This window comes from Actinocrinis sp. (genome assembly GCF_035653575.1).
GTDB lineage: Bacteria > Actinomycetota > Actinomycetes > Streptomycetales > Catenulisporaceae > Actinocrinis.
The window spans coordinates 1-55929 of record NZ_DASRBQ010000137.1 but is presented as its reverse complement, the minus strand read 5'-3'; the positions used below and the strand labels follow the sequence as shown (position 1 = coordinate 55929).

Sequence of the window (55929 nt, the reverse complement as noted above, 5' to 3'; positions counted from 1 at the left end):
CACCGTCAGTTCCCCGGCCGGGAGCATGAGCCTGGATCTTGAGCAGGCGAAGAACGCCTCGACGATCGCGGCCGTGGGCGTCTCGATGAACGTGCCGTCCTTCGGCATCGAGGTGGCGCTGGCCACCGCGCGGCAGGAGTCGAAGCTGCACAACCTGGACTACGGCGACCGCGACTCGGTGGGCCTCTTCCAGCAGCGGCCGTCGCAGGGCTGGGGCACGCAGGCGCAGATCCTGGACCCGGTGTATTCGACCACGAAGTTCTATCAGGCGCTGCTGAACGTCTCCGGCTGGCAGAACATGTCGCTGACGCAAGCGGCGCAGGCGGTGCAGAAGTCGGGCTCGCCGACCGCGTACGCGCAGTGGGAGCAGTTCGCGACGGTGCTCTCCGCGGTGTTCACCGGTTCTGCGGGCGCCGGGCTCGGCTGCACGCTGGACGGACCGACGTTCCCAGCGCAGACCAAGGGCGCCGGCGCGCTGCTGACGGCGCGCGGCCAGGCGGTGGTCAACGAGTTGCGTACCGAATTCGGCTCCGCGAACGTCGGCAAGATCGACGGGATCGCGGCGGACGGGCGCTCCTTCGGCGTAAGCGTGCCGAGCTCGATCTCAGGCACCGCGGCGTCGGCTCGCGGGTGGGCGTACGCGAACTGGGCGGCGGCGCAGGCCGAGACGATGGGCATCGCGCAGGTCTCGTACGGCGGCAAGACGTGGTCGGCCTCGGATGGCGCGGCTGGGTGGAAGGCCGATTCGAGTGCCACGGCCACCGCGGGCCCCGTGCACATAGTCATGGTCAGCTGACCAGGATTTGTTCGAAGCAAACAGCCAATTCACTGAATCGAGTGAATTTTGGTGTCGGGTTTACAATAGTTACCGTTTCGTTACCTTAATGGGCCGCAACTTCCGCGGGCTCCTCATCGATGAGTGAAGGGTAGGAATACCCGCCGTTCACATAATTTCGAGGAGCACCATGAGCAACTCGCAGTCCCGCAAGGGCCGCCACGCCGCGCCGAGCAAGGGCGTCTTGAGCGGGAGTACCGGCCGCCGCCTGGCTGCGACGGCCGCGGCGCTGACCGCCGGCGCGGTACCGCTGGCCTGTGCGGGAACGGCGGCCGCGGCAACCGGTCCGCAGGCCGACCTGCAGACGCTGGGGCTGCCGAACGTCGCGCTGCCTTTCGGGCTGCCGGACTCGATCGACCCGCTGATGGCGGGTGTGCCGATCGCCAATGATCTGCCGCTCGGCAGCGCGCTCAACGCCGCGACCCCGCCGCTGAGCGACCTCATGCAGGTCGGCGACCTGGGCCTGCTGCCGCAGCGGCCGGAGGCCCAGGCCCAGGTGCGTTCGGCGACGCTGGACGCGCAGCCGGCCGACTCCGCGCAGAAGCTGGCGGTCGGCACGGGCAACCTGGCGAACGCGGCCGAGCGGGTGCTGGGCGGGCAGACCCAGCGTGCGGCCACCCAGCTGGCCGAGGCGCTGCCGGTCAACAACCTGATGCCGCAGCTGGCCGCCTCAGGGGGCCCGCTCGGGCTGGCGCCGAACGTGCTGCACCAGGGCGCGCTCGGCACGCTGACCTCGGGGCTCTCGCCGCAGGCCGACGCGCTGGCCGGCGGCGTGATCGGCCAGGCCGCGCCGCTGGTCTCGCAGCTGCGCCAGGGCGGCGTGCCGACCGTCAGCGACCTGACCGGCAAGCTGAGCGGCACACAGCTGCCGGTGGTCGGCAGCGTCGGCAGCCTGACCCAGACGCTCCCGGTCACTGGCGTGCTCGGCGCGGACAGCCCGGTCACCGGCGCGCTGCAGAACGTCGGCTCGCTTTAAACCCGCCGGTTTCCGGAAAACGGCCGAGCGCGGGCCCGGAAATAAGCTCATCCGGTCTTTGGACCTCCACACCGCGCCGGGTCCTTTACCCAAACGTTACTCTGCCGGGCCGAAACCCCAGCCGTGCCCGGCTCGTAATTCCCAGTGACGCGGACGCCGCTGTACTCGGCCCGCGTCGCCGGCCGCCGAGCGGCGGCCGGGCGTCATCCGGGCCGTCGGCCCACCCGGCCTGGGCGCGGGAGCGCAGCCGACCGCCCCGGACCGCACAGTCCACACGGAAATGAGAGACACAGATGAGCCACGCCGGGCGTCGAATCGCCTCCACCGCGGCGGCCGCCGCCGCCGTCGCCCTGCCGGTCGCCACCGCCGGGGCCGCGCACGCGGACACCCTGCCGCTGGTCGGCTCGCTGCCGGTGGTCGGCAACCTGGCCGAGAGCCAGACCACGGCGCACCTGACCCAGGCGCTGCCGCTCTCCGGCCTGCCGGTGGTCGGCAGCCTGGCCGGGCAGCAGAACGGCGCCTCCCCGCTGAGCGGCCTGCCGGTCGTCGGCAGCCTGGCCGGCAGCGGCCTGCCGGACGTCGCCGGGCTCACCGGCAACGGCGGCTCCTCGCCGCTGAACGGCCTGCCGGTGGTCGGCAGCCTGACCAGCGGCCTGGGCAACGGCGGCCTGCCGGTCGTGGGCAACCTGCCGGTGGTCGGCAGCCTGACCGGGCAGCAGGGCGGCAACGGCGGATCGGCGAGCATGCCGACCTCCACCGAGTCGGTCCCGATGCAGGCGCAGCACATCGCCGCGCAGGCCCCGGCCATGGCCGCGCACCCGGCGGCTGAGGCGGCGCAGGGCCAGCAGGCGACCACCGACGCGGCCAAGCTGACCACGCACTACGTGGCCAAGCACAAGAAGGCCTGACGAACAGTCAGGGAAGCAGCCGAACCGACCGACACGGCCGGCGGCTGAGCGGCCGGTGGCCCGCCGACTCCGAACCGGGAGCCGACGGGCCACCGGCCTTTTGGTCGCTGTCGGCGCGATGTCGCGGAAGCGCAGTAGCCCGGATCAGGCGGTGCCGAAATGCGGTGCCGAAATACCTGCGGTGAGGCGACGAGGCAATACGGCGTGCGGTGGAGTCGGGCCGAGTCGATCAGCCGGCGAGACGTGCCGCGGCGGACGCGATGCGCTCGTCGGTCGCGGTAAGTGCCACGCGGACGTGGTGCTCGCCGCCGGGACCGTAGAACTCGCCGGGGGCGGCCAGGATGCCCAAGTCGGCCAAGTGCGCGACGGTGTCCCAACACGCTTCGGGCTCACCGCTGACGATGCGTGAGGCCCACAGGTAGAGGCCCGCCTCAGAGTGGTCGATGCGGAATCCCGCATCCTGCAACGCGTTACGCAGCACCGTGCGGCGGGAGCGATAGCGCTCCTTCTGTGCGGCCGCGTGCTCATCGTCGTCGAGCGCAGCGGCGGTAGCCGCCTGAACCGGGCCCGGCATCATCATCCCGGCGTGCTTGCGCACTTCGAGCAGCTCCGCGACGAGCGCGGGGTCTCCGGCCAAGAACGCCGACCGGTAGCCGGCCAAGTTCGAGCGCTTGGACAGCGAGTGCACGGCGAGCAGCCCTTCGTGCGAGCCGCCGCACACCTCCGGATGCAGGACCGACACCGGTTCGGTGCCTTCCCAGCCGAGCGAGATGTAGCACTCGTCCGAGACCACGGTGACGCCCCGGGCGCGCGCCCAGGCGACGACCCGCCGAAGCAGGTCAGACGAATAGACCCGGCCGTGCGGATTGCCCGGCGAGTTCAGCCAGAGCAAACGGAGATTCTCCGGCGCCCCGCCGGCTTTCCCCGAGGCGTCATCCGGCGCGATCCACTGCTCCTGCAGCTCGCCGTCGGACACCGGGACCGGCGTCGCGCCGCAGAGCAGCGCGCCGATCTCGTAGGTCGGATAAGCCGGGGTCGGGAACGCCACGGCGTCGCCCGCGCCGAGCCCCAGCAACGCGGGCAGCCCGGCGACGAGTTCCTTGGAGCCGATCAGCGGCAGTACCGACACCGGGTCCACCGCCACACCGAGCGCGCGCAGCATCCAGCCGGAGGCCGCCTCACGCAGCCTCGCCGTGCCGTGCGTGGTCGGGTAACCGGGCGAATCGGCGGCCGCGGACAGCGCACGACGCACGGTCTCGGGCGTCGCGTCGACCGGCGTCCCGACGGAAAGGTCCACCCGTCCGCCGGGATGGGCGTCCGCCTTGGCCGCGTACGGCTTCAGGCGGTCCCATGGGAACTGCGGCAGACGGGCGGACACGTTCGGCATCGGTGCTTCCTCGCGCGGGTCGCTAGGTGCGGGGTGCTCACGCCATCGGTCAGCGCGAGCGGCAGGGGGCGGCGCTCAGTGCGCCTCCTCCTTGCGCGGGATCGCCGTGATCACCGGGTGGTCCTTGGGGATCAGGCCGAGCTTCGAGGCGCCGCCGGGCGAGCCGAGGTCCTCGAAGAACTCGACGTTCGCCTTGTAGAAGTCCTTCCACTGCTCCGGGGTGTCGTCCTCGTAGAAGATCGCCTCGACCGGGCAGACCGGCTCGCAGGCACCACAGTCGACGCACTCGTCCGGGTGGATGTAGAGCGAGCGCTCGCCTTCATAGATGCAGTCGACCGGGCACTCCTCGATGCATGCCTTGTCCTTGACATCCACACAGGGCTGCGCGATGACGTAGGTCACGTCCGGGTCCTCCTGGCCTCGGACCGGGTCGCTAATCCCGGCCCATCATCGTCAATCGATATGGTGCGACACCTAGTATCGCGCTTAGCAAAGCTGCAACGCACAAAGGGGCGCTGAAGTGGACGGTACATCACCGAGCGGGGCGCTCCACATCAGCGCACAGGATGTGGGATCGCGGGTCGTGCTGCGTTACCGGCTGGATCCGGCGGATCACGGTCAGTTCGGCGAGACGCTAAGCGACCTGGTTGGAGAATTGCTGGAGTGGACCGAGGGCGCGCAGGGGCAGGCCACGGTCCGCCGACGCTCCGGCGAGCAGGTCTCGGTGAAGCTCGCCCGCGTCGTCGCCGGGAAGGTGGTTCCGCCGCCGCGTCAGAAACCTGCCGGCTGAAGGCTTCCGCCGCCGATCGCGCTCACTGCTTACTCCCACCCTGCTTCACACCCGCACTGCTTGGCAGCCTCGCCGCGTTACTGAACAGTCGGGGCGTACCCGGCGGCGCTGAGCCGCTCGACCACCGCCTCGGCGTGGTCCGGGCCGCGCGTCTCCAGCGTCACCGCCACCTCCACCTCGGCGATGCCCAGCCCGGCCGAGGTGCGGCCGTGCTCCACGTCGACGACGTTGGCGTCGACTGCGGCCAGCTCGGCCAGCAGCTGGGCGAGCGCGCCGGGCCGGTCGGTAAGGCGCAGCCGCAGTGAGAGGAACCGTCCCGCGGCGGCGAGTCCGTGGCGGATGAGCCGCAGCAGGAGCAGCGGATCGACGTTGCCGCCGGAGAGCACTGCCACGACCGGGGGTTCGAACCGCGGCTCGCCGGATCCGAGCTGTCCTGAGGCCACTTCCTGGGCGGCTTCGAGCAGCGTGGCGACGCCTACCGCGCCCGCGGGCTCGACCACCAGCTTGTTGCGCTCCAGCAGGAGCAGCAGGGCCTGGGAGATCGACTCCTCGGACACCGTCACGATCTCGGTGCCGAGCCTGCGGATGATGCCGAACGGCAGCTGGCCGGGGCAGCCGACCGCGATGCCGTCGGCCATGGTCGTCATCGAGGTGATCGGTGTGGGCGACCCGGCGAGCAGCGAACCCGGGTAGGCGGCGGCTGCCGCTGCCTGTACCCCGACGACGCGCACGTCCGGGCGCATCGCGTGCAGCGTCGTGGCGATGCCGGCGAGAAGCCCTCCCCCGCCGGTGGCCGCGACCACGGTCTTCACCTGCGGGCACTGCTCCAGGATCTCGAGCGCGACGGTGCCTTGGCCCGCGATCACATCGGGGTGGTCGAAAGGATGAATGAGCGCCGCGCCGGTGTCCTGCGCGAAGGCCCGCGCGGCGATCAGCGCCTCGTCGACGGTGGTGCCGGCGAAGCGGACCCGCGCGCCGTAGGACTCGGTGGCGGCGACTTTCGGCAGCGGCGCGCCTTCCGGCATGAACACTGTGGACTCGATGCCGTGCAGGGTGGCGGCGAGGGCGACGCCTTGGGCGTGATTGCCGGCGCTGGCGGCGACGACGCCTCGGGCGCGCTCCTGCGGAGACAGGTTGTGGATGCGTACGTATGCGCCGCGAATCTTGAACGAGCCGGCGCGTTGCACGTTCTCGCACTTGAACCAGACCTCGCCGCCGAGTTGCTCGGACAGCGGCCGGGACCAGGCCAGCGGGGTCGGGCGGACGACGTCGGCGAGCAGCTTGCGCGCGGCGAGCACGTCGTCGAGGGCCACGGCGGGGGTGTCGCCGGTAGTGGTGGTGGCCTGCGGTTTGTCTCCCGGCGTGGTGTCGCCTTCGACCGCGGCCCGCTCCTTGTGGGTAGCCATGGGCTCAGGCTACGCGGATCGCGATCTCGGTTCGACGGTCAAGCGGTCCGGCGGCCGGCTGAGTGGAGCCGCAGGTCAAAAACAACTTGCATGGCGCAAGCAACTAGGCATATAGTTGCAAGGCACAAGCAACTTCCTGGAACCCTATCCGCGGATGGTCTACATGTCGGTCCACACTCACGAGCGGTCCTCGCAGCCGCGCGCCGGCGATCCGGCGCTCGACGCGCAGGCCGCGACGGCGCCACCGACCATCGCGGACGTACGCGAACTGAGCGACGCGATGCGCGCGCTGTTCATGCAGGCGAAGAACCGGCACCGGGCGATGGAGAAGACCTCCGATCACGGCCGGGTCTCCGTGCTGTTCGTGCTGTCGAAGGCTGGCCCGATGCGCGCCTCGGCGCTCGCCAAGGAGGCCGCGCTCGACCTGTCCACGGTCAGCCGGCACCTGCGGACCCTGGAGGAGGAGGGTTACGTCGCCCGAAGCGCCGATCCGGACGACAAGCGGGCGTTCCAGGTGGGAGTCACCGAACGGGGACACGACTTCGTGGAGCAGTTCTGGTGCGAGCGCGCGACCGCCATTCGCGGCGCGCTGTCCGCGTGGACGGCCGACGATGTGCACGCCCTGACAAAACTGCTCGACAGATTCGTGCGCGACACCGAAGGATGCTTTAAATGAACGCACCCGCGACGGCGGCCGACGGCCGTCCCATGATGTCGCACCGGCAGATCATGGTGGTCTTCAGCGGCCTGATGCTGGGCATGCTGCTGGCCGCCCTCGACCAGACCATCGTGTCCACCGCGCTGTGGACCATCGTCCAGGATCTCGATCCGGTGCACGGGCTGGCCCACCAGTCCTGGGTGGTGACCGCGTACCTGCTCGCGTCAACGGTCGTCACGCCGATCTACGGCAAGCTGGCGGACCTGTACGGTCCGAAGAAGATATTCATGTTCGCGATCAGCCTGTTCCTGGTCGGCTCCGCGCTGTGCGGGATGTCGCAGAACATGGGCGAACTGATCGCGTTCCGCGCCCTGCAGGGCCTGGGCGGCGGCGGCCTGATGGCGCTGGTGTTCACGATCATCGGCGTCGTGGTCCCGCCCCGGGACCGCGGCAAGTACCAGGGCTACTTCGGCGGCGTGTTCATGCTGGCCATGGTGCTCGGCCCGCTGATCGGCGGCTTCTTCACCGACCGCAGCCACCTGTTCGGGACCACCGGCTGGCGCTGGATCTTCTACGTCAACCTGCCGATCGGCATCCTGGCGCTGATCGTCGTCTCGATCGTGCTGCACGTGCGCAACAACCAGATCAAGCACAAGATCGACTACACCGGCGCCGCCCTGGTGGCCGCCGGAGCCTCGGCCCTGCTGCTGGTCACCGTCTGGGGCGGCACCACCTACGCCTGGGGCTCGAGCACGATCATCGCCCTGATCGCGGTCGGCGCGGCGCTGCTGGCCGGCTTCGCGCTCTGGGAGGCCAAGGTGGCCACCGAGCCGATCCTGCCGATGCACCTGTTCCGCAACTCGATCTTCACGGTCTCGAACCTGATCGCGCTGGTCCTCGGCATGGCGATGATGGGCTCGCTGATCTACGTCTCGACCTACCTGCAGCTTGTGGTCGGCTACAGCCCGACGATGGCCGGCCTGGCGATCCTGCCGATGATGGCCGGCATCATGCCCGCCTCGATCATCGGCGGGCGGATCATCTCGAAGATCGGCAAGTACAAGGCGTTCCCGATCGCCGGCACCGCGATCGCCGCGTTCGGCATGTTCCTGATGTCGCGGCTGACCGAGACCACCGGCGCGGCCGAGCGTGGCGTGTACATGTTCGTGCTCGGCCTCGGCATGGGCCTGGTGATGCCGGTGCTCACGCTGGCCGTGCAGAACGCGCTGCCGTTCAAGGACATCGGCACCGGCACCTCGGCGAACCTGTTCTTCCGGAACATGGGCGGCTCCTTCGGTACCGCGATCTTCGGCGCGGTCCTGATCAACCGGTTCAACCACTACGCCGCGATCGACCTGCCGAAGGGCGCGGGCCTGAGCGGCGGCGGCAGCCCGAACGGCCTGAGCCGCAAGGCGCTGGACGCGCTCAACGTGCAGCACCCGGGGGTCGAGGCGGCCATCCTGCACGTCTTCGTGCAGGCCATGTCCGTGGTCTTCCTGGTGGCAGCGGCGACGATGCTGGTCGCGTGGGTGCTCAGCCTGTTCCTGAAGCAGGTCCCGCTACGCGCGATGGGCGCGCCGGCGCCCGAGGGCGCGGTGGAAGGCGGCGCGCCACAGGACGCGGTCGGAGGCGCTACCGCGGGAGCGGCTGCGGCCACGACCGGGGACGCGGCGGGCGACGAGGCCTCCGCCACAAGCGACGCGGCACCAGTGATGCACTAGCACTGGCGGCGCACGAGACGGCATCGATCCGGGTGCGTGACACGCATCCGGACCAGCCGGATCCACCCTCAGCCGGGGGCGCACCGGGCCACTACGCTGGCCGGGTGCGCCCCCGTCGTTTATCGTCCCCGCTCTCGCTGCTCGCACTGCTCGGTGCCGCGCTGGCGAGCGTGATCGTGACGGGGGCCGGAGCGGCACAGGCCGCGGAACGCACGGCTGCCGGGCCGCCTACAGGGCGCGTCGTCGTGATCGGGATCGACGGTTTGCAGTGGAGCGATGTAACGCAGGCCGGGATGCCCACGCTGTTCAATCTGGCGCGGCACGGCAGCATCGCCTCGCTCGTGACGCGCGCCGTGATCAACGACACGTGTCCGGCGGACGGCTGGCTGACCCTCAACAGTGGCACTCGGTCGTTTTCCGGCAGGGTGATGCAGTACCCGGCCGGGACGAGTTCTGCGACATCCCTCATTACGCTTCCGCAGACGTACTGCACGCCGTTGCCCGACACCCCGCAGCGCGCCGGCTCATATGACATTCCGAACTTCTCTGCGTTCACGGCGCCGAACAATGCGTATAGCTACGCCCCGGTTTTCGGTTCGCTCGCTGCACCGATCACGGCCACGGGTGGTTGCGTTGCGGCGTCAGGTCCGGGCGCCCTGCTCGGAGCGGCTGACGCACACGGGCACGTCGCTAACTACTTGGGTGCGCCGGATGCCCTTACGCAGAGCGATCTCTCACAGTGCGCGCTGACGCTCGTCGACCTCGGCGGCGTCACCGCCTTACCGCCGCCTGCCGCGGCGATCCAGCCGCAGCCGCCGATCGACCGCGTGTACCCGTATGCGGCGCTCGACTCCGAACTCGGGTCGCTCATCTCACGGCTGCCTACGGGCACGACCGTGGTCGTCGCCGGTCTCGATGACTCCACGACCGAGCCGCAGCTGCACGCGCTGCTCGTGTCAGGCGCGGCGCAGACGACAGCGACGAGCGGGGGCACAAGCACCACGAGCTTCGACGGTAAGCACTGGCTCTACGCTTCTTCGACACGGCATGCCGGCCTTGTGCAGACCCTGGACCTGACGCCTTCGCTGTTGCACTGGGTCGGTCTGACGCCGCGGCAGATCTCCGCCGCCGACCCGAAGTCGTTCATCGGAGCGCAGATCAGCACGCGGGGCAACGCTCCGTCAGATCCGGCCGGAGCGATCGTCACTCAGGCCTGGCTCAACACCGCCAACCAGACCTTCGCCCAGACCAACGGCCGATTCATCACCTGGATGGCGCACGCGATCACGATCCTGGCCTGGGCGGCCGGCCTGGTTTTCGCCGCGGTGCGCTGGCTGCCGCAGCGGTACTCCCCCGGCCGATTCGACCACCGGTTCCCGCGCCTGCGCCGCTGGCGCACCGGCTTGACCGGGGCGGTCGTCGTCTGGGCCACGGTGCTGGGCGCCGTCGCCCCGGCGTCTTTCCTCGCGAACCTGGTGAACTGGTCGGCCACCTTCGCCCCCGGCCCGATCCTGTACGCGACGATCGCAAGCATCAGCGCACTGCTGGCCGCGGCCGCGTTCGCGGCCTGCCGGCTGGTGCCGCCGTTGCGCGGGCAGCCGCTCGCCCCGGCCGGGTTGCTCGGCCTGCTGACGCTTCTGATCATCGCGGCGGATGTGGCGACCGGGTCGCGGCTCCAGGCGCAAACCCCGTTCGGTCTCTCGTACGTGATCGCCGGACGCTTCTACGGGATCGGTAACAGCGCGGTCGGTGTCTACTGCGCCGCCGCGATGATCGGTTCTGCCTGGCTCGCCTCGCTGCTGATGCCGCGTCAGGGGCCAGGTGAAATCCCGGCGCACACCTGGCCGCACACCTTCCGCGAGGCCGCGGAGGGTTGGCTGCGCCGAGCGGCGCCGGGGCGGCTCGGCCTAAGCCGGTTGCCGGACGCGACGCGGAGCGAACGGCGGCGCGCGCTGATTGTCGTGGCGGCGGTCGCTCTCGTGGCGGTGGCTGCCTGTGGCTATCCCGGATGGGGCGCGAAGTTCGGCGGCACGATCGCAATGGTGCCCGGGTTCGTGTTGCTGCTGTTCCTGATCGCGGGCCTGCGGATCACCTGGCGCAAGGTCCTGGTGGTGGCGATCAGCGGCGTGGTGGTGGTCTCCGGCTTCGCGGTGCTCAACTACCTGCAGCCGGCCGGGCAGCGCTCGCATTTCGGCAACTTCGTGGCCTCGATCTTCGACGGCGGCTGGACCGGCACGATCCACCGGAAGATCGACACGAACCTGGCCTCGATCAACAACGACTGGTTCAGCCACTACGTGCCGTGGATCCTGTTCTGGACCCTGCTGGCGATCGTCGCCCCGCGCCTGGTCGGCGCGCGCTCGCTCGCCTTGGCCTACGCCCGCGAACCGTTCGTGCGCTGCGCGTTGTGGCTGGCGCTGATCACGGTCGCGATCGGCTGGTTCGTCGACGACTCGGGGATCCTGGTGCCGAAGATGGCGCTGTTCCTGGCCGCGCCGCTGGGCGTGCTGAGCGTCGCGTTGACACTGCGGCCGGACGCCGTCGAGGCCGACGGCGCGTCAGCTGACGCGTCGGCAGCAGATCCGGTCCGTCGGGTGCAAGACCCGGTGGCCGGCGGTCAGTCCGTGGGCGACCAGTAGCACTCCGGATGCACGATCAGCGCCGCCGCGCCGACCAGACCCGCCTCCTGGCCGAGCGCCGCCGGGACGACGCGCACCTCGCGGGCGAAGTCCAGGCGCAGCCGCTCGCGTAGCGTCGCCTCCAGGGGGTCGAACAGCAGCGGCCCGGCCTGGGAGAGCCCGCCGCCGATCGCCACCACCTGCAAGTCGCCGAGGACGGTCGCCGCGGCGATCGCGAGCCCGAGCGCCCGGCCGGCGCGGGCCAGCGCCTTGAGCGCGATCGGGTGGGAGCGGCGCGCGTCGTCTACCAGGTCACGGCCGGTGCGTTGGTCGGCCGGCACGCCCGGTCGCCAGCCCTGTTGCGCCGCCCAGCCGGTCAGTCGCGGACCTGACGCGATCGCCTCCAGGCAGCCGATCGAGCCGCACGCGCACTGCGGCTCGTCGGCGTGCACGATGACGTGGCCGATGTGCCCGGCGTTGCCGCTGTGCCCGTCGATCAGCCGGCCGCCGAGGATCAGGCCGCCGCCGACTCCGGTGGACACGACCATGCCGAGCATGTCCTCGGTGTGCATCCCGGCGCCGCGCCAGTGTTCGGCGACCGCGAGGCAGATCGCGTCGTTGTGCACGCGCACCGGCAGGCCGGGGAACGCCTCGGCGAGCCGCGCGCGCAGCGGGAAGCCGCGCCACGCCTCGATATTGAGCGGGGAGACCTCGCCCTGCGGCCATCGCATGGGGCCGCCGCAGCCCACTCCGACGCCGACGAACTCGGCCGGGTCCGTCTTCAGCTCGGCGACCAGCCCGAGCAGGGTGCGGAAGATCATCTCGCCGCTGTCGGTGACGCCGGGCTGCGGGGTCGCGGTGCGCAGGTTCTCCAGGACCCGGCCCTCGCCGTCGACGACGCCGACGGCGAGCTTCGTTCCGCCGACGTCGATGGCCAGGACTCGCTGCTCGGTCGTCTCCACGGCGTGCGTTCCCTCCGGCGTTTGTCTGAATGCGATCAGCGGTGCCGCCTCAGCGCCGCTGCGACCGTACCCAAGGGGGCAGCGACTTAGACGATTAGACGATCTTCGCGTCCGGATCCGCGAAGGCGAGCACGGAGGCGGTGTAGCCGTGCAGGTGGTTTCGCCCGCCGACCGGCCCGATCTCGCCGGCGCCGAAGAATCCGGAGACGGCGTTCGTGCCGAGCCCCGCGCGCACCGCGAGAATGTCGTGTCCTGCGCCGAGCGGCTGTGGGAACAGGTCTCCGGCCCGGCCGTTGCAGGACACGACGAGCGCGCCGCCGATCGTGGCGTAGCCGGGCCGGTCGCGACAGGCGGTCAGTACCGTGTCCAGCTCCCGGCCGGCGCTGGCCGCGTCACGCAGTTGGAAGCGCACGGTACGGCCCACACTGATCACGTCGCCGACCGCGACGCCGCCACGCTCCGGATCGGTGCCGAGCACGCCGCGGATCAGGAAGTCGCCGCTCTCGTGCTGGTCCGCGTACTCGTCCATGGCGAGGCCGAGGTGCAGGCCGGTCGAGACGGCGTGGCGCTCGCGCTCGTCGAGTTCGTCGAGGATCTCGCGCAGCTTGTCCAGCGCGGGTTTCCCGGCCAGGCCGAGCAGCATGTTGCCCTCAGCCGCGGTGACGGTCATCGTCGGGCCGATCGGACGGCAGCCCTGGCTGACCGCTATGGCCGCCTCCACGGGACCGCCGAGCATCACGCCGACCGCGCCCTCGTCATAGGTGGCCGAGCCGCGGATCAACCGGGCGGAGCCGCGTCCGGCCAGTCCCGGCACCAGTCCGCCGACGAACGGCAGGCCGGGCAGCGCCTCGTTGGAGCGCTCGACGAAGCCGTCCGCGGGGAAGCTGTGCGGATCGGCCAGCACCAGCACGACCCGGTCGTCCGGCCACGGTTCGGGCAGTCCGCCGACGGCGATCGAGTCGGCCTCGCGGGTCGCGCGAAGGTGGAAGGGCCGCACGCGCACCCCGGGCAGCCGGCCCGCCCACACGGCCACCGCGGGCTCGCCGCCGAGCAGCGGTCCGACCGCGCGGGCGTCGCCCATGACGCCGGGGGTCAGCGCCCCGACGACGACGCAGCGTTCGTTGCCGGTGGCGGCGACCATGGCGTGCACCGTGGCGGCGACCCGGTCGGCGTCGTCCGGATCCGTCACCCCGGCGAACACGGTGACCAGGTCGGGCGCGCCTTCCACGGTGGAGAGCGCGCCGTAGGTGGCGCGCCGCGCGGCGCGCTCTACGTCCGTGTCCACCGCGAGGCCCTCACCGAAGCGCGACATGTCATCCATGATTCCATCACCGGCCGCACCGAGTTGCTCCCGTTGCCGGGCATTGGCTGCCGAATCGGGTGATACTTCCCTCTTGATGGCACCCGAAGGCCGAAAATCTCCGCGAACCTTAAAGTTCGCTGCAACGCGAAGGCGGGTTGAAGCGTCCTTAGTCGCGACCGAACGCATACGGGTGGATCGGGTTCGGGGGCCGGCGAAATGAGGGGTGTATGCGCGGCTTGGCGGTCACACGGATAAGCCGGCACGGGCCGACTCGGCACCGACCGCATCGGAGCGCGTTGACCTGGGGTGCGTTGAATCGGGGCGTCTTGAATCGAGGCGCCTCGAATCGGCACAGCCCGGTCCGGCTACTGGCGGTGGTGCTGAGCGCGGGGGCGCTCTGCGCGTCGGCCGCCTGCTCGGTCACCACCGCACCGGCCGACCCGCAGCAGGTTGCTCACGGGGTCGGCCACACGGGCGGCAGTGTGATCGTCCACATCGGGCCGCCGAGCCCCTCGCCGACGCTGCGCGGGCCCAAGAACTGGCCGCGCCCGTGGGACCATCTCGACGACCCTTGCGCGGCGCCCCCGGTGATAGCGCACCGTGGCGAGGGCGGCATCAACGCGCCGCTGCCGGAGAACACCTCCACCGCTGAATTGGCCGCCGCCGCGCAGGGCGCCTCGATGCTCAACGCGGACGTGCGGTGGACCAAGGACAACGTGCCGGTCGCCATCCATGACGCGTCGCTCGACCGCACCACGACCGGCACCGGCCCGGTGCTTTCGGTCACCGCCGCCCAGTTCACCGCGCTCGGCCTGAAGTCCAACGACGGCAAGCACCGGCTGCCGCACAATCAGCACCCGCAGACGCTCGCGCAGCTGCTCGCCGCGGTGAAGCGCACCGGCCGGCCGATAGTGCTGCAGATGGAGGCCGACCCCTTCGCGGCCGGAGGGGCGGGCCAGGCATCGATCAACGCGCTGGCCGCGGTCATCTCAGCGTCCGGATACGCTAACCGGGTGGTGGTCGGCGGCTGGGAGGCCGACGACGTCAGCGCGTTCTCCGCAGCCGCGCCGGACGTGATGACGGCATACATTCAGGAGTCGGGTAACCCGTCAGCGTCGTCGATCACCGCGACAGGTGCGCGGATTCTGTATATCGACTTCGCGCGGATCACTCGTGCGCAAGTCGTTGCGTGGCGCGCGGCTGGATTGGCCGTTTGGGTGTGGACGCCGCCGTTCTCCTCGCAATGGGTACGCCTGCGCGGGATCGGGGTGGATGCGATCGCGACGAACTGGGTGCCCGCTTATACGCACTGGGCGCCGCCGTGCGCGGCGGTGCCGTTCTCCTGAGCGGGCCGTTCTCCTGAGCGGGCGGTGCGTTCTCCTGACTGAGCAGAGCCGTGCGCGCCGAGCCTGCTGCTACGCCGGCTTGCGTGCGAGGCCGAGCACGTGCGACGCGGTCGGATCCGGCAAGTAGAGCCGCGGCGGGAAGCGGAACCGGCTCAGCGCGCTGATCTCGAATCCGGCGGCCGAGACTGCCGCGCCGGTTTCCCGCGAGCAGTGGCAGCCGGCGCCGAGCAACGGCCAGACCGTCGCGTCGAGCACACGCTGCCCCCACGCCGCCGCGCGGCCCTGCGAGCGCACGTGCTCCATGAAGCGGAACTCCCCGCCCGGGCGCAGAACCCGGCGGACCTCGTCGAGAGCAGCCTGCTGATCCGGCACGGAGCACAGCACGAGCGAGACGACCACGGCGTCGCAGGAGGCGTCGGCGAGCGGCATCCGCTCGGCCACGCCGCCGATCACCTCGATCTTGATGTTCCCTGATGACCCAGTGCTCCGCGCGACCTCGTCCGCGGCCTGCCGCGCCTTCGCCCGCAGGGTCGGCTCCGGCTCTACCGCGACGAGCCGGGTCACCTCGACCGGATAGTGCCGGAAGTTCAGGCCGTTGCCCGGGCCGATCTCGGCGACCTCGCCGCTGAGCCCTTCCAGCAGCCGCCTGCGGTACTGCGCCAGGCCGCCGCGGTCCATCGCCACCGAGACCCGCGAGTAGTACTTGGCGAACCACGGATGTGCTCGCCTGCCGCTGCCTGCCGGACTCGGCGGCGTCTGCGTCACTACTTCTTCACCCATACCTGATAGGTAGTCGGCCCGTATGAGGTCTGCACGTTGTATTCAGACACTATTCGATAGGGGCTGATCGGCGAGTGCAGGCCCTTGAGGATCGCCTGGTCGACCTCGGGCGTGGTGGTGCCGTCAATCGCGACGACCTGGAAGTAGCCCTGTTCGACCGCCGTCTGGTACGCGATGTCCCCGGTCAGCCACTGGCCCTGCCAGTCGAGGTAGAGGAAGGCGAAGGTCGAGGTGAACTGGGAGGGCTCGGCGTCGGTGTCGCCGCGCAGGTAGTAGATCGGCACCTCGTCGATCTCCACCAGGTAGTGCGCGCCCGGCTTCTGGTACTGCTTGATCGTGGCCACGAGGCGGGTCGCGTCCGGCCAGCCGCGGAACATGATGTGCGATTGCGACATGCCGAAAGCGAAGGCCACCACCGCGGCGCCGATGCCCAGTTGCAGCCGGCCGAAGTGGCCGCCGACCATCCGTACGAGGCCGTAGCCGGCCAGCGGCGCGGCGAACATCAGGCCGAAGCCGATGTGCTTCTGGAGCGCGACGTCGGTGTGGATGCGCAACTGGTTCGCCGGGGCGAGCAGCGCGGTGCCCAGCATCAGCGCGACCAGCGCCACGCGGCCCCACTTGCCGAGGGTGAGCCGGGAGTCGACGTCTGGTCGGTGCCGGAAGATGTAGTAAAGGCCGCCGACCACCGCCACGGCGAAGACCGGGGCGCCCCACTTGCCGATCTCGGTGAGCAGCGTCTGTGTGGAGGTGCCGCCTTGTGCTCGCGCCGTAGTGGTCTGCTGGATGCCGTGCACGTACGTCGGTCCGGCGAGCTTCAACGCGCCGTACGCCATGGAGCCGATCATGGCGGTGAGCGATATCGGACGCAGTAACGCCCAGCGCCAACCGTGGTAGGGGATGGCCGTGATGCAGGACAGCACGATGATCGTCGGTACGAACAGCAGCGATGCGTACTTCGTGCCGACCGCGAGCAGCATCGGCACCACAGCCAGCGCGTAATACGGCCAACTCGACAAGGCCCCGCGCACGACGATCCACGCCGCCAGCGCGAGCAGGAAGACGCAGGGCGCGTCATAGGTGGCGAACCCGCCCATGAAGATGGCAGAGGCCGTGGTGCCGAACAGCCCCGCGCCGCACAGCGCCGAGCGCACGCCGAACAGCCGACGCCCGGTCAGGTAGACCAGGCAGGTAGCGCCGAGCATGAACGCCAGGCTGAGCAGGCGGGCCGCGAACACCCCGCCGATCTGGTCGGCGATCGCTCCGACGATCGGGTAGAGCACCGGGGCGCCGGAGAAGTAGGCGGCGAAGTTGTCGATGGGCTGGCCGTTGAGCAGATGCGCGAGTTCGAGGTGACCCGAGTAGAGGTACAGCGCCTCGTCTTCGAACGCCGTGTTGTTGTTGCGCAGCGAGAGGAAGGCCTGGACGAAGAGGATGGCGAGCAGCAGTCCGCGGCGCGGCGTCGGGATCAGCCGGGAGAGGCCGGTGCGGCGCTTGCCCGCCAGCGAGGCGTCCGCCTTGCGCTCGGCCTCGCGCAGTGCGCCGACGTTGATCAGCGCGGTCTCGATCCGGTCCGTCGACCAGTCGGCCGGGCGGATCAGGATGCCGGTCTCCTCGAACGGGACCGTGTCGCGCCAGGAGACCTTGTCCCCGAACCGCTTGGGCGCGGGCCTGTTGACCGAAGGGGCCTGCTGTGCGCCGGGAGAGTCGGGCTCGGTCGGCAGAGGCTGCGGCGCCTGGTCTGGAGGCGGAGCCTGTCGGGGCAGCGCCACCGGCAGTGTGTCCGATTCCTCAGCCTCGGCCGGGGGCGCGTCCGGGGCGTTCGATCGGGGCGGTGCGACGGGTTCGGACAGCACCGCCATCGCGTCCGGGGCGATCAGCAGGTCGGGCGGAGTGGCGGCGTCCGGGACGACCTGTCCGGGTATCCGGACCCCGCCGGTCGGATAGACGACCGTGAACTCGGGTTCCCCGTCCAGCTCTTCGAACCCTGCTTCGGCGGATTCCGGCGTGCGCTCGCTGAGCCGATCCAGCGTTTTGTGTGACTGGAACAGCTCGTATAGCAGGTCGCGGCGCTCCTGCGCGGTCCGATCCGGCGTACCTGGCTCCTGCCGGTCGGTGCCCGGCGTGCGGCCGCCATCGTTCATCGTGCTGCTCATCGGGCGGCGCCCACGTTGAAGCCGAATTCGCTGGCCGCCACGTCCGATCTGAACGCGGCCTGCACCGTGGGCCGGTTCTCCAGCCGCCAGTCGCCCTGGCGGTTGTAGTCGTACCAGACGAAGCCGAGTATGTCGTCGTGCGTGGCCACGGCGTTGAACAAGGCGTTGACTGAGGCGACCTGGTTGGACCCGGCCTGGACGCCGGTCTCGGCGATGATGAACGGCTTGGCGGTGAACTTGCGGATGTCCAGCAGCGTCGGCAGGAACAGCGAGGAATAGGTGTGCGGGCCGTTGACCGTCCAGTATCCGGTCACGCCGATCCAGTCCACGTACTGGTCTCCCGGGTAGAGCGGCTGTAGTTGGATGTTGGGCACCGGATAGATGTCGTTGGGGTCCCAGATCCAGATGACGTTGGTCGCGCCGACCTTGGTGAACAGGTCGTGCACGTGTCGCCAGGCAGCCACGAAGTCGGCGGGGGCGGTCTGCTTGGTGCCCCAGGGGTACCAGTCGCCGTTCATCTCGTGCCCGAAGCTCAGCGCGATCGGCAGGTTCAGCGAGCGCACCGAGGCGGCGAACCGGCTGACGTAGTCGTCTGAGGCGCCCGCCGCGATCTGCTGCATGGTGACCCCGAACGGCTCCCAGACCTGGAAGTAGAGCGCGCCGTACGCCCACGCGTTCTTGACCGCCTGGGTGTCCAGGCCGGTGTTCCAGCCGACGTACGCGCCGAGCAGGTTCGGCTTCTTGCCCACCCAGGAGGCGAACTGCTCGGCCGGGGCGATCGACGAGGGCGCGCCCGGCATCTCGAGGCCGATGTACTTGTGCGCCGGCTTGATCAGCGGCTTGACGTCGAACGCGGGCTGGGTCAGGTTCGGCGCGGCGGAGGTTCCCGCGCTCGCGCCTGCCGCGGCGGGGCCCGCGGACGGGGTCATCTTCCACGTCGCGGCGTCGCGCACCACCGAGCAGCCGGAACTCAAGCCCACGGCGAGGCACAGCGCGAGCAGCGGGACCGGGACCCGGCGCCGGCGGATCATGCCGCGGCGGGATTCGGTCGGGCCAGCACGCGTGCGGCGGTGGCCGCGTAGAAGAGCCCTGAGGCGAGGAGCACCATGAAGTTGAACGGATCCATCGTGTACATCCGCCACAGGCACAGGCCGACCCACACGGCGGCGGTGACCGCGGTCCAGCCGATCATCCCGATCCAGAACCGCTTGTTGCGCCCCTGCTTCTTCGAGGACGAGCCGGAGGGCTGCCAGCCCATCCGGTTGTTGCGCAGCACGTCCCAGATCGTGAAGACGTGCGCCCAACCGTAGACCATCCGGCAGGCATACGCCTCCAGCCGGTACGGCGCCCGATGCCACAGCGGGAAGATCACCCCGGCGTAGATGAGGCCGGGCACCACGTAGATCAGGTTCGTGATCTGCAAGTCCTGCGGCAGGCCGATCAGCAGCGCGATCGGCACGATCGGCAGCACGAACGTCATCAGGGCCGTGTGCACGTAATAGAAGAACCCGGACAAATAGCTCAGCCGGACCCGGAACGGCAGCTTGGCGTGCCAGAACTTGCGGCTGCCGAGCATGCTCATGTTCCCGGAGCACCAGCGGTACTGCTGGTTCACGTAGGCGGCCAGGTTGTCCGGGCACACGCCGGTGGACAGCGCGATCGGCAGGTACTTCAGCCGCCAGCCGCGCAGGTAGAGGTCGAATCCGGTGTGCACGTCCTCGGAGTGCTCGATCAGGGTCATGCCGCCGTTGTCGTCGAGGGCGGCGCGCCGGTAGACCGCGCAGGTGCCCACGCAGATGGCGCCGTCGTAGCGGGAGAGCGAGGTCTGCACGGAGCGGTAGAAGAGCTCCTGCACCGCTCCCGCACCGCGCTCCAGCCAGTTTTGCGAGTCGAGCACCCGGAAGAACTGCGGCGTCTGCACGATCCCGACGGTCGGGTCCTGCATGTGCGGCAACGTCTCGTCCAGCATGTCCGGCCGCGGCGCGAAGTCGGCGTCGAGCAGCAGGATGAATTCGCCGCGCGATATTCGGTAGCCGTAGAGCAGGTTCCCGGCCTTCTTGTACCAGCCGCGGTTAGAGCGTCCCGCATATACATAACCGAATTCTTGAGCCATGCGGCGCAACTGCGGGCTGTCCGAATCGTCCAGTACGTACACGTTGACTTCGCCACGATAATGCGCGGCCATCAACGCGACGTGGGTCCATGTGTTGCGCAACACCTCGACCGGCTCGCCGCACACCGGCAGCAGCACGTCCACCGAGGGATAGACCGCCGGACGCCAGCTGTCGACGACGGCTTGGTGCGCGGCCAGGTCGAAGTCCTTGGCGGCCGCGTTGACCACGAGGGAGACCACGAAATAGGCGATGGTGAAGGCCAGGAAGGGCAGGTAGGCCCAGAACCAGGCGGAGACCTCGATCATCCGCACCTGGCTGTAGATCAGGAAGCCGAAGCTGATCACCGAGGCCCAGATCAGCAGCATCGCCCTGCGCTTGACGTACGAGTATTTCTCCACGTCGTCAGGGGGCTGCGGCAGCGACGGGTTGGGCGCCGGAGGGCGTCCGACCCGGGGTATCCGGCTGGTCCCGGCCGAGGCGGCGTGCTGCGGCATCCGTTCGATGCGAGCGCCCTCGACGACGTCGGTCACGTCGAGCCACCCCTCCTGGACCAGAGGTCGAACCATCACGAGCCCGGCAATGCTATCCCCTATCGCGCGCCGCACAACAGCGTGTGCGGTACAGGTAACTTTCAGCCCACTTTTCATGAGGATCTCTTGAAGTTCGTGCGCTACCGGTGGATAGAATCCCCAATCACCCCGGCCGCAGCGTGGCGACCTCCACGGTCGGCGGGGTTCAAGCACCGCCGCTCGTATGTAAGGGGTCGCATGGAAAGCGCCGCATCCATTCTCGACGGCATGCGCGCGGCGATCCCGCAGGGGCGGGTGAAACTTGACCAGTCAGAGGTGAGGCTGCTCTCGGAGCTGACCGCACGCCTCGTGGCCGCGCGCCCCGACGCTCTCGCCGAGTACCAGCGCTTCCAAGCGATACGCGAGCGCGGGATCTGCCTGCCGCGGGACGCGACGACGCAATGGCTGGTCGGGCGCACGGTGCTGGTCACCGGGGGCACCGGCTGTATCGGTTCGATGCTGATGGAGCAGCTCGCGGCGCTCGGCCCGGGCCGGCTGGTGAGCGTGAGCCGCGGCACGGTGCAGCCCTGGCGGCTGCCGCCAGGCGCAGAGTATCGCGAAGCGGACATACGGGATCGAACCGCGATATCAGAGCTTTTCGCCGAGCTCAAGCCCGACTTGGTGTTCCACGTGGCGGCCCAGCGGGAACCGGGCCGCGCCGAGGTCGAAGTGCACCGAACGGTGACCACGAACATCTTCGGAACCCGCAACCTCCTGGACGCGGCCGCAGAGCACGGGGTGCAGCACGTGGTGTGCGCATCGACCGGAAAGGCGCTGCGGCCTTACTCCCCGGACATTTACGCCGAATCCAAGCGCATCGCGGAATGGCTCATGGCGCGCGCCGCCGCGGGGTCGCAGCTGCTGATCACGGCCGCGCGGTTCACGCACGTCGTGGACAACTCGATCATCGCCGACCGGCTGCGCAACTGGTGCAAGGCCGGCGTGATCCGCCTGCACAGCGCCGAAATCGACTTCTACGCGCAATCCGCGCTCGAATCGGCGCAGCTGCTGCTCGCCTCGGGACTGAGCCCGCGGCGCGGCGTGGTGCGAATGCACGCACTGCGCAATCTGGACTGGCCGGTCAACCTGCTGGACCTGGCGATCGGCATGATCGTGGAAACCCGCTCCAGCTCGCCGATTTACATCGCAGGGTACGAAAGCGGATACGAGCCGGAGGCCTTCCCGGGCCTCTACGATCCGCGCACGGCCGGGTGTCTCAGTCCCCTCATCAACGCCTTCGAGGCGGCCTCTGTGGTGCCCGGAGACTGTACGGACACCGACGCCTTCGAGCTGCGCGCGCCGAGCGACGACGCCGCCGCGCTGGAGGCGCTCGCAGTGCTCGAAGAAACCTGCGAGAAGTCCGAGGACTCGGCGGATTTGCGCGGCCCGTTCGAGGCGCTGTCCCTGGCGCTGCTCGACAGTACTCTGCGAGACGTGCCCAAGCCCGCGCTGCAGCGCTCGATCCAGCTCGCCACGGCGCGGGGCGCGGCGAGCCGGGCTCACGACCGTCTACTCGACGCCCTGCGCCGCTGGGCCGCTTAGTAAGCCGCGACCGAGTCGCCATCCCGACAAAGGCAAAGGGTCAGGCGGCAGGCCTCAAGCCCACCGCCCGACCACTTCGTCCAAGACCCGCCGCTAGCTTCCCTGCCCCATGGACAGGTATGGAATCAGCTGGTTGATCTGCTGCCGGAATCCGGCCGGTACACCGCTCTGGTTCAGCGCGGACTGCAGTTGGCTGACGCCCGGCTGCACCGAGGACTTGGAGCCGATCTCCTGCTGGATGGTGCCCACCGCCTGATTCAGCGGGCCCTGTGCCTGCTGCGGAATCTGGCCGGCGGCTTCGGCCTGCGAGACGGTCTGCTGGATCTGCTGCAGCGCCTGGCCGGGGCTGGCCGGGGCGGTGGCAAGAGGAGTGACCGAGTAGCTGGGCGCCGCGGTCACGCCGCCGCCGGCCCCTGGGCTCGCCGAATTCGATCCCTGAGTCGGTGATGCGGCCGAACTCGCCCCCGGCGTGGTCCCGACTCCGCCCGCCTGACTCGAGGTGGCGCTCGGCGAAGCGCCGGACCCGCCCTGTCCACCGGTGGCCTGCCCGGCCGTGGACGGCGAGCCGGTCGGTTTCGCTGACGGCGACGAGCCGCCCGCGCTGCATCCCCAGACGATCGCGCCGACGACGAGCACGACGATCGTGATGGCGACATAGAGCGCTGATTTAGGTCGCTGCGGTGGCGAGCCGTGCCGGCCGGACGGTGAGGCGGTCGGTGTCAGTGGCGCGGAGGCCAGTGCGCTCGCCCCGGCCCGGCCGGATCCGCCGCGTCCGCGATTTCCACCGCCGCTCCCGCCGATCGCCTCGGCTGCGACCCCGACCGCGACGCCCGCGCCGACAAGCTCTCCGGCTGCCGCGCTTTCCTCGACGACCTCGGCGTATCCGACCTCTTCCGCCGCTGAGACGACTTCGGCCTCTTCTACTACTTCCGCCGTCTGCGCCGCCTCGGCCTCTGCCGCTCCCACCTCCGCGGCCGCAACTATCGCCCCCGCGACGACCGCGGCCGCTGCCGCCTCGACGACCGCCGCGGCCTCTCCCTCTTCCTCCACCGCTGCCACTTCGGCGGCGTTCTCCCGAACCCGTAGCGCGGCAATCAGTTCGCCGACCGTCGGGCGCGCACCGGCCTCGCCGAGCGCAGCGACCAGCAGCGCCGCGAGCTGTGCACGCAGCCCATAGGTCGCCACCAAGTTCGCCTCGGCCCACGCGCGCCGCCGCTCCACCAGGTCAATCGTCAGCAACTGCGGCGCGGCCGCACTCTCAGGGCTCGAAGCCGCGTCGAATCCGACCCCGAACTCCGCCTCCACGGCCTCGACGCCGGCGAGCGCGATGCAAGCCAGCCAGGCCAGCGCGTAGACGTCGGCGGCGCTGGTCAGCTCGCTCTGCGCGGCGACTTCGAGCGCGGCGGCCGCGGCCAGGTCGATCAGCAGCACGCCGTTTTCGGCGAGCAGGAACGAATAAGCGGACAGATGCCCGTGGACGATCTGCACCTCGTGCAGCACCTTGAGCACGTCGGCGATCCCGACGAGCACCTCGAGGATCTCCGCTTCGGTCAGCGCGCCGCGCAGCAGCACGGTGGCCAGGCTCTCCGCCTCCACCGGCTCCAAGACCACGTATCCGACGCGCTCGACCACCGCATCCGCGATCTCCCGCGCGCCCTCGCCCGCCGCCTCAGCCTCGACGCCCTCAGCCTCAGCTCCCTGCTCAGCCTCAGCCTCGACCTCGACTTCGACCTCGATCTCGCCGAAGTCCAGCACCACCGGCAGCGCCGGGTGATTCAGCCTGCGCAGCGTGGAGACCACGCCGGCCAGGTCCGCTCCGGAGGCGTAGGTGTCGCGAGCGGCCGCGACCTGAAGCCAGACCTCGACGCCGCGCGTCTCGTCCAGCGCGAGCCAGTACTCGTATTCAACGCCGGTCAGCGTGCTGTCGGCGACGGCGAAGCGGGTCAGCCGCTCGACCACGCGGTAGCGGTCGGCGACGAAGGCGCCCTGCTCGATTGCGGAAATCCCCACCACGCGCGGCACTGTACACCAGAACACGGCGGGCGCCACAAGGCTTGATCCCGCCGTGTTCGGACCGTGATTTTGCAGGTCCGCCCGCGTATCAGCCGAGCGCCTGCGCGAGGTCCGCGAGCAGGTCGGCGCGGTCCTCGATGCCCACGGACAGCCGGACCAGGTCGGCCGGCACCTCCAGCGGCGAGCCCGCGGCCGACATGTGCGTCATCCGGCCGGGATGCTCGATCAGCGACTCGACGCCGCCCAGCGATTCGCCGAGGGTGAACAGCCGGGTGCGGCCGCACATCTCGACCGCCGCCTCCTCGCCGTCGGCGTGCCGGAAGGAGACCATGCCGCCAAAGGCCCGCATCTGCTTCACCGCGATCTCATGGCCCTGATGCCCGGGCAGGCCCGGGTAGCGCACCTCGCTCACCTTCGGGTGCGCCGCCAGCATCTCGGCGACCGCTGCAGCGTTCTGACAATGCCGGTCCATCCGTACTGCCAAGGTCTTGATTCCCCGCAGCGTGAGCCAGGCGTCAAACGGCCCCGCGACCGCTCCCAGCGAGTTCTGGTGGAACGCCAACCGCTCCCCCAGCCCGGCGTCAGCCACCACGAGCGCGCCGCCGACCACGTCCGAGTGCCCGCCGATGTACTTCGTCGTGGAGTGCACGACCACATCCGCGCCGAGCGCGAGCGGCTGCTGTAGATAAGGAGTGGCGAACGTGTTGTCCACGACGAGCAACGCCCCGGCCTCCCGCGCGATGCCCGCGAGCGCGGCGATGTCCGAAACTCCGAGCAGCGGGTTCGACGGGGTCTCAATCCACACCGCCCGCGTGCGCCCACGCCGCACGGCCGCCCGCACCGCGTCGAGGTCGCCGAGGTCGACCGCGGTCCACTGCACGCCCCACCGCTCGTAGACCTTCGAAAACAGCCGGTAGGTGCCGCCGTAGGCGTCGTTCGGGATCACGACGTGGTCCCCCGGCGCCACGACCGTCCGCAGCAGGCAGTCCTCCGCCGCCAACCCGGACGCGAACGCCAGTCCGCGCGTGCCGCCCTCGATCGCGGCCAGGCACTCCTCCAGCGCGGTCCGGGTCGGGTTCGCCGAGCGGGAGTATTCGTAGCCGCCGCGCAGGCCGCCGACGCCGTCCTGCTTGTAGGTGGAGACCTGGTAGATCGGCGGAACGACCGCACCGGTCAGCGGGTCCGGCTCCTGTCCCGCGTGGATGGCCAGCGACGAGAAGCCCAGCCGCTCGTCGGACCCGGCGTGCTCGCCGTAGCTGTCGTGCCCGCTGCGCTCGCCGTGATCCCGGCGGGCCAGGTTTTCCCGGCCGGCCGGTTGATCCGCGTCATGTTTCGACTCAGTCATGCCGCCAGGCTATTGGACCGTCCGCGCGATCGCGCACCGCCACTCAGGCCACCATCCGGGTGGAACCGCCCCGGGCCGAACGCCGGGCCCGCCGCCGCGTGACCACCCGCTCGTGCCCCAGGCAGGTCGCCACCAGTATCCCGGCGCCGACCAACGCGATCGCGACGAGCGTCAGCACGAGCGCGGCCCACTCACCCGGCAACGCCTGCTCCAGCGTCCCGCGCGCCCGCGGCCCCGCCGCCGCGAGCCGTACCACCCCGTCCCCGGCACTCCAGATCATCACAGCTCCTCGCCTCTCCAAGCTGGAAGATCCCCCGGTACCCCATCCTCGCCCGAGCACCCGCCCCTCGCACTCGGAAGCGCCATCGGGCGGAATCCAGGCGGCGTCCCGGACGTTAACCAGACAGTCAATAAAGGAGGCCCCCGGCCGTGTTCCGCTTCACCAACCCGTTCAAGGACCGCCTTCCCGGCCCCGGCGAGGCGCTCCCCGGCAGGTCGTCCCGCCCGTTCCACCTGGCCGGCAAGCACACGGTCCTCGGCACCCCGATCGAGGAGCTGCCCGAAGGCTACGAGCAGGCGGTCTTCGGCCTCGGCTGCTTCTGGGGCGCCGAGCGCAAGTTCTGGTGGCACGACGACGTGTACTCGACCGCGGTCGGCTACGCGGGCGGCAGCACCCCGAACCCCACGTACGAAGAGGTCTGCTCCGGCGCCACCGGCCACGCCGAGGTCGTCCGCGTCGTCTACGACCCGAAAGTGGTCTCGTACGAGTCGCTGCTCAAGCTGTTCTGGGAGTCCCACGACCCGACGCAGGGCAACCGCCAGGGCAACGACGTCGGTACCCAGTACCGCTCGCTGATCCAGTACTTCACCGAGGACCAGCGCACGGCCGCCGAGGCCAGCCGCGCCGCCTACCAGCAGGTCCTCACCGCCGCCGGCCACGGCCGCATCACGACCGCCATCGAGCCCGCCACCGAGTTCTACTACGCCGAGGACTACCACCAGCAGTACCTCTCGGACGCCAAGAACCCGGACGGCTACTGCGGCCTCGGCGGTACTGGTGTGGCCTGTCCCGTCGGCCTCATCACCACCGACGGCACAGCGACGACCGCCAGCTGAACATCAATTCCAACCCGCTGTTCCCGCCCCGGTCCCGCCGGGTCGGTTTCCATTTGAGGGCTGCGGTTGGTGACGCGCGTGCTCCCGGCTCGCTGACGCTCGCCAGTCCGCGCGCGCTAGCCGGCATCCGCCGGTACTGAGGCCCACCCGCCCGCCCTCCGCTCCGCGGCGACGCCACCGCCTGGCTCCTCGCGTCGCTGCGGGGCCGGGCGACGCTGACAAACCCACGGCGCCAGCCAACTGCACAACCCACGGCCCCAGCCGAGGCAACAATCGCCCATACGAGCGACCGCATCCGTATCGGACCTCGGCGATCTACGAGGCTCGGGCATCAATCCCACTGCCCATCTTTACGAAGCCGACAGGTCCATTGGCAGCAGCACGAAGTAAGGATGGCCGCTCAACGGTGTCGCCTGTCCCGTCGGCTTGGCCAAGGCTGAGTAACCGCCACGGATCCTCGCCATCCACGCTGCGGGTTGCTCTCGGCCGCTGAGCAACCCGCAGCGCGCTACGTCCCGCTACGTTGACGAACCCGGCGAGTCGAGTCCCTGCTCGATGGCGTAGCGAGTCAGTTCGACCCGGTTATGCAGCTGCAGCTTGCCGAGGATGTTCTGCACGTGGTTTTGCACGGTCCGGTGCGATACGACGAGCCGTTCGGCGATCTGCCGGTATGACAGGCCTTTGGCGACGAGCCGCAGCACCTCGGTCTCGCGGTCGGTGAGGCGGGGCGTGTCGACGGGCGCGTTGGGGGCGGCGGCCAGGCGACGGTATTCGCCGAGCACGAGGCCCGCTAGGCCGACCGTGAAGACCGGGTCGCCTGCGGCAGTGCGTGCGACCGCTTCGATCAGCTCTGCTGGCTTCGCGGATTTCACCAGGTATCCGAGGGCGCCTGCCTTCAGCGCGTCGAGCACGTCCTGCTGCTCGCCGCTGGCCGAGAGCATCAGCACACGAATCGCCGGGTCAGTGGCGATCAACCTGCGCACGACCTCCACTCCGGACAGATCCGGCAGCTGGAGATCGAGAACGACGACGTCAGGTCGGGCGGCCGGCGCGACGCGGATCGCCTGTATACCCTCGCCGACCACAGCCGTCACGTCATATCCCGCCTCGGCTAGATCTCGGGCGACCGCGTTCCCCCAGATGGGATGGTCGTCGACCACCATCACGCGCACCGGCGTCGTCGGCCCGCCGTCCTCGTCCGAGACCATTGCTTTCACCTTCTCGCCTGACGTGCGCGGGGTATCCAGAACTCCACCTCGGTGCCTTCGCCCAGTTGGCTTTCGATGGTCGTCGTGCCGCCGCAGTCGGCGATCCGTCCGCGCATCGACTGTGCGATCCCTAACCGTCCAGCCGCGGCCGCCTCGCCCGGGCGCTCGGGCGGGAATCCGACGCCGTCGTCGCGGATCGTGACCCGGACTCCGTCCTGTTCGTCCTCGAGCAGGATCCAGGCGCGAGCGTCGGCGCCGGCGTGCTTGCGTACGTTGTCCAGGGCGGCACGCACCGCCGCGACCACCTCCGCAGCGATGACAGACGGCAGTTCCACGGCCTGCGCCGGAGTGGCGACCTCGACGTCGGGGGCGGCCAACGCCTGCACCAGCCCACGCAAGTCCTCGGCCGCGCCGGAGTCCGTGCTCGCTGCCCCGGCCAGCAGGCCGCGCAGCGCCACCTCCTGTTCGCCGGCGAGCGCGGCCAACTCGCTGCCCTCGGCGCCGAGTTCGGAGCCTTGCCGCTGCACGAGGGCCAGCACCTGCAGCACGCCGTCGTGGATCGAGCGGCCCAGCCGGTCTCGCTCGGCGGCGGCCGCCTCCCGCCTGATCTGCTCGGCGTGTTTGCGCTCCGCGCGGCGGGCGGCCAGCAGTTGCGCGAAGCCTAGGCCGCCTATGGACGCACCGGCCACCAGCATCAGGACGCCTGACGTGGTCAGGTGCACAGCCGGGCTGAGGATGGAGGGCTCCGGTTCGCCGTCTTTCAGGTAGGTGACCTGGATGGTCTGAAGTCCGCCGATGGCGAGCGTGCCGGCCAGTGGGCCGACCACGGCCGGCAGCGCTCCACGGCTGGCCAAAGCTGGGGCCGCGGCACCGATGACCGCACCGGAGGCGGAGGCGCTAAGGACGAGAATCAGCACCGAAGGAATCACAATGCGCTGGTCTGCCAGCTTTTCCGGGTTTCCGGTGGTCGCGCCGTACGCGATGAACAGCGCCATCGCGGCGAGTATCGCGAGCGTGGCGGCGAGCGGAACGCGCAGCCTGCTGCCCGCGACGGTCGCCCCGAGCGCGGCCCCCGCGAGCGTCGCCAGCCAGCGCAGCGGATCGTTGTAACTGAGCGCGGTGATCGTGAGGATGGCCGGCGCGATCACGGCCATCTGCGCCACTGCGGCGGTTATCGCCCCGGCAAGCGGCCAGAGCCCCGCGAGCATCGCAAGCAGCGTCACGGTCACGAGCGTGATCGCGCCGATGACCGCGGTCTGCGCAAAGCCGTGCCGAGCGACCGCGGACCACGTGACCCCGAGCAAGTTCGCCAGGCTTTGAGTGGTCAGAAACGACAGCGGGATCGACACGGACGCCGCCAACGTTCCGGCCACGACCAACCGGACGCGCCGCCACGATCGGCTGTCAGCAGGCGAGGCCGCGGCCGAGTCACCTCGCCGGTGAAACCACACCGCGGGAACGAGCCCGGCGAGACTGACCCCGACAAGCACGCTGTGCCAAGCAGCCGGCTCATGCCCCGATAGCAGCCAGCCGACCCCGTCCGTCATCGCGGCGCCGACCAAGCGGGAGCCCAGAGTCAGCGCCGCGACGCAAGCACCCCAGCCCACCGCGGTGCGGGTAAGTCCCTGGGCACAAGCCAGCAGCGCGATGATCGCCAGGGCGTACCCGGCGGGCGGCAGCAGCGCGAGGACCCACGGGTAGGCGCCAGTGAAATCCCACTCCATCACGACGCCCGGCACGACCATCAGCGCCGCCGCCGCGAGGAGGTACGGCCACCAGCGCAGAAGAGTCAGCCCGAGCGCTGTCGCCACCACTGGAACCAGCAGGAACAGCCAGTCGCGCAGGTTCGAAGGGCCGCCGTTGCCGTTGTCGATGGGCGTGTCGAGGAAGGGCGGCAGCCCCGCGACGGCCGGAGGCGATGTGGCCACGACGAGGAGCAGGCATCCAGCTACGCCAGCCAGCGCGGTCGGCAACCACCGCGACGCCGGCGCGGCGACAACGGCGGGCGACGGCTGGGCGGTCGGTGCGTCCATGCCCGAGATCATGGCTGATCCTCGGGAACTGCGCACAGGCTGGCCGCGATCAACGGGATCGGCGCGACCGACGCCACTGATGCGACCGACGCCACCGATGCGCTCGGATGCGGAAGGCGGGGCGGTCGGCCGTCCGGCCGGTACTCGAAGTGCCACCACTCGTTGTCATAGACCTGATACAACTGGTGACGGGAGCCATAACGATCCAACCAACGAGCGCCCTCGATCGGCCGCACATCCAGAGCGGTGCCCATGACATGGCGCGACTCGTGCGGCGGCAGGGTCCACTGCAATGCGAGCGAGAGCGAACCGGTACGGCGCACCGTCTCGGCGAACAACTGCGCCTGGGCGTGCGCGTCGCGGTACCCGTCGGTCAGCCCGATCAGCACGCCGTAGCGCCACAAGGCCTCCGTGCGCGCGGCCTCGAACGCGGCCCGGGTGGCGGGGGTCAAGCCGTCCAGATTCTCGGCCGGGAATCGCGCCGCGAGCGCCCACTGGCAGGCCACGTGCCGCGCACGGCGCGGTGCCGCGACGAAGGCCGCCGGCAGCAACGCGACCGCGAGCAGGCGCGTGATCAGCCGATAAAGCCGGTCGCGGCGGCGTGTCGGCCGACTCGAGCACGGCGATATAAGAGCCATGCGAACAAGCTCGCATGATGATCACGGCTCAGGCCTGAGTGCCCGTACTCATCTTCGAAGGTCACAATCTCCCAGACCCCGATAGCTGGCGGCCCAACCGCTCGACGGATCACTCGCTGGATAGCAGCCAGCCGATGCGCAGTTCCTCCGCGCCGGCGCGGAACGTCTCCATGAGCACGGCGCGCTCGGGGTCGTCCTCGGGGAGGTTGTAGGCGAGGGCGGCCTGCGCGGCCAGGGTCTGGGGCCGGGCGCCGAACGAGGCGCGCAGGTGGAGCGAGCGGCGCAGCATGGGGATCCGTTCAGCGGGCTCCTTGTGCTGCGACAAGTGCCGGATGACGTAGGACTCGAGATAGCCGTCGCCGGTCTTCACCGCGATCTCGAGCGCTGCTTCGTAAAGCGGCAGTGCACGAGCCTCGTCCTTGTCGATGAGGTCCAGCAGCACGCCCCAGTGGAAATTGGCCCAGCCCCGCAGTTTCTCGTCACCGCTCTCAACCGCCGCGCGATAGCCGGCCTCTGCCACGGCGCGGTCGTCGGCTCGGAGGTCGCGGCGGAACAGCAGGCGGCTGTAGGCCAGGCGCGCGGCGAGCAGTTGCGCGGTTGGCGACGAGCGATCGAGCGCCGCTACGGCTTCCTCGGCCTCCTCAAGGCGGTCCATCTGGAAGAACCACCGGTCGACCAGGATCTCGGCGCGCAGTTCGGGATCGGCGTCCGGCTTCAAGACCGCGAGGGCGGCATCCCACTCTCCGAGAAGGTGCAGGCAGCGGGCCACGTAGGCGTCGTCAGGTATCATGGCGCCTACAGTAGAAAGCGGGAATGTAGGCGGTCAAGTGCAATACGGTGACTACATCGGGAACGTGACGCGGCTGGCCGTCGAGCTGGCCAACACCGGCACCCTCGACCAGCGCGGTGAGCTGGTCGCCGCGTTCTTCCTGGAACACGAGATCACGCCGCCGCCGGACGGCGATTTCGGCGAGTTGCCGGACCTGGTGCGCACGGCCCTGGCGCAATTGGTCGACGGCGCCGAGCCCGATGCCGTGCACCGCTTGTTGCGGGACTACCCGCCGGAAATGCACCTGTCCGACCACGACGGTCTCGGCGGGTATCACATTCACTTCAGCCGCAACGGCACCGCGGCCAAGCGCTGGCTCGGCCAGCTGATCGCCGCCAAGCTCGCCCTGGTCGCGGCCGGGGATCCCGCGGTGACGCTGGGGCGGTGCGCGGCGGCCGGGTGCGGTAACTACTTCGTGGACCAGTCCCGGAACCGCACGCGCCGCTTCTGCTCCAACGCGTGCGCGAGCCGGACCACGGTCGCGGCCTACCGGGCCCGGGCGGCTAAGGACTCCTGAAGAGCCGGTCCTTCCGGGACGCAATGCGTCGGGGCCGCCGGAACGACTCCGGCGGCCCCGACGACTCTCGTAACCTCAGACTACAGCGGCAGGATGTTGGCGGCCTGCGGGCCCTTCTGGCCCTGGGTCACCTCGAAGCTGACGGCCTGTCCCTCTTTCAGTTCGCGGTAGCCCTGGGTGGCGATCGCAGAGTAGTGGGCGAACACGTCGGGGCCGCCCCCGTCCTGCTCGATGAACCCGAAGCCCTTCTCCGCGTTGAACCACTTCACAGTGCCAGTTGCCATACTCGTGAACTCTCCTTCATGGAGCGCACGCCCCGGACCTGAAACCATGCAAGCCCGCGCTGCGTTTCCCACTCCATACCTGGACAACCCTAGCCGAACGGTGCGCTGGGCGCTGCCTACGCGGCAAATCGGGTTATCCGGCCGCTCGAAACAGGCTCTGACCAGCGGCGGACCGTGAAAGCTGCAAGGCCGCACGAGGTACCGGTCGGTGTCGCCGGAGCACACAGCCACGTCGGCGGCCGCGAGGTGCGCCCGGCGATTCAGCTGGCCGGCCTAGCCGTGTTCACCCGGCCGCCGAAAGCCGCGAGCACGTGTTCGAGGACGGGTAGCGCGTGCGCGATCTGCCTGCCGCGGATGATCACGTCCCAGGCCGGCTCGAGTTTCTTCCATCCGCCCGCGTACGCGATGTGGCGCAGCCGGTCGCGACCCCGCTCGTGGACCATGGCGCCGCGCCGGATCGAGTTCCAGCGGTAGAACTCGCGGTACGCGCGCCAATATCCATCCTCGAGTTGCGTGGGGCTCATGTGCCACGGCTTGTAGACCACGTGGCGTGTGTCGTACAGGTCCCAATCCCGGTGCAGCAGGCGGTTCTCCGACTCAATCTGGCGGAACAGCCCGGTGCCTGGGTAGGGCGTCATGATGTGGAAGGTCGCGGTCTCGATGCCTTGCTCGATCGCCCACTGCACCGTGCGGTCGAACACCGTCTCGTCGTCGCCGTCCATCCCGAACACGAAACTCGCGTTCACCATCACGCCGTTCGCGTGCAGCCGGCGCACCGCCGCTCCGTAGTCGCGACCGAGGTTTTGGGTCTTGCGGCGTTCGGCCAGGCTCCGGCCGTTGACCGACTCGAAGCCGACGAACAGCGACCGCAGGCCCGACTCGGCCGCCTTCTCCAGCAGTCCGGGACTGAGCACCGAGTCCACGGTCGCCGCCGCCTGCCAGAGGCGCCCCATGCCCTTCATCCCGTCGAACAGGGCCTCGGCGAATCGGCGGTTGCCGAAGATGTGGTCGTCAAGGAAGTACAAATGCCGACCCGGCAGACGCTCGATCTCGGCGAGGGCGTCGTCCACGGCTTGCGTGTAGAACGACTTTCCACCTGCGAAGAACGCGTCTTTGTAGCAAAAGTCGCAATGGTGCGGGCAGCCGCGCGAGACGACGATCGAGTTCGGCACGAGATAAAGGTGACGTTTGATGAGATCCCTGCGAACCGGCGGCAGACCGGCGAGCGTGCGCGTCTTGGCGTCGTAACGGGCCTTGGGATGCTTCTCACGCAGGTCCTCCAGGAAGGTGGGCCAGGCGTGCTCGCCCGGACCGGTGAACACGGTGTCGGCGTGTGCTGCAGCTTCTTCCGGCAACGAGGTGACGTGCAGTCCGCCCATCGCGACGTGCGCGCCACGAGCCCGGAACGCGTCCGCGATCTCGTATGACCGGCGCGCCGAAGTGATATAGGGCTGCAGGACGAGTAAGTCAGGGGTCTCTATCGTGCTCAGGTCGATCCGCTCGACGTGCTCGTCGATAAGGGTCACCTCGTCATCGGGGGCGAGGTAGCCCGCCAGCGTGGCCAACCCGAGTGGCGGAAACAGCGAGTACTTCACCGGCCGGAACAGCGGGCTCGTCGCCTCGGTCAGGGCCGGAAGAATCATGGTGACGCGCATATTCGGACGCTACGGCGGCCGTGTCCCGGACGGTATATCAGTGCTGGATTCTGCACAGGACCTGCACCGATCCGGCACATTTCCTCCACGCCGCCATCACAGAACCCTCACAATCGGCTCGTCGGCGGGTCGGCGGGAGGGTGAGTCGGCGGGAGGGTGAGTCGGCGGGAGGGTGGGTCGGTGAGTCGGCAGGTTAGCCCCGAGCGGAGAGCAACCCGTTGCTCCCGGATGCGGCCGGGAGCAACAGGTTGAGAGCGTGGTCCCGCTGGCTTCGGTTCGTCTCGATTAGCGCGGGGCGTAGTCGGAGATCACCGGCAGGGCGGTGTCGCTGTAGTCGAACATCGCCTGGTTCTCCCAGCCGTCGCCCGAGTTCGGGTCGGTGGGATCCCAGCCGTTGCCCTTGACCACGGTCCAGGTCGGCTCCCAGTAGAACGCGCCGAGGCCGAGTCCGCCGGGCACCGCCTGCACGATGCTGAGCGTGTCGCGGAACATCGCCGCCTGGCCGGCCGGAGTCGCCGGGTAGCCGGTCTCCAGCTCGCTCGCGGTGCTGAAGCTCAACGTCGCGGTCGGGTCCCCGCTCTCCAGGGTCCACGGGTACGCCGTCTCGGCCAGCACGATGGGCTTGCCGTAGCGCGCGGCGGTCTGGTCGAGGGTCGACTGCAGCTCGTCGAGGTAGCCGTGCCAGTAGGAGTAGTACGACAGGGCGATCACGTCGAAGGGCACGCCTTGGGCCTGCGCGTTGTCGTAGAACCACTGCACGCCGCCCCAGTCGGCCGCGTTGGCGATGTGCAGTGCGATCTTCGTGCGCGGGTCAGCCGACTTGACTCCGGCGATCGCCGACTTGAGCAGGGCGCCGAACGTGGGCCAGGCGGTGCTCGAGCCGTAGTCCAGGCCGGTCGGCCACAGGAAGCCGCCGTTCACCTCGTTGCCGGTCTGCACCATGTCCGGCGGCGTGCCCTGGCGAACCAGGTCGCTGACAACCTTGGCCGAGTAGCTGTAGATCTGCGCCTCAAGCTGGCTGAGCGATTCGTTCGCCCACGCGGCCGGGGTGCTCTGGTGGCCCGGGTCGGCCCAGGTGTCGGAGTAGTGGAAGTCGAGGAACAGCTTCATGTGATGCGACCTCGCCTCGCGGGCGCCGGCCAGGAGCTGCTGTTCGTCGTTGAAGCCGTCCGCCGGGTTGACCCATACACGCAACCGCACGTAGTTCATTCCGGCATCGCCGAGGATGCGCAGCGCGTCCTGCTGCCGCCCCGACGCGGTGTAGTAGACGCCGCCGAGTTGCTCACCGCGCACCAGGCTCGACACATCGCCGCCGCGGATCGGCAGCGAGGCGTGGCCCGGAGTGAGGGTGACCAGGCCGTAGTTGGTCCAGTCACCGGCCGCGCTGTCGGACACCAGGCGGATGACGGCCTCGTGCCCGGTGACCCGCGCGGAGGTGACGATGTAGAGCCAGCTGCCGTCGGAGATCACCGGCACGGCGGTCCGCTCGCTGTTCGGCCCTGACTGCAGTTCGATGTAGTTCGCCGTGTCACCGCCGCCCGATTTCACCCAGACGCCGAGCGTGTAGTCACCGTTGCGCAGGCCGGTGACGCGCTGCCAGGTGGTGACTTGGTAGGCCGATGACGACCAGTGCGTGAGCTGATACGGGTCGCCGTTGTAGCCGTAATCCGTCGCCTCGACGAACGACGCGCCGGCCGTACCGGTGGCCGTCCAGCCGGTGGGCGTGACGGTCGCGCTTCCATCGAGGTTGAAGGCCGGGTTGACCACCGCGCCACTGCCCTGCTCTGGGCCATCGGCCGCGGCCTGTGCATGCGCCGCGACCGGAAACGCGCCGAGCGCCAGGGCGACGGCGCCCACACCGAGCCGCCGCGTCCATGATCGTAACTTCATCACACCACTCCCCTTGCGGGTCAGCCGACTCCCGTCGTTGGGATCGTTCACAACCCCGGACGCAAGTGATACCACCGGCGTGCGCCATAGTCGAGATGCAGCTGGGGATCTTGCGCATCACGATTCCGTGAACGCTCCCAATATTGCCCGCACCCGAGCGACCCACGAGGCCGGGTGCTCCGGCGCAGTACCAGCCAGCCGCGGCGGGCTCGCGCCGAGACGATCTCCGAGCTCCTGCTAGCCTCCGGCCATCGCGCAGCTGCGCGATCTGCGAATCGGAGGGGGCTCGATGTCATTCGCGTTCGTCGGCGGGAAGCCGGTCGCCGTGCATTTGAAGGCGACCGGCACGTTCTTCTGTCTCTACTGCAACGCCGAGCAGCAGTACCAGCACCGCATCTGGGAGAGCGCGGCGCACGTATTCTTCGTGCCGCTCGGATTCACGACAGGCGAGTTTGTCCTGTGTCTGAACTGCGAGTCGGCGTTCGCCCCCGAGTGCCTCGACGAGGCATCCACTGCCGCCTGCGATGAGCTGATCATGGAAGTGCCCATGCGGGCGGCACGTGCGGACCTACGGTTCAGGCCGCGGACGGCGCCGCCGGCGCCTGCCTATGACGAGCCGGAAGAGGCACCTGCTTACGCGCCGCGTCCGCGTCCAGCAGCGGTGCCCGCCGAGACGCCTGTCCGCGCTCCGGCGCGACGTTCTGCGCGGCGGCACTGAGTCGGCGGAAGCCTGGGGCGTCGCAGCGCGGATGCGGAGTGCGCGCGCTCTGTTCATGACCGTCCGAGAGCAGGCACCGCGGTCGACCGTCAGCGATCGACGGTCAGCGGTCGAAACGCCAGCGGGTCGCGCCGTACGGCTCGGCGGTCGCGACGCCGACCGCGCTACGGAACTTGAACGCGAACACGTGCCACGGCGGCGGCCCGGCGCTTGGGGCGCAGAACGGCGCGGTCAAAGCGTCCCCTTCGACCTCGGCGGGCCAGCCGCCCGCGCGGAATCCGGCCGCGACCTTGTCCAGTACGCCGGCGTCGGACACGCGGGCCGCCGATCCGTCGAGTACCAGGTCGATGCCCGGCAACCGCACCGAGATCGTGCATCGCGGGTTAGCTGCCAGGTCGCGGGACTTGCGGGTCGCCAAGTTGCTGGTGAAGTACAGGTCGCCGTCCATCCACTGCGCGCCGACGCCGGCCGCGTGGGGTGTGCCGTCCGGCCGGCAGGTGCCGAGGAAGTACGTGAACTCAGGCGTTGCGCCCAGGGCCATCGCGGCCTTCGCGCGGTTCCACTCCAGCGCGGCGGAGCCGCAGCGGTCGAGGTTCGTGGTCTCCGACGGATCCAGATCGGTCATGTTTCATCATTAGACGCCCGCACGCCGATTCAGAACAGGGTCGGCGGCGCGGCGGGAATCGCCTCCGGCAGCGGCTCGACCTCGGGCAGACGCGCTCTGACGTCGGCATGGAAGCGGCGCGCCAGGGTGAGCGCGGCGTCGTTGTCCGGCGTGTGGATGAAGACTGTCGGAGAGCGGCCCTCGCGCAGCCAGTCGACGACCGTGTCGAGCCACGGCTGCCAGCCGGCGACCGTCAGTTCCTCGTCGTCGCGGCCGATATAGCGCACGATCGGCTGGTCGGTGAGTGCGCGCTGCCGCCGCGGGAGGCGCGGCTTCTTCATCCATGCCTCCCGCTCCATGTCAGTGCTCGGCGGGGTCTCGTACAGAACCGTCGTATCGAACGTCACCCACTCGGCGCCGACCTCGCCGAGGACCTGTTCGAGGCGCTGCTCCCAGCGCGGATCCTCGAAGAACGCACGATGCCTGACCTCGACCGCGTAGCGATATCTGCCCGGCAGCCTGCGCAGGAAGCCGGCGAGCGCGTCGAGGTCGCCGGGGGTGAATGACGGAGGCAGTTGCACCCATAGCGCATGGGTGCGCGGGCCGAGCGGTTCGATCGCGGTGAGGAAAGCACGCAGCGGTTCGGCGACGTCGGCGAGGCGGCGCTCGTGCGTGATCGGGCGCGGCAGCTTGAGCAGGAACCGGAAGTCTGGAGCGGTCTGCTCGGCCCACGATCTGACCGTCTCGACCGACGGCGTCGCGTAGAACGTCGTGTTGCCCTCGACCGCGTTGCACCACCTCGCGTATGCGCGTAGCCGGTCGCGGGGCGGCAGCGGTTGCGGCAGCTCGCGGCCTTGCCAGGCTACGTGCGTCCACATCGCGCAGCCGACGTGGAGTTTCATGTTTCGAGCCTACCTACTGCGCGATCGCAGGGTGCGAAGAGGACCAGGCTCAGCGGGTTTGACCGGCGTCAGACGGCGGTGGGTTCGGCGACCCACTTCATCGGGTCGCCCCAGCCGAGATCGTCGAGGCCGGCTTTCTTCAGCGCGAGGACGACCAGAGTCCGGTTGTGCGCGGCGAACGTGAGCACGTGCGCGATCATGCCACCGTACGTGAACACCTCGGCCGGATCGCGCAGGGCGTCGACGAAGGTCTCGTCGAGCCTTCCGCCGTTGATCACGTCGCGTACCTCGGAGAGGAAGGCGGGAGCGACGCGGCCGAGGCGGGCACGCATCGCGTCGATCGATTCGTGCTGCTCCAGCGACCAGTCGTAGGGCTGGTTCGCGCCTTCGCGGTTCCGTCCATCGAGCCGATCAGTCGGGACAGCAGCGAGCGCAGGGTCTGCTCGTCGTCGTCCACGGAGACCTCGATCCGCTCATCGAGGACGGCTTCGGGCAGCTGCGCGGCCTTGTCGATCATCTGGCCGATCAGCCAGACGTGGTGTTCGACCATCCTGGTGAGCAGGTCCATCGCGGTCACCTTCGTTCGTGCGGGCAGCCGGAGACTGCCGGGCGGATGGAAGTGCACTCCGTTCGGGGTCGGCAGCTGGAAGCGGCGCGGTGCGCAGCGCCAGGCCGACGGGGACACGCCGTACGCGCGCTGAAAGGCCCGCGTGAACGCCTCGTGCGAGGAGTAGCCAGCCTCGATCGCGACTTCCAGGACGCTCAGCCGGCTGATCATCAGCCGATACGCCGCGCGTTTGAGCAGGACTCGGCGCCGGAAGCGCGCGGGGGTCTCGCCGCACACCGCGCCCACGATCCGATCGAAGTGGAAGCGAGAGGGATGCACGCGTGCGGCCAGGTCTTCACCGCGCGCGTCGTGGTCGTCGAGGTGCGCGGTCAGCGTGTCCACGAAGCGCACGAAGGCGCTCTGTCCGGGGTCCGCTGCGGAGTGCATGTCCTCACTGTGCGCCGCGGCTGGGCCGACGCGCTTGATTGATTTTGCGGTGTTGCGGTCGCCTGTCGCCTGCTACGGCCGCCGACCGCCTAGGGCCGTCCGAACGTCAACGCGTGCAGGTAGTTGCGGAAACGCACGGGCCGGTACGCCTCCAATGCGCGGCGTTCCTGGCGTAGCCGATGCTGCGCCGCCGAGACTCCCTCGCGGTGCAGCGCGCAGTCCCGGTCGATCGCCGCGATCGCTGTGGTGTGCGACGATCGCGTGCTCTGCTCGTCGGCGGCCAGCGAATCCCGCTGCGCCTGGGTCTGCCCGTGCGCGGTCTTGTGCTGGACGTCGGCGGCCGACCTGATCGCGGTTTCGCGCGCCGTGATCCCGGCCTGTCTGAGGGCCGCCTCGGTGTCTACTTGTGCGCGGATCGCGGCCGTCAGTTGCGCGGGCATGCGGACGCGTACGCGGTTCACCAGGCCGGTTCGCCAGGCGTCCAGGTGCCGGGCGCGTACCTCGCCTACCATCGGCACCTTGAGCGCGCGTCCGTCGCGGTGCAGCACGCGCACATGCGTGGAGCGGCCGAAGCCCCGATCAATGCGAACGCCGGTGAAGTCCGCAGCGGTGCGGATGCCGGCCGTCTCCAGTTCCGCGACGACGGCGCGGCCGATGCCGTAGATCTGAGCCGCGTCGACGCGGAACCGGGAGAGTTCGTCAGCGAGGTGGCGGGCTTCGACGGACGAGGTGCGCCTTGCCAGCTCAGTACTCTTCCAGGTCTGCATCTCGGTGCGTTCGCGCACCAGCTTCGCCAGCTCTTCGTCCCGCCACCGGTCGATCCTGGCGTACTCGGCGGCCGCGTCCCGGTCTATCCGGCTTCTGCGATCGGCGAGGGCGCGCAGCTCCCGCTGGTAGGTCGCGATGCTTTCCTCGCGCGCGGCGAGTTGCCAGCGCAGCTGGGCTTGGATCTGCTTCTCCTGCGAGCGTGCGGCGCGCACTGCCCTGCGTCGAGCCCGGCGCGCGTCGACTTCGGGCATTCGCAGGAAACTGATCCACCACGGCGCGATGGCCAGCAGACCGGCGACCAGGACGGCACCGCCGATGAACGCCGGTGGTATGACGTACGCGCACGCGGCGGCGACCAGACCGAAGACAAGGAGGCTGACATACCATGCCGCGCGCGCTATTCGCGACGGTCGACTCAACAGGACCGGCGCCGGAGGAGGCAGGTGATCGTCAAGCCACGACGCGCCGCCGCTGAGGGTCGCGCCGTTCGTCGCAGGACTCGGCGCCTTCGACGAGCCGTCCGCCGGCTTGGCCGTCGGCACATCGAGTGGAGCAATGGCGTCGAGCGGCTTGCGGACCATGTCGGCAAGGTCCTGCGCGCGCGTGCGCAACTGCGCGCTCACGGAGCCGAGCGAGGCCAGCGCCGCTGACGACGCCGGATCTTCGAGGTCGTACTTCTGTAGGAGCAGGTACTCTCCGCCCGACTTGTGCAGCCGGTACCAGAGCGTCGGATCGGCGGCGAGCGCGGCCAGCGACAGATGAATCACGCGCGCGGAGAAGCGGTCGAGCCAGGGTCCGTAATCGCTCGCCGTGCGCCGCGGATGCTGATAGTTGGGCTGGCCCAACTCCATCGCGGGCCGATCGCGCAATGCGGGCACGTACATCCCGTCGTAGTCGATCAGCTTCAGCTCTCCGCGCGCGGTGACCAGCAGGTTGCCGTGCTGAAGGTCGCCGTGGGCGAGCCCGGCCGCCTCCAGGCCCGCGACCAGCTGCGCGAAGCCTTCAGCCAGCCGGCCGAGCGCGGCGCGATCGCCGGTGCGCAGCCGGTCCTCGATCCACGAGATCAGCTGCTTGGCCTCGACCCACTCCATGACGAGCACCGGATACGTCTTGCCCTGCACCAGCACGCCGGTCTCGACATAACGGAACTCGACCTTCCATCGCGCCGGCACGTCACGCAGCGCCGCCCCGATCTCCCGGAATCGCTCCTGCTGATCCGGAACATCGCGTGTGAAGCACTTGATAGCTAGGCGGCGTCCGCTTGTAGTGTCCGCGGTGAAGACGCTGGCGAAGTTCCCTGAGATGGGTCGCGGCAAACCGAAGCGGTCGGTGCGGATTGTGCACCCGACTAGTTCGGGATCGAGGAAGCAACGCCGCGTGTCCTGCAGTGCGTCCACGTACGCGCCGCTGCTCGGGAAGGTCACTACGGTACTCACGCGCGCCCCGCCATCAGTGCGCTGCGTTCGCGTCGAGCCGGCAGCGCACGATCGTGACGTCGTCGTTGCGCATAACGCACTCTGTGCGCAGCTTGTCGAGCCACGCACGCGCATCGCCGGGGGTTCCCGTGTCGCAGACCTCGTCGATCTCGCGCCACGGCTCCCGGCCATCCTCGGCCTCGGCCAGGAACCACTGCGCCGCCGCGTCGGTCGCCAGGTAGAAGACGTCTCCGGGCAGCCAGGTCCCGTGCCGGGCCACGGTGCGCGCCTCGATCAGTTCGCGATCCGGTGCACGGGTTCCGGCCAGCGGCGGGCTGGTGTCGAAGTCGGCCGAGCGCTCCAGTGGGAACGCTTCGGCGAGCCGCGCGTCGCGGACGTGGAATCCGCACGCGTCGCCGAGTGCCGCCGCGCTCCAGGTTCCGCGGAGGCCGCCGTCCGCTGAGTGTGCGAGCTGCGATTCCGATTCCGGATTCCAGCGGAATGAGACGCCGAGCAGCGTGGCGTAGGCGCCTTGTTCGAGCTTTGACTCCTCGTACCAGGCGATCGGCCGCCCGATCCGCTCGCGCCGCCGCAGGTACCGGTCGACGTGGGCAGGCCACCGCGCCGCCGCCGCGCAGATTCGCTCGGCGAACACGTCCGCGCCCAACTCCCGCCCGGCGAGTCCGCCCACGGCCCGGGTCAGCCGGTCCGCCCACGCGCCCGCCAGCATGCTCTCCGAGGCGCCGTCGGCGATCGCCACCGTGCAGCCCCTGGTCGCGGACGCGCGCGAGCCGGTCCGCTCCGCGGAGACGAACCAGGCATCTTCGTACTCTGCTTTACTCGATCCGATCTTCGGCTCGCTCAACACCGCGTAGCTCAACCCGGCCGGCGTCAGCGGCGCGCGCCTCAGCGCTGCGCGCCTGACTACGGCGTGGCGCGGTACCGCGTGCACGAGCCGTCCGTCCTCAACGCAGGTCGGTCGCACGGGTGCCGATGTCGAGGAACTGGACGACCGAGGTGATGTCGGCGTTGAAGACGAAGCCCCGGCTGCCCTCTGAGACCGCGATGCCCTGCGTCGTCGCGTAATGGAGCATGTGCGGCGGCAGCGGCGAGGACATGCCGAACAGCAGCCGCGCGAAGTCGTCCGGCAGGTTGGCGTCGCTCGCCGGGAACACGATCGGTGCCGCCTGCCCGGCGCTCACGTGCAGGTTGAACACGAGCACCGGCCCGTCGGCCGTCGCCAGCGAACGCAGCCTGGAGGCCACCTCGGAGGGATCCCCGTCGGTGGACTCGCCGTCGGTCAGGTTGAGCACGATCGGCGGGAAGCTGCCGGGCCGCTCGCCGACCCAGCGCTCCACCAGCGCCGCGGCCTGGCCGAGCGCCTGCGTCATCGGTGTGCCGCCGTTGGCCACCGGATCGACCCACACCGGGAACCTGGCCATGGTCTCCACCAGGCCGCCCGCGCCGTCCGGCACCTTCTTCGCGCGCTCCTCCACGCGCAGCGGATTGTCCGCGACCTGGCTGAGCGGCACCAGATCCCGGCCCGCCAGCTCGCCGCCGAACGCGGAGCCGATCCGCGCGCCGTAGCCGAGCACCGCGACGTGGAAGTAGTCGCGCACGCCCTCCTCCTTGGCGCACTTGAGCGACAGCTCGAACAGCAGCCGGTTCAGCGCGTCCGCGACCGCGTCCGCCTTGCGTTTCGGGGTGCCCTCGCCTCCGGCCGCGATCGGGTCTTCCATCGAGGTGGACTGGTCCAGCAGGAACACGAAGCAGGTCGGGTTGGCCCGGCTGATCTCCACGGAATACGCCATCGGGCGCTCCCTCCCTGGTCAGGAGTCTGACTCTTCGATGCTAACCCACCGGCAGCATCCCCGTTCGTCCTCATCGTCATCCCCGCCCCGGACCGGGCCACACGCATGAAAATCCAGCTGGCGGGCACGCGGCGGTATCCGAAACCTGCGATAAAGATCGGAAGGAAGGCCGCATGGGAGCCATCGCCGCAGTCCTGTTCGCCGTGGCGTTCTTCATCAACGGCAGCGGGACCTCGACCAACGCCTGGTTCAGTCCGACCAGCCTGATGCTCGCCGGTTTGACCTGTCTGGCCCTGCACCTGCTCGGCGTCGGCACCGGTTGGTACGCGCGCCGCCGCTGATCGCAGAAGCACCAGCCGGAACAAGATCCGCCGGGGCGATGCTGCAGCTGAGGTGAACCCGACCTTCGCGCTCAGCTACAGCACGCCCTTCTTCGGCGCCGATCCGAACCGGCTGCTGACGGTGGCCCGCCACGCCGAACAGTGCGGCTTCGACGCCCTGTACGTGCCGGAGCACGTCGCCATGTATCCGGGAGCGCAGCTCGGCTCCTGGTCCGTGCCGCCGACGCTGCCGTTCCCGGATCCGCTGGACATCCTGACCTTCGTCGCCGCCGGTACCGAGCGGATCCTGCTCGGTACCGGCGTTCTGCTGCTGCCGTACCACCACCCGGTGCCCTTGGCCAAGCGCCTGGCGACCATCGATGTGCTCTCCCGCGGCCGCATGCGCTTGCTCACCGTCGGCGTCGGGGCGCTGCCCGGGGAGGCGGCGGCAGTCGGCGTCGACTACAGCACGCGCGGACGACGCGCCGACGAGGCGATCGAGGTGCTGCGGCGGCTGTGGGCCGAGGACGAGGACGGCGCGACGTTCCACGGCGAGTTCTTCGATCTCGAGAACGTCTTCAGCTACCCGAAGCCGCTTGGCCAGGCCGGGCTTCCGATCCACGTCGGCGGATCGAGTCCGGCCGCGGCCAGGCGCGCCGGACGCCGCGGAGACGGCTGGCTGCCGGGCGGATCACTGCGCGACGATGACCGCAAAGCCCTGTGGGAGCTGGTGCGGACGACGGCGCGGGAAGCCGGCCGCGATCCGGACGGCATCACCTACGCGCGCATGGGCCACCTGGAGATGACGGCCGAATACGTCGAACGTCTGGCGCAGGAGGGAGTCACGCGCATCCTTGTCGGCGCGCCCGACGGCGAGCCGGAAGAGCAGTGCGAGCAGCTGACGGTATTCGCCGAGCGCTTCGGCCTCGCCTCGGTCCACCGCTGAACGCGGACGGCCGCCGCCTCGGGAGTTCGAGGCGGCGGCCGTCGCTGCTGTCGCTATGGCGAGTTAGACGCTAGCCGTGCACGAGCCGGCTGTTCATGAGACAACTGTCTATGAGACGGCTGTCTACGAGGCGGCAGTTCACGCGTCAGCGGTCAGGACCGGTAGTCGGCGGGCTGGCCGGTGACCGGGTCGAGGAAGAGCGCGCGGTTGTCGCCGCGCCGATCGTCGAAGTCGAACATGTGGTTCAGCGTTCCGGCGATCGCGTCGTAGGAGCCTGAGATGCGCGGCAGCCGCCAGTTGTCCTCGATGAACTTCAGGATGCTGCTCTGGTCGGTCAGGGTGTGGTCAATGTAGTTGTGCTTGGCGAACGGCGAGATCACCAGCAGCGGCAGGCGCGGGCCGTAGCCGCAGCGGCCGTTCTGCCCGGCCAGCGGGGTGGTGACCGCGGTGTTGCCGCACAGGCCGGTGCCGTTCAGGAAGTCCTGCGGTCCGGGCGGGGTGGGGGCGTTGGCGGTGTTCGACGGGTTGTGCACGCCGCTGTAGACGTGGTCGTACCAGCCGTCGGAGTCGTCGTAGGAGACGACCACAGCGGTGCTGGACCAGTCAGGGGTGTGCTCGAGCGCGTTGACCTCGTTGACGATGAACTGCTGCTCGTCGAACGGGTCCGAGTAGCCGGCGTGGCCGTCCTGGTAGCCGGGAGCCTTCAGGAAGCTGACCGCGGGCAGGTGGTCCGCGGACAGGTAGCCGCGGGAGATCGCGGACACGAGCGCGTCGAAGTCGCTCGTGTCGTACTGGTGGTTGGCCGTGTTGAACTGCGGCACGCCGTTCGTGATCGTCTGGGTGTCGGTGCCGATCGCGGCGAGCGAGGCCGGGGCCAGGTGGTGCGGGTTGGCGGTGCTGGCGTAGTACTGGAACGGCTCGTGGTGCGGGATGTAGTCGTCCTTGTTGCCGTAGTTGTTCGCGCTCGCGACGGTACCGCCGATGCCGCCCACGGCCGCGCCGACCGGGTGCACCGCGTTGCACAGGCCCTGGTCGGAGGCGGGCTTGACGGCGAACTTGCCCTTGAACTCGTCGGGGGTGAACACGCTGGTCGGCTGGGTGCCGCCGGTGGCCGTGGCGAACGTGGTGGTCGGGCGGAAGCCACCCTGGAACCAGCCCCAGCTCAGGCCCTGCGCGTTGAGCAGGTCGCCGACGTTCTTGCCGTTGAGGGAGACCGCGTCGCGCACGGAGCAGTCGTCGTAGTACGGCTGCGCGTCAGAGACCAGCGACGTTCCCCCCACACCGTCGCTGACCGTGTCGCCGTCCGTCGCCGCGCCGTTGATCATCGTGCCGACGTTCCCGGTGTCTCCGGACACCAGGTTGATCGCGCCCGGGGAAGACGGACCGAAGGTGGTGCCGAAGGAGTTGTCGCTCATCGCGTACTGCTGCGCGTAGTTCCACAGCCCGGTGACGGTGTTGCCGTCGTAGTAGTTCATCACGTCGGAGGCGCTACAGGCCTGGCCGGTGCCGCTGGTACCGCTGCCGGTGCCGACGCCGGTGACGAACTTGTCCATCGCCCCGCCGTCGAAGGCCTTCTGCTCGTCGTTGTAGTCGTGGTCCTGGTCACAGGTCAGGACGTCGTTGAGGTTGGCCGGGTCGAGGCGGCGCGGATTGACCTGCTTGCCCGAGGCGTCCTTGTTCGGGTTGTTGGTCAGCAGCGTGCCGGTGCCGCCGGCGCCCTTGGTGTCGGCGAGCGTGTTGGCCTTGGGCGTGCCGCCCTTGGCGTGGAAAGACTGACCGGAGGTGTTGGCGGCCTTCGGGTAGGTGCCGAAGTAGTGGTCGAAGGAGACGTTCTCCTGGAAGATGACGACCAGGTGCTTGATCGGCGTGGTGGTGTTGCCCCAAGACGGGTTGGCGGCCTGGTGGCCGGGGCTCGCCTGGCCGAACGCTGAACTGCTCAGCGCGATGACCGAGCCCAGGGCCGCGACGCCGACGGCGGCGGTGCGCATTCTGAACACGTGTGTTCCTTCGGTTGGAGCCTGCTTGCCCGCTCAGCAGAACGCTGCGCTTCGCGCAACCTAGCGACGGGACGTGAACAGATGTCGCCCTCACGGCGAACTCCACGCGCCGCAACGTATGCATCACCAGTAACACCTTCCGCGGCCCGCGCGGCCTCGCCGCCGCCGGGAGAAGCCACCGGGCCCTCTCACCCGATCGTCGGACCTCTGCGCCTGTGTCTCGATTCGGTCTCGACGCGCGCCGCGGTTCTGTCGAGCGTGGCGGCATGGTGACATGCTGGTCGAGGCCTGATAACACCCGGACCGATCAGGGAGGGCGTGTTGTCCGCTCCCGTATCGCCAATACGGTTGTTGCAGTCGAGTGATCCGGTTTTCGTGCGCTCGCCGAGTTCATCGGGCGGCGTGGACATACGACGCGCGGTGCGCTGTACCTGCGGACGGGACAGCGATTGGTTGATCATCGCCGGATCGGCGCGCGTGGTCTTCGTGTGCCGCTGCGGGAAACGCAGCGAGCGATCCGATGTGTCGCTGACGGACCTCGTCGGCCTCGTGCGCGAGGAGCCGATGCGGCCGGCCTGGTCGGGGATCGACGACGCGGTGCGGGCGCTCGGGTTCGCGCGGCGCGGGCCGCATCGGCGCCTTTCCCGGCGGCATCACTGGCCGAGGCCGCGCCTCAGCCTGCCGGGAGCCGGCCGGGGCTGACCCGGCGAGCGACCGCAACGGCTGCCTCTTTTCGGCTTGCGGACCGTCGGCCGGAGTTATTGACAGCAAGCTGTCGAATTGACAGTATGCTGTCCATGACGAAGACGCAGACTGTCCACGTGGCCGTGTACGACACGCTCGCCGACTGGGAGGTCGGGCACGCGATCGCCCATATCCGCTCCGCCGCCTACCAGCACACTCCCGGACGGTACGAGGTGCGCACGGTGGCGCAATCCAACGCACCGATCACCACGGCCGGCGGCATGCGGATCCTGCCGGACCTGGTGCTCGACGAGGTGGATCCCGCCGACTCGGCCATGCTGATCCTGCCGGGAGCCGACAACTGGAACCTCCCGGACGGAAACGCGCAGTTCGCCAAGGCCGCTCGAAGGTTCCTGGACGCGGGGGTGCCGGTCGCCGCCATCTGCGGTGCCACGCTCGGCCTTGCCCGTGAAGGGCTGCTGGACGACCGGGAGCACACCAGCGGTGCCGCCGCCTACTTGGCCAGGTCGGGCTATGCGGGCGGGGCGTACTACCGCGAGGCTGCCGCGGTCACCGACCGCAATCTCATCACTGCGGGTCCGACGAATCCGGTTGAGTTCGCGCGCGAGGTGCTGGCGATGCTCGACTTGTACACGCCTGAGGTGCTCGACGCCTGGTACCGCTTGTTCGCGCACTCCGATGCCAGCGCCTTCCCGGTCCTGATGGCTGCGGGGGCAAGGTGAACGGCGACCTGCCGACCGAACCGGCACAGCTGCTGTCGGGTACCGCACTCGCGGTGTTCCGCCTCAACGGGCAGTTCCTCGACGTCTCCGAGAAGCTCGCCCGGCCCGCGGGCCTGACTGCGGCCTGGTGGCAGGTGCTTGGCGCAGTGGTGCGCGAGCCGCTGCCTGTCGCCGGGATCGCCCGGGCGATGGGCATCACCCGGCAAAGCGTGCAGCGCATCGCCGACCTGCTGGTTGACAAGGGCCTGGCCGAATACCGGCCGAACCCCGCGCACGCCCGCGCCAAACTGCTGGCGCTCACCGAGGACGGCCGAGCCGCCATAAGCTGGATCGGCCCCGCGCATCGTGCACTGGCGCAGCAGTTGGCGGGGCACCTCGGCACCGAGGAGTTCCAGCGAGTGCTCAGTGCTCTGCGGACCCTGACCGAGGCCTTGGACAAGATCGCAGAAGTCTGACGCCGTCACGAAGGAAAGAGGTATTTGGACTGTCCTGCCGGGGACCTTCGCCACGAAGAAAGCAGCTCACGCTCTGGTTCCATGAACGTAAGAACTCTCCACGCGCCGTGCGCGGATCAATGCACGGGAGGAGTCGGTCATGAATACGGGCAAGCGAATCGGGGCCGGAGCCGTCGCGGTCGTCGCCGCGGTGGCCGTCGGCGCTCCAGCGGCATCAGCCACCCAGGCAGCACCGGTCGTGAAGGCGCAAGCGGCGACATCCGCGACCGCCGCTGCGGCGGTCGTCACCCTGCCGAGCTGGCCGGTGCTGCGCCAGGGCAGCAACGCGCAGTGGCCGCGCGCCACCGTCAGGTCCCTTCAATACCTGCTGGACGCGCACGGTGCCAAGCTCGCGGTCGACGGGGCGTTCGGGCCGCTGACGAACGCGGCCGTGGTCGCGTTCCAGCGTGCGCACCGCCTGCCGGCCAACGGGGTGGTTAACGCGGCGACCTAGAAGGCCCTGGTCGTCACGGTCCAATACGGCAGTCGCGGCTACGCGGTGCGCGCCGTCCAGGACCAGGCCAATTTCCGGAACCTGAAAGACGGCCGCTCGCTGGTCGTGGACGGGATCTTCGGGCCCAAGACCAAGGCATGGGTCGTAGCCTTCCAGCAGGCGATGAAGACGGAGGTGCCGGGATTCCAGGTGGACGGCATTGTCGGTCCGCAGACCTGGCAGGCGTTGATCAGCGAGGCGTTGTCAGGCTGAGCGACGGGACCGGATCTCCCTTAACGCGACGCTGCACTCGGCGCCACACTTGACGCCGCGCTTGACGCCTCCGTTGTAACTGATATGGTTACAACAGGAGGTGCGGGATGGGAGCGAACAGCAGGTTGACCATCGCGGCTCATGCGCTGGCCTGGATCGGCTTGAACGAGCGGATGGGCGGCGAGGTGGCCACCTCCGAGCAGATCGCCAACAGCGTCAACACCAATCCGGTGGTGATCCGCAGGCTGCTCGGGGAGCTGCGCGAGGCGGGGCTGGTGGAGTCCCGGCGCGGCGCCGGGGCCGGTTGGCGCCTGACCCGGACGCCCGAATCGATCAGCTTGGCGGAGGTCTACCAAGCGGTCGAGGAAGGCCCGCTGTTCGCCCTGCATCCCGCCACCCCCAACCAGAAGTGTCCTGTGGGCCACGGCATCCGCTCCGTCCTCACCCCGGTGTACGACGGCGCCGAGCAGGCCTTGCGCGCGCAACTGGCTCGCACCAGCGTGGCCGACGTACTGCGCGAGTCCATCGCCGTGCACTGACTTTTGACGGCGCGTCCCGACGCGCGTCGCAGTGCGCCGTTTGTCGTAACAATATCTGTTACAACTAAGGAGCAGCAATGACCTCCCTCGAATACGCCGTGTACGTGACGCCGTCCAAGCCCGCGGTCTCCGACGACCTGCCGCCCGGCGAGGCGCGCCGGCTGTGGTCACCCACCGCCTCCACCCTGATCTACGGCGAGCGCGACGCGGTGCTTGTCGACCCCCTGATGACCATCGAAGAGTCCCGGGCCCTGGCCGCCTGGGTGGCCGCCACCGGCAAGAACCTCACCACGATCTTCGTCACCCACGCCCACGGCGATCACTTCTTCGGCGCCCCGGCGCTACTTGAGCACTTCCCGGACGCCAGGCTCGTCTCCACCGCGGGCGTGGTGAAGCACATGGACGCGCAGTTCAGTCCGCGCTGGTTCGACGGCTTCTGGGATCCCCGCTTTCCCGGCCAGATCTCCGCGACCCACTTGGTCGCGCAACCCCTCGGCGACGACAACCTGATCGAGCTGGAAGGCGAGCAGCTGCACGCGATCGACCTCGGCCACGCCGACACGGACGGCTCAAGCGCCCTGCACGTGCCCTCCCTCGGCCTGGTCGTGGCCGGCGACGCCGTATACGGCGACGTGCACCTCTACCTGGCCGAGTCCCAGGGCACCGGACGAAGCGACTGGCTCGCCGCCCTCGACACCATCGAGCGGCTCGCGCCCACCGCGGTGGTCTCCGGACACAAGCGCGACGGCGACCCCGACAGCCCCGAGGACATCGCGCGCACCCGCCGCTACATCCAGGACTTCGCCGCCGCTGCCGAGAAGGCGACCGGCTACCTGGACCTGTATGAGGCGATGATCAGCCGCTACCCCGACCGCGTCAATCGCGGCGTGCTCTGGAACTCCGCCAAGGCCGTCACGGCCTCAGTGGCCGCGTAGGTCCCGTCGCCAGTGTGCCGGTGGCGTGCCGTAGCGGTTCTTGAATGCGCGACTGAACGCCGCCTCCGAGGTGTAACCGACGTTCTTCGCGACGAGCGCGACCGAAAGAGATGTGTCGCGCAGCAGATCGGTCGCGGCGTCCAGGCGTACGTGCGCGAGGTAGGTGGCGGGCGGCTTTCCGACGCGAGCGAGGAACCGCGCCGCGAACGCCGACCGGGAGAGGTTGCACGCGCGGGCGAGCTCCTCGACGGTCCAGTCGTGGTCGGGGTTCCGGTGGATCGCGCTCAGGGCCGCACCGATCTGCGGGTCGGACGCACCGGCCAGCCAGTTCGGTTCGGCGTCCGAGCCGGCGGCCCAGGCGCGAAGGATCTGAATGAAGATCAGGTCGAGGATGCGGGCGACCATGACCGCAGAGCCCTGAGAGGGAGACTCCATCTCGATCAGGAGCATCCGGCGGGCGACTTCGAGCCCTTCGAGCGCCGGACCGCCGCCCCCGCGCAGGACGATCACGGCCGGCAGGCTCCCGAGCAGGTGGCTGGCCTGCGGGTCGCCGATCGTGAATGTTCCGCACAGCCAGCGCGCCGGCCTGAAAGCGTCGCCGTCGGCGGAATCAGAACCCGTGGTCGCTAGCGCGGCCCTGCCCGCATCGCTGACGTAGTGCCGGTCGCCGCGCGGAAGCAGGACGACGTCGCCGCGTCCTACGCGCTCGACGCGCGGGTTTCCGTCGATCCGAAGGGCGAGTTCGCCCTCTTCGATGAAGTGCAGGCTGCCGACGCCGGCGAAACCGATCGAGAAGGTCCGCGGCGGCGCGTACGCGACGATCCGGTCGCCGCTCAACCGGACACTGCGCAGCAGCGCCGAGAGCAAATCATGGGACTGACTGTCTCCGTCAAGCCCGAGCGCGGCCCGCTCGGGCACCGCCGGTTCGGCGATTGCCCGCGGCACGTGGAGCGAATCGGCCGGCGCCGCCGGACGATCGGCAAGGTTTGTCGGCGGAGCGGTCATGGTCGCTGCTCATTCCTCTGGCTACGCTCGGCGAACAGTGACGGGGCGCACTGTCATATTCCAGCTTCTCCCGGGCTAAACGACGGCCCGCTCCCCTGTTCAACCGAGACTAACGGTCAGGAGTACCGCCATGACGCAGGAAAACAATCCGACCAAGATCAGCTTCGTCTATTCCAACCCCACCGACCCGGAGGCTTTCGAGGCGGCCTACCCCGACCAGCTCGCGCTGGCACGCAAGCTCCCCGGCCTGACCCGGTTGCAGGCCTCGAAGGTCTGGCCCAAGGAAGACGGCAGCCCGACTCCGGCCTACCGGCTGTTGGACCTGTACTTCACCGACTACGCGGCGGCCAGCGCGGCCGCCGCGGAGGCGGGTCCGCTGGTCGCCGCCACCCTCGAGCACGCCACCGGCGGCGTGGTGATCGCATTCGCGGAAATCCTCGAGGACGCTTAAGCGCAACAAAGCGGATTCCATACGCGCCTCTGGGTCCGGCCGACTTTTCGCCGGCCGGACCCAGGGGCGAATCCGCTACCAGAAATAAGGCGAGCCCATCAAGAACGGTCTCGTTTTACCCACGCCTTCACCGTCGCCCGATCAGAATCGGGCGACGGTGAAGGCCAAGGTATTCCCCGCTCTGATCGCGGTACCGCTTCCGTCGAGATCCGCTACCGCGACCGTGTCCGGCTGCGCGGCGCAGAGTCGAGCTCGTGATCTTCGTGCACTGCGGCGGCTTCATCGGGCGGAAGCGTCGGGATGTCCGCGCGAAACAGACTGATCAGCAGCCCGTACGCCTCGCCTTCGCCCGGCGCGCTCTGGCCTTCCTTCGCAGCGACCCGCTTCAGCTCGCCGAGCAGCGCCCGAGCCTGCTGCGGCGTAAGCCACAGGTGCCGCAGCGTGGTCTTCTCCAGCGAGCGTTCCCGAGCGCTTCCACCGCCCTCAACAGAGTCCGCAGACTCCTGCGGCAGCATCTCCGCGAGCGCTGCGCGGTAAAGGAACTCGACGCTCTGCCCTTCTTCGGCCTTGAAGGTGCTATTGACCAGGCCCAAGTACTGCTCGGTGCCGCCGCGCACCTGCCTCATCTCCACCACCCGCACCATCCCCGCATCCTGCAGCACGCCCGCGTGGTACGCCACGGTGCCTTTGGCCAGGCCGAGTGCCTCGGTGAGGTGGCGCAGCGTCGCGGGGCGCTGTCGCAGCAGGTTGACGATCCGGTGCCGCACCGGATGTGCCAGGGCTTTGAAATGCTCGGGGGTCCGCAGAAGGAAGGGGGCGGGGCGTTCGGGCGGCATGGCCGAAGTGTCCATGAATCCCGATGCTTTTGACAAGCAAGCCGGCCCGGGCCAGAATCCGGAAGCGTTGAGAAATCTGGACGCTTGCCCTGCCGCGACTCGCTCGAGCCAGGACCAGCCACGCTGCCGAGGAGCCTGACCCCGTGCCCTTCTCCATCGCCCGCGTCGCCACCGACCGGCCCGCTCGCTACGCCAAGCAGCTGGTCTCCCACTTCGGCAACAAGATCGAGGCTACGCAGTCCGCCGACGGCCGCGCCACGCTCACGTTCTCCGCCGGCATGTGCGTCGTCAGTCCGCTCCCCGGGCGCATCGAGCTGATCGCCTCGGCGCAGGACGCGGACCGGCTCGCTACTCTCCAGGAGGTCGTAGGCAGTCACCTCGTCCGCTTCGCCACCCGCGACGAGCTGACCGTGGCATGGTCCGAGCCGCTGTCCGGCGACGACGTCGAGGCCATCCACCCGGTCGCCGCCGACTACGCCCTCGCGCACAGCACCCCGGCGGACGCCGTGCTGTGCGAGCTGATCGCGGAAACCCGCGAGGTCACCGGCGACTCGGCCGGGATGCAGATCACGAGCGACGAGGGCGCACTGCTCACCATGCTCGCACGCCTCGTCGGCGCGAAGAACGCGGTGGAGGTGGGCACCTTCACCGGATTCTCCTCGATCAGCATCGCCCGCGGCCTTGCCGACGGCGGCAAGCTGCTCGCCTGCGACGTGAGCAACGAGTGGACCGCGATCGCGCGCTCGTACTGGGAGAAGGCCGGCGTGGCCGACCGGATCGAGCTCAAGATCGGGCCGGCTCTGGACACCCTGCGCGCGCTGCCGGACGAGCCGACCCTCGATTTCGCGTTCATCGACGCGGACAAGGAGAGCTACCCCGCGTACTACGAGGAGCTGCTGCGGCGGCTGCGCCCCGGCGGCCTCATCGTGCTCGACAACGTCTTCCTCGGCGGCCGGGTGCTGGACCCGGCCTGCCAGGAGGAGCGATACGTGACGATGCGTGAGCTGAACAAGCGCATCGCCACCGACGAGCGCGTGGACGCCGTGATGCTTTCCGTCCGCGACGGCGTGACCGTGGCGCGAAAGCGCTAATCAACGGCTGATCAAGCCATCGCCACAGCCGCTGAGCCCGTCGCCGCCTAGCGCCCCGGTACTACGCCTCGTCCCAACAGAGGCAGAACGGCTTGCCGGCCGGGTCGGCGTATACCCGCCAGTTCTCGCCGCTGAAGGACAGCGTGGATGCGCCGAGCTTCAGCACCGCCGCCTCGGCCGCGTCGACGTCGTCGACCGTGACGTCGAGATGGAACTGCTGGGGATAGGCGGGGTCGGGCCAGCGCGGCTGGCGGTACTCGGCGACCTGCTGGAACAGCACAGGCTGCGCCCCGTCCTCGCCGATCATCGCCACACCCTCGCCCTCGTACGTGACGGGCTTGCCGAGCAGTTCCGCGTAGAACGCACTCAGCGCCTTGGCGTCCGGGCAGTCGAGCATCACGCCCATCAGCGTGGTCTCCTGCTTCTCCGGGTAGAGGCACAGGTCGAAGGGGTGCCCGGCAGGATCGGCCAGCGTGTACCAGCTCTCGTTCTTGCGCAACAGCTCGGCGCCCAACTCGGTCGCCCGCGCCGCGCCGGCTTCGAGCTCCGGCACCCGCAGGTCGAGGTGCGCCTGCTGGGGGTACGCCGGGTCGGGCCACCGCGGCGGCACATAGTCGGGGCTGCGCTGGGTGGCGACGCGCCACCCGTCCCCGGTCACCAACGTGACCCATTCGTCGTCGGCGTACTGCTCAGTCCATCCGCCGAGTGCGGCGTAGAACGCGGCGAGCCGCCGGGCGTCGGGTGCGTCGAGCACCACCGTGCGCAACGTGCCAATCATCGGACTCTCCCTCCTGGAACACCGCTCACCTTGCCCCCTTCCGCGTTCGGCACACCAGCGCGCCGCTCCGACCGTAGCAACGCTGTTGGCGGTGTGCCTTTCCAGCGCGCAGGAGATGGACCATGCTGAGGATGATCGATTCTGAGGAGGTAGTGGCGATGACCGCGTTGGCCCGCCGGATGTGGCTGCGATTCGAGCCCTACCACGCCGTCACCTACTTCACCCCGGAGTCACGGGCCGCGACCGACGCGCTCGGCTGCCGCGGCGGGTGGATGGGCTACTTCGGCATGCGGGCCGCCCCTCTGGGAGCCGCCTCGGCGGAACAGGTCACATCAGCCTTCTACAACTTCCACCCCAGCCGGGTGCACCGCGCGCTCCCGGACGCCTGGACGGCGGCGCCACCGGAGGCATTCCTGGAGACCCGCCTCGCCGGCGTGGACCGAGCCTTGCGCCGACTGCTCGGAGAGGAAGTCCTCAGCGGGTCAGCCCTGGCCGAAGCAGCAGAGTTGGCCGTCACCGCAGCCAAACACGCGTCCACGGCGGGCCGTCCGCTGGCAGCGGCGAACGCGAGACTTCCCTGGCCGGACCAGCCGCATCTGGCGCTCTGGCAGGCCACGACGCTACTGCGCGAGTCGCGCGGCGACGGTCACGTGGCCGCGCTGGTTACCGCGCAACTCGACCCCTGCGAGGCGCTGGTCTGCTTCGCCGCCGACAACAGCCTCGAAGCGGGCTACATGCGGCAGGCGCGCGGCTGGTCAACTGAGGAGTGGGAGGAAGCGACGGAGCGGCTGAGGAAGCGCGGCCTGCTCGATGGCGCCGGCGCGCTCACGGATGAGGGAACGGCGCTGCGTCGCTGGGTGGAGGAGCGTACCGACCTGTCCGCGATGGGCCCGTGGACTGCCCTCGGCGACGCAGCCACGAACCGCCTCGCGCAACTCCTCGAGCCTCTGGCGCTCGCACTGATGGAGAACAACGACGCGATGCGCCTGAACCCGATGGCACTGACGGCGGCCGCCATCCGCACGAGCTGATCTGGCTAGCGCTCAAAGTCACGATCGGGTGACATCGATGCGTATCAGAGCGCGTGATCGCTGCATGCTCGCCAAGATGTCGGGGCAGCACGCGACGGGGCAGATCGACGCGATCTTCATGCTTGAGGTGAAACGGTGGATCGTTCGGGCATCGACGGAGCCAGCTCGGAGCCGAGACCGCGGGACGAAGGCGAGCCGCACGAAGGCGCTTCACGAGACGGCGGGCGGAGCACGGACGGCGGCAGAATCGCCAAGGGTGAGATAGTCCGTCGCTCCGACGCGAGGCTTCCACAACCGCGTAAGAGCACGTCGTTAGAAACCCATTCCCCTCACGATCTTCATCTCAAGCTCGAGAGCGACAACCCGCCCTCCTTGTTCGAATACTCGTAACCACGATCACAGCACTAGTAATACTCGTACTCCTGCTTAGACGGTGTCTCACGTCGTAGGGTTCTGATCTGCGGCATACTCAGCGTTCGTGGTTGATGTGCTGTCCTCTCGGCTGGTGCCGGACGAGTTGTGGGCGATCGTGGAGCCGTTGATTCCGCCGTTCGCGCCGCGAGCG

Annotated in this window: 54 protein-coding genes, 1 pseudogene and 1 CRISPR repeat array (1 of these 56 only partly in view); of the genes and pseudogenes, 25 read left to right on the top strand and 30 right to left on the bottom strand. The window is 69.4% G+C overall.

Annotated features, from left to right (window positions below; genetic code table 11):
• From VFA06_RS19545 to VFA06_RS26130, 3 genes are all read left to right on the top strand, one after another.
• Positions 1-796 carry the 3' portion of a hypothetical protein gene (locus VFA06_RS19545; protein WP_324842077.1) on the top strand. Its footprint begins 176 nt before the window's first position, so only the last 796 of its 972 coding nucleotides appear in the window; its start codon lies off the left edge, out of view; the stop codon is at positions 794-796.
• 169 nt (positions 797-965) lie between these two features.
• Positions 966-1811, top strand: coding sequence for a hypothetical protein (locus VFA06_RS19540; protein WP_324842076.1), 846 nt, complete (start codon positions 966-968; stop codon positions 1809-1811).
• A gap of 406 nt (positions 1812-2217) precedes the next feature.
• Positions 2218-2521: a CRISPR direct-repeat array (repeat unit 25 nt; unit sequence CCTGCCGGTGGTCGGCAGCCTGACC).
• 33 nt (positions 2522-2554) lie between these two features.
• Positions 2555-2719 carry a hypothetical protein gene (locus VFA06_RS26130; RefSeq protein ID WP_414639934.1) on the top strand — a complete coding sequence of 55 codons (165 nt, stop codon included), beginning with the start codon at positions 2555-2557 and terminating at the stop codon, positions 2717-2719.
• Between the two features lie 229 nt (positions 2720-2948).
• Here VFA06_RS26130 and dapC read toward each other — a convergent pair whose 3' ends face one another.
• A complete protein-coding gene (gene dapC, locus VFA06_RS19530) occupies positions 2949-4106 on the bottom strand; it encodes a succinyldiaminopimelate transaminase (protein ID WP_324842074.1) in 1158 nt (385 codons plus the stop codon).
• A 75-nt stretch (positions 4107-4181) separates the two neighbouring features.
• Positions 4182-4508 (bottom strand): ferredoxin, encoded by a 327-nt coding sequence (fdxA, locus tag VFA06_RS19525; RefSeq protein ID WP_324842073.1) that lies wholly within the window; start codon positions 4506-4508, stop codon positions 4182-4184.
• Positions 4509-4626: 118 nt separating this feature from the next.
• Here fdxA and VFA06_RS19520 point away from each other — a divergent pair, with 118 nt between their 5' ends.
• Positions 4627-4896 (top strand): hypothetical protein, encoded by a 270-nt coding sequence (locus tag VFA06_RS19520; protein ID WP_324842072.1) that lies wholly within the window; start codon positions 4627-4629, stop codon positions 4894-4896.
• A gap of 77 nt (positions 4897-4973) precedes the next feature.
• On the opposite strand, the gene ilvA is transcribed toward VFA06_RS19520, so the two are convergent.
• Complete coding sequence (ilvA, locus tag VFA06_RS19515; RefSeq protein ID WP_324842071.1) at positions 4974-6302, bottom strand: threonine ammonia-lyase; 1329 nt, start codon at positions 6300-6302, stop codon at positions 4974-4976.
• 163 nt (positions 6303-6465) lie between these two features.
• Between ilvA and VFA06_RS19510 the strand changes: the two genes are divergently transcribed.
• From VFA06_RS19510 to VFA06_RS19500, 3 genes are all read left to right on the top strand, one after another.
• Positions 6466-6978, top strand: coding sequence for a MarR family winged helix-turn-helix transcriptional regulator (locus tag VFA06_RS19510; RefSeq protein WP_324842070.1), 513 nt, complete (start codon positions 6466-6468; stop codon positions 6976-6978).
• Positions 6975-8681 carry an MDR family MFS transporter gene (locus tag VFA06_RS19505; RefSeq protein WP_324842069.1) on the top strand — a complete coding sequence of 569 codons (1707 nt, stop codon included), beginning with the start codon at positions 6975-6977 and terminating at the stop codon, positions 8679-8681. Before VFA06_RS19510 ends, VFA06_RS19505 begins: the two co-directional genes overlap by 4 nt.
• Positions 8682-8785: 104 nt before the next feature.
• On the top strand, positions 8786-11320 hold the full coding sequence (locus VFA06_RS19500) for a hypothetical protein (RefSeq protein ID WP_324842068.1): 2535 nt from the start codon (positions 8786-8788) through the stop codon (positions 11318-11320).
• On the opposite strand, the gene VFA06_RS19495 is transcribed toward VFA06_RS19500, so the two are convergent.
• Together VFA06_RS19495 and VFA06_RS19490 are read right to left on the bottom strand one after the other, a co-directional pair.
• On the bottom strand, positions 11299-12261 hold the full coding sequence (locus VFA06_RS19495) for an ROK family protein (RefSeq protein ID WP_324842067.1): 963 nt from the start codon (positions 12259-12261) through the stop codon (positions 11299-11301). The two genes, VFA06_RS19500 and VFA06_RS19495, sit on opposite strands and share 22 nt — an antisense overlap.
• A gap of 94 nt (positions 12262-12355) precedes the next feature.
• Positions 12356-13582 (bottom strand): FIST signal transduction protein, encoded by a 1227-nt coding sequence (locus VFA06_RS19490; RefSeq protein WP_324842066.1) that lies wholly within the window; start codon positions 13580-13582, stop codon positions 12356-12358.
• Between the two features lie 356 nt (positions 13583-13938).
• On the opposite strand from VFA06_RS19490, the gene VFA06_RS19485 reads away from it, so the two are divergent.
• Positions 13939-14910 (top strand): glycerophosphodiester phosphodiesterase, encoded by a 972-nt coding sequence (locus VFA06_RS19485; RefSeq protein WP_324842065.1) that lies wholly within the window; start codon positions 13939-13941, stop codon positions 14908-14910.
• A gap of 69 nt (positions 14911-14979) precedes the next feature.
• Here VFA06_RS19485 and VFA06_RS19480 read toward each other — a convergent pair whose 3' ends face one another.
• From VFA06_RS19480 to VFA06_RS19465, 4 genes are read right to left on the bottom strand one after another with little or no spacing between them, the layout of a single operon-like run.
• Entirely contained in the window at positions 14980-15690 is a 711-nt protein-coding gene (locus VFA06_RS19480; RefSeq protein ID WP_324842064.1) for a class I SAM-dependent methyltransferase, read from the bottom strand.
• Complete coding sequence (locus VFA06_RS19475; RefSeq protein ID WP_324842063.1) at positions 15675-17843, bottom strand: ArnT family glycosyltransferase; 2169 nt, start codon at positions 17841-17843, stop codon at positions 15675-15677. Before VFA06_RS19475 ends, VFA06_RS19480 begins: the two co-directional genes overlap by 16 nt.
• Positions 17840-18874, bottom strand: coding sequence for a glycoside hydrolase family 26 protein (locus VFA06_RS19470; RefSeq protein WP_324842062.1), 1035 nt, complete (start codon positions 18872-18874; stop codon positions 17840-17842). Before VFA06_RS19470 ends, VFA06_RS19475 begins: the two co-directional genes overlap by 4 nt.
• Positions 18871-20523: a glycosyltransferase family 2 protein gene (locus VFA06_RS19465; protein ID WP_324842061.1), complete on the bottom strand. Its 1653-nt coding sequence runs from the start codon at positions 20521-20523 to the stop codon at positions 18871-18873. Before VFA06_RS19465 ends, VFA06_RS19470 begins: the two co-directional genes overlap by 4 nt.
• A gap of 201 nt (positions 20524-20724) precedes the next feature.
• Between VFA06_RS19465 and VFA06_RS19460 the strand changes: the two genes are divergently transcribed.
• Positions 20725-22068, top strand: a complete 1344-nt coding sequence (locus VFA06_RS19460; protein ID WP_324842060.1) for a polysaccharide biosynthesis protein — start codon at positions 20725-20727, stop codon at positions 22066-22068.
• A gap of 93 nt (positions 22069-22161) precedes the next feature.
• On the opposite strand, the gene VFA06_RS19455 is transcribed toward VFA06_RS19460, so the two are convergent.
• The 3 genes from VFA06_RS19455 to VFA06_RS19445 form a co-directional block, all read right to left on the bottom strand.
• Positions 22162-24081, bottom strand: coding sequence for an RIO1 family regulatory kinase/ATPase (locus tag VFA06_RS19455; protein WP_324842059.1), 1920 nt, complete (start codon positions 24079-24081; stop codon positions 22162-22164).
• Positions 24082-24169: 88 nt separating this feature from the next.
• The gene (locus VFA06_RS19450) at positions 24170-25426 is read right to left on the bottom strand and encodes a cystathionine gamma-synthase (RefSeq protein ID WP_324842058.1); all 1257 of its coding nucleotides are present in this window, start codon (positions 25424-25426) and stop codon (positions 24170-24172) included.
• Positions 25427-25469: 43 nt separating this feature from the next.
• Positions 25470-25706 (bottom strand): hypothetical protein, encoded by a 237-nt coding sequence (locus VFA06_RS19445; RefSeq protein ID WP_324842057.1) that lies wholly within the window; start codon positions 25704-25706, stop codon positions 25470-25472.
• A gap of 149 nt (positions 25707-25855) precedes the next feature.
• Between VFA06_RS19445 and msrA the strand changes: the two genes are divergently transcribed.
• Positions 25856-26542, top strand: a complete 687-nt coding sequence (gene msrA, locus VFA06_RS19440) for a peptide-methionine (S)-S-oxide reductase MsrA (protein ID WP_324842056.1) — start codon at positions 25856-25858, stop codon at positions 26540-26542.
• A 518-nt stretch (positions 26543-27060) separates the two neighbouring features.
• Here msrA and VFA06_RS19435 read toward each other — a convergent pair.
• The 4 genes from VFA06_RS19435 to VFA06_RS19420 all read right to left on the bottom strand — a co-directional run bounded on the left by VFA06_RS19435 (position 27061) and on the right by VFA06_RS19420 (position 31190).
• Positions 27061-27750 (bottom strand): response regulator transcription factor, encoded by a 690-nt coding sequence (locus tag VFA06_RS19435; RefSeq protein ID WP_324842055.1) that lies wholly within the window; start codon positions 27748-27750, stop codon positions 27061-27063.
• Positions 27751-27755: 5 nt separating this feature from the next.
• Complete coding sequence (locus tag VFA06_RS19430; RefSeq protein WP_324842054.1) at positions 27756-29783, bottom strand: sensor histidine kinase; 2028 nt, start codon at positions 29781-29783, stop codon at positions 27756-27758.
• An 8-nt stretch (positions 29784-29791) separates the two neighbouring features.
• On the bottom strand, positions 29792-30421 hold the full coding sequence (locus tag VFA06_RS19425) for a D-alanyl-D-alanine carboxypeptidase family protein (RefSeq protein ID WP_324842053.1): 630 nt from the start codon (positions 30419-30421) through the stop codon (positions 29792-29794).
• A gap of 109 nt (positions 30422-30530) precedes the next feature.
• Positions 30531-31190 (bottom strand): hypothetical protein, encoded by a 660-nt coding sequence (locus tag VFA06_RS19420; RefSeq protein WP_324842052.1) that lies wholly within the window; start codon positions 31188-31190, stop codon positions 30531-30533.
• Positions 31191-31248: 58 nt separating this feature from the next.
• On the opposite strand from VFA06_RS19420, the gene VFA06_RS19415 reads away from it, so the two are divergent.
• A complete protein-coding gene (locus VFA06_RS19415; RefSeq protein ID WP_324842051.1) occupies positions 31249-31767 on the top strand; it encodes a CGNR zinc finger domain-containing protein in 519 nt (172 codons plus the stop codon).
• An 80-nt stretch (positions 31768-31847) separates the two neighbouring features.
• Here VFA06_RS19415 and VFA06_RS19410 read toward each other — a convergent pair whose 3' ends face one another.
• From VFA06_RS19410 to VFA06_RS19400, 3 genes are all read right to left on the bottom strand, one after another.
• Positions 31848-32051 carry a cold-shock protein gene (locus VFA06_RS19410; protein ID WP_324842050.1) on the bottom strand — a complete coding sequence of 68 codons (204 nt, stop codon included), beginning with the start codon at positions 32049-32051 and terminating at the stop codon, positions 31848-31850.
• Between the two features lie 260 nt (positions 32052-32311).
• Positions 32312-33706, bottom strand: coding sequence for a B12-binding domain-containing radical SAM protein (locus VFA06_RS19405; RefSeq protein ID WP_324842049.1), 1395 nt, complete (start codon positions 33704-33706; stop codon positions 32312-32314).
• Between the two features lie 285 nt (positions 33707-33991).
• Positions 33992-35596, bottom strand: a complete 1605-nt coding sequence (locus VFA06_RS19400) for an arabinogalactan endo-1,4-beta-galactosidase (protein WP_324842048.1) — start codon at positions 35594-35596, stop codon at positions 33992-33994.
• Positions 35597-35885: 289 nt separating this feature from the next.
• Here VFA06_RS19400 and VFA06_RS19395 point away from each other — a divergent pair, with 289 nt between their 5' ends.
• On the top strand, positions 35886-36314 hold the full coding sequence (locus VFA06_RS19395) for a hypothetical protein (protein WP_324842046.1): 429 nt from the start codon (positions 35886-35888) through the stop codon (positions 36312-36314).
• A gap of 103 nt (positions 36315-36417) precedes the next feature.
• On the opposite strand, the gene VFA06_RS19390 is transcribed toward VFA06_RS19395, so the two are convergent.
• The 7 genes from VFA06_RS19390 to VFA06_RS19360 form a co-directional block, all read right to left on the bottom strand.
• Positions 36418-36939, bottom strand: a complete 522-nt coding sequence (locus tag VFA06_RS19390) for a pyridoxamine 5'-phosphate oxidase family protein (protein ID WP_324842045.1) — start codon at positions 36937-36939, stop codon at positions 36418-36420.
• A 29-nt stretch (positions 36940-36968) separates the two neighbouring features.
• The gene (locus tag VFA06_RS19385) at positions 36969-37820 is read right to left on the bottom strand and encodes a DUF72 domain-containing protein (protein WP_324842044.1); all 852 of its coding nucleotides are present in this window, start codon (positions 37818-37820) and stop codon (positions 36969-36971) included.
• A 68-nt stretch (positions 37821-37888) separates the two neighbouring features.
• Complete coding sequence (locus VFA06_RS19380; RefSeq protein WP_324842043.1) at positions 37889-38098, bottom strand: hypothetical protein; 210 nt, start codon at positions 38096-38098, stop codon at positions 37889-37891.
• Entirely contained in the window at positions 38095-38814 is a 720-nt protein-coding gene (locus VFA06_RS19375; protein WP_324842042.1) for an AraC family transcriptional regulator, read from the bottom strand. Before VFA06_RS19375 ends, VFA06_RS19380 begins: the two co-directional genes overlap by 4 nt.
• An 89-nt stretch (positions 38815-38903) precedes the next feature.
• Positions 38904-41018, bottom strand: a complete 2115-nt coding sequence (locus VFA06_RS19370; protein ID WP_324842041.1) for a protein kinase domain-containing protein — start codon at positions 41016-41018, stop codon at positions 38904-38906.
• Positions 41019-41031: 13 nt separating this feature from the next.
• A complete protein-coding gene (locus VFA06_RS19365) occupies positions 41032-41877 on the bottom strand; it encodes a hypothetical protein (RefSeq protein WP_324842040.1) in 846 nt (281 codons plus the stop codon).
• 85 nt (positions 41878-41962) lie between these two features.
• Positions 41963-42808 carry a hypothetical protein gene (locus VFA06_RS19360; protein ID WP_324842039.1) on the bottom strand — a complete coding sequence of 282 codons (846 nt, stop codon included), beginning with the start codon at positions 42806-42808 and terminating at the stop codon, positions 41963-41965.
• A gap of 173 nt (positions 42809-42981) precedes the next feature.
• Here VFA06_RS19360 and VFA06_RS19355 point away from each other — a divergent pair, with 173 nt between their 5' ends.
• Complete coding sequence (locus tag VFA06_RS19355) at positions 42982-43149, top strand: hypothetical protein (RefSeq protein ID WP_324842038.1); 168 nt, start codon at positions 42982-42984, stop codon at positions 43147-43149.
• A 52-nt stretch (positions 43150-43201) separates the two neighbouring features.
• Positions 43202-44074, top strand: a complete 873-nt coding sequence (locus VFA06_RS19350) for an LLM class F420-dependent oxidoreductase (protein ID WP_324842037.1) — start codon at positions 43202-43204, stop codon at positions 44072-44074.
• Positions 44075-44226: 152 nt separating this feature from the next.
• Here VFA06_RS19350 and VFA06_RS19345 read toward each other — a convergent pair whose 3' ends face one another.
• Positions 44227-46062 (bottom strand): alkaline phosphatase family protein, encoded by a 1836-nt coding sequence (locus tag VFA06_RS19345; protein WP_324842114.1) that lies wholly within the window; start codon positions 46060-46062, stop codon positions 44227-44229.
• Positions 46063-46524: 462 nt separating this feature from the next.
• Between VFA06_RS19345 and VFA06_RS19340 the strand changes: the two genes are divergently transcribed.
• From VFA06_RS19340 to VFA06_RS19310, 7 genes are all read left to right on the top strand, one after another.
• Positions 46525-46773, top strand: a complete 249-nt coding sequence (locus VFA06_RS19340; protein ID WP_324842036.1) for a hypothetical protein — start codon at positions 46525-46527, stop codon at positions 46771-46773.
• A 95-nt stretch (positions 46774-46868) separates the two neighbouring features.
• Positions 46869-47498, top strand: a complete 630-nt coding sequence (locus VFA06_RS19335; protein ID WP_324842035.1) for a DJ-1/PfpI family protein — start codon at positions 46869-46871, stop codon at positions 47496-47498.
• 8 nt (positions 47499-47506) lie between these two features.
• Positions 47507-47953 (top strand): MarR family winged helix-turn-helix transcriptional regulator, encoded by a 447-nt coding sequence (locus VFA06_RS19330; protein WP_414639936.1) that lies wholly within the window; start codon positions 47507-47509, stop codon positions 47951-47953.
• Positions 47954-48092: 139 nt separating this feature from the next.
• The gene (locus VFA06_RS19325) at positions 48093-48446 is read left to right on the top strand and encodes a peptidoglycan-binding domain-containing protein (RefSeq protein ID WP_324842033.1); all 354 of its coding nucleotides are present in this window, start codon (positions 48093-48095) and stop codon (positions 48444-48446) included.
• A gap of 45 nt (positions 48447-48491) precedes the next feature.
• A complete protein-coding gene (locus VFA06_RS19320) occupies positions 48492-48698 on the top strand; it encodes a peptidoglycan-binding domain-containing protein (RefSeq protein WP_324842032.1) in 207 nt (68 codons plus the stop codon).
• 107 nt (positions 48699-48805) lie between these two features.
• Complete coding sequence (locus VFA06_RS19315; RefSeq protein ID WP_324842031.1) at positions 48806-49237, top strand: Rrf2 family transcriptional regulator; 432 nt, start codon at positions 48806-48808, stop codon at positions 49235-49237.
• 77 nt (positions 49238-49314) lie between these two features.
• Entirely contained in the window at positions 49315-50172 is an 858-nt protein-coding gene (locus VFA06_RS19310; RefSeq protein ID WP_324842030.1) for an MBL fold metallo-hydrolase, read from the top strand.
• On the opposite strand, the gene VFA06_RS19305 is transcribed toward VFA06_RS19310, so the two are convergent.
• Positions 50158-51177 (bottom strand): AraC family transcriptional regulator, encoded by a 1020-nt coding sequence (locus VFA06_RS19305; RefSeq protein ID WP_324842029.1) that lies wholly within the window; start codon positions 51175-51177, stop codon positions 50158-50160. The genes VFA06_RS19310 and VFA06_RS19305 overlap by 15 nt on opposite strands.
• 130 nt (positions 51178-51307) lie before the next feature.
• Between VFA06_RS19305 and VFA06_RS19300 the strand changes: the two genes are divergently transcribed.
• On the top strand, positions 51308-51628 hold the full coding sequence (locus VFA06_RS19300; RefSeq protein ID WP_324842028.1) for an EthD family reductase: 321 nt from the start codon (positions 51308-51310) through the stop codon (positions 51626-51628).
• Positions 51629-51840: 212 nt separating this feature from the next.
• Here the strand turns inward: VFA06_RS19300 and VFA06_RS19295 are convergent, their stop codons facing one another.
• Entirely contained in the window at positions 51841-52464 is a 624-nt protein-coding gene (locus VFA06_RS19295) for a winged helix-turn-helix domain-containing protein (RefSeq protein ID WP_324842027.1), read from the bottom strand.
• 143 nt (positions 52465-52607) lie between these two features.
• Between VFA06_RS19295 and VFA06_RS19290 the strand changes: the two genes are divergently transcribed.
• The gene (locus VFA06_RS19290; protein WP_324842026.1) at positions 52608-53555 is read left to right on the top strand and encodes a DUF2218 domain-containing protein; all 948 of its coding nucleotides are present in this window, start codon (positions 52608-52610) and stop codon (positions 53553-53555) included.
• 61 nt (positions 53556-53616) lie between these two features.
• Here VFA06_RS19290 and VFA06_RS19285 read toward each other — a convergent pair whose 3' ends face one another.
• Complete coding sequence (locus tag VFA06_RS19285) at positions 53617-54333, bottom strand: VOC family protein (protein WP_324842025.1); 717 nt, start codon at positions 54331-54333, stop codon at positions 53617-53619.
• A 131-nt stretch (positions 54334-54464) separates the two neighbouring features.
• Between VFA06_RS19285 and VFA06_RS19280 the strand changes: the two genes are divergently transcribed.
• On the top strand, positions 54465-55364 hold the full coding sequence (locus tag VFA06_RS19280; protein ID WP_324842024.1) for an SCO6745 family protein: 900 nt from the start codon (positions 54465-54467) through the stop codon (positions 55362-55364).
• A gap of 478 nt (positions 55365-55842) precedes the next feature.
• Positions 55843-55929 (top strand): annotated as a pseudogene (locus VFA06_RS25950) (IS5/IS1182 family transposase); the annotation flags it as partial.

Bases quoted from the DNA above. Each gene is read 5' to 3' on its own strand.
- VFA06_RS19360 (WP_324842039.1), bottom strand. From the start codon at position 42,808: ATGGCGTATTCCGTGGAGATCAGCCGGGCCAACCCGACCTGCTTCGTG.
- VFA06_RS19450 (WP_324842058.1), bottom strand. From the start codon at position 25,426: ATGACTGAGTCGAAACATGACGCGGATCAACCGGCCGGCCGGGAAAAC.
- VFA06_RS19445 (WP_324842057.1), bottom strand. From the start codon at position 25,706: ATGATCTGGAGTGCCGGGGACGGGGTGGTACGGCTCGCGGCGGCGGGG.
- VFA06_RS19480 (WP_324842064.1), bottom strand. From the start codon at position 15,690: ATGGGTGAAGAAGTAGTGACGCAGACGCCGCCGAGTCCGGCAGGCAGC.
- VFA06_RS19410 (WP_324842050.1), bottom strand. From the start codon at position 32,051: ATGGCAACTGGCACTGTGAAGTGGTTCAACGCGGAGAAGGGCTTCGGG.
- VFA06_RS26130 (WP_414639934.1), top strand. From the start codon at position 2,555: ATGCCGACCTCCACCGAGTCGGTCCCGATGCAGGCGCAGCACATCGCC.
- VFA06_RS19430 (WP_324842054.1), bottom strand. From the start codon at position 29,783: ATGGACGCACCGACCGCCCAGCCGTCGCCCGCCGTTGTCGCCGCGCCG.
- VFA06_RS19305 (WP_324842029.1), bottom strand. From the start codon at position 51,177: ATGACCGCTCCGCCGACAAACCTTGCCGATCGTCCGGCGGCGCCGGCC.
- VFA06_RS19345 (WP_324842114.1), bottom strand. From the start codon at position 46,062: ATGCGCACCGCCGCCGTCGGCGTCGCGGCCCTGGGCTCGGTCATCGCG.
- VFA06_RS19335 (WP_324842035.1), top strand. From the start codon at position 46,869: ATGACGAAGACGCAGACTGTCCACGTGGCCGTGTACGACACGCTCGCC.
- VFA06_RS19285 (WP_324842025.1), bottom strand. From the start codon at position 54,333: ATGATTGGCACGTTGCGCACGGTGGTGCTCGACGCACCCGACGCCCGG.
- VFA06_RS19490 (WP_324842066.1), bottom strand. From the start codon at position 13,582: ATGGATGACATGTCGCGCTTCGGTGAGGGCCTCGCGGTGGACACGGAC.
- VFA06_RS19540 (WP_324842076.1), top strand. From the start codon at position 966: ATGAGCAACTCGCAGTCCCGCAAGGGCCGCCACGCCGCGCCGAGCAAG.
- VFA06_RS19325 (WP_324842033.1), top strand. From the start codon at position 48,093: ATGAATACGGGCAAGCGAATCGGGGCCGGAGCCGTCGCGGTCGTCGCC.
- VFA06_RS19315 (WP_324842031.1), top strand. From the start codon at position 48,806: ATGGGAGCGAACAGCAGGTTGACCATCGCGGCTCATGCGCTGGCCTGG.
- VFA06_RS19390 (WP_324842045.1), bottom strand. From the start codon at position 36,939: ATGACCGATCTGGATCCGTCGGAGACCACGAACCTCGACCGCTGCGGC.
- VFA06_RS19400 (WP_324842048.1), bottom strand. From the start codon at position 35,596: ATGAAGTTACGATCATGGACGCGGCGGCTCGGTGTGGGCGCCGTCGCC.
- VFA06_RS19460 (WP_324842060.1), top strand. From the start codon at position 20,725: ATGGAAAGCGCCGCATCCATTCTCGACGGCATGCGCGCGGCGATCCCG.
- VFA06_RS19310 (WP_324842030.1), top strand. From the start codon at position 49,315: ATGACCTCCCTCGAATACGCCGTGTACGTGACGCCGTCCAAGCCCGCG.
- ilvA (WP_324842071.1), bottom strand. From the start codon at position 6,302: ATGGCTACCCACAAGGAGCGGGCCGCGGTCGAAGGCGACACCACGCCG.
- VFA06_RS19510 (WP_324842070.1), top strand. From the start codon at position 6,466: ATGTCGGTCCACACTCACGAGCGGTCCTCGCAGCCGCGCGCCGGCGAT.
- VFA06_RS19280 (WP_324842024.1), top strand. From the start codon at position 54,465: ATGATCGATTCTGAGGAGGTAGTGGCGATGACCGCGTTGGCCCGCCGG.
- VFA06_RS19435 (WP_324842055.1), bottom strand. From the start codon at position 27,750: ATGGTCTCGGACGAGGACGGCGGGCCGACGACGCCGGTGCGCGTGATG.
- VFA06_RS19425 (WP_324842053.1), bottom strand. From the start codon at position 30,421: ATGGCTCTTATATCGCCGTGCTCGAGTCGGCCGACACGCCGCCGCGAC.
- VFA06_RS19395 (WP_324842046.1), top strand. From the start codon at position 35,886: ATGTCATTCGCGTTCGTCGGCGGGAAGCCGGTCGCCGTGCATTTGAAG.
- VFA06_RS19295 (WP_324842027.1), bottom strand. From the start codon at position 52,464: ATGCCGCCCGAACGCCCCGCCCCCTTCCTTCTGCGGACCCCCGAGCAT.
- VFA06_RS19470 (WP_324842062.1), bottom strand. From the start codon at position 18,874: ATGATCCGCCGGCGCCGGGTCCCGGTCCCGCTGCTCGCGCTGTGCCTC.
- VFA06_RS19475 (WP_324842063.1), bottom strand. From the start codon at position 17,843: ATGAGCAGCACGATGAACGATGGCGGCCGCACGCCGGGCACCGACCGG.
- VFA06_RS19300 (WP_324842028.1), top strand. From the start codon at position 51,308: ATGACGCAGGAAAACAATCCGACCAAGATCAGCTTCGTCTATTCCAAC.
- dapC (WP_324842074.1), bottom strand. From the start codon at position 4,106: ATGCCGAACGTGTCCGCCCGTCTGCCGCAGTTCCCATGGGACCGCCTG.
- VFA06_RS19405 (WP_324842049.1), bottom strand. From the start codon at position 33,706: ATGCGCGTCACCATGATTCTTCCGGCCCTGACCGAGGCGACGAGCCCG.
- VFA06_RS19385 (WP_324842044.1), bottom strand. From the start codon at position 37,820: ATGAAACTCCACGTCGGCTGCGCGATGTGGACGCACGTAGCCTGGCAA.
- VFA06_RS19465 (WP_324842061.1), bottom strand. From the start codon at position 20,523: ATGGTTCGACCTCTGGTCCAGGAGGGGTGGCTCGACGTGACCGACGTC.
- VFA06_RS19505 (WP_324842069.1), top strand. From the start codon at position 6,975: ATGAACGCACCCGCGACGGCGGCCGACGGCCGTCCCATGATGTCGCAC.
- VFA06_RS19375 (WP_324842042.1), bottom strand. From the start codon at position 38,814: ATGCACTCCGCAGCGGACCCCGGACAGAGCGCCTTCGTGCGCTTCGTG.
- VFA06_RS19355 (WP_324842038.1), top strand. From the start codon at position 42,982: ATGGGAGCCATCGCCGCAGTCCTGTTCGCCGTGGCGTTCTTCATCAAC.